General features: G+C 60.1%; 54 protein-coding genes, 1 tRNA gene, 1 pseudogene and 2 riboswitches. Of the genes and pseudogenes, 26 read left to right on the top strand and 30 right to left on the bottom strand.

The annotated features are described in order from the left end of the window. Positions 1-311 precede the first annotated feature (311 nt). Complete coding sequence (locus tag GOX01_RS04420; protein WP_011252630.1) at positions 312-758, top strand: methylated-DNA--[protein]-cysteine S-methyltransferase; 447 nt, start codon at positions 312-314, stop codon at positions 756-758. An 85-nt stretch (positions 759-843) separates the two neighbouring features. On the opposite strand, the gene rho is transcribed toward GOX01_RS04420, so the two are convergent. The 3 genes from rho to GOX01_RS04405 form a co-directional block, all read right to left on the bottom strand. Next, entirely contained in the window at positions 844-2145 is a 1302-nt protein-coding gene (gene rho / locus GOX01_RS04415) for a transcription termination factor Rho (protein ID WP_011252631.1), read from the bottom strand. A 276-nt stretch (positions 2146-2421) separates the two neighbouring features. Next, positions 2422-3951, bottom strand: coding sequence for a GMC family oxidoreductase (locus GOX01_RS04410; protein ID WP_062269148.1), 1530 nt, complete (start codon positions 3949-3951; stop codon positions 2422-2424). A gap of 14 nt (positions 3952-3965) precedes the next feature. Further along, the gene (locus GOX01_RS04405; RefSeq protein WP_011252633.1) at positions 3966-4613 is read right to left on the bottom strand and encodes a gluconate 2-dehydrogenase subunit 3 family protein; all 648 of its coding nucleotides are present in this window, start codon (positions 4611-4613) and stop codon (positions 3966-3968) included. Positions 4614-4816: 203 nt separating this feature from the next. Between GOX01_RS04405 and sucB the strand changes: the two genes are divergently transcribed. The 5 genes and pseudogenes from sucB to GOX01_RS04385 all read left to right on the top strand — a co-directional run bounded on the left by sucB (position 4817) and on the right by GOX01_RS04385 (position 10633). Further along, positions 4817-5926 carry a dihydrolipoyllysine-residue succinyltransferase gene (sucB, locus tag GOX01_RS04400; RefSeq protein WP_011252634.1) on the top strand — a complete coding sequence of 370 codons (1110 nt, stop codon included), beginning with the start codon at positions 4817-4819 and terminating at the stop codon, positions 5924-5926. 116 nt (positions 5927-6042) lie between these two features. Next, positions 6043-7053 carry a L,D-transpeptidase gene (locus GOX01_RS04395; RefSeq protein WP_011252635.1) on the top strand — a complete coding sequence of 337 codons (1011 nt, stop codon included), beginning with the start codon at positions 6043-6045 and terminating at the stop codon, positions 7051-7053. A 296-nt stretch (positions 7054-7349) separates the two neighbouring features. Beyond that, positions 7350-8672, top strand: coding sequence for a TonB-dependent receptor plug domain-containing protein (locus GOX01_RS13120; protein ID WP_228119169.1), 1323 nt, complete (start codon positions 7350-7352; stop codon positions 8670-8672). Positions 8673-8687: 15 nt separating this feature from the next. Then, a pseudogene (locus GOX01_RS13115) lies at positions 8688-9461 on the top strand (TonB-dependent receptor domain-containing protein); the annotation flags it as partial. Further along, positions 9458-10633 (top strand): histidine-type phosphatase, encoded by a 1176-nt coding sequence (locus GOX01_RS04385; protein ID WP_011252637.1) that lies wholly within the window; start codon positions 9458-9460, stop codon positions 10631-10633. The pseudogene GOX01_RS13115 and the gene GOX01_RS04385, both read left to right, overlap by 4 nt. A 76-nt stretch (positions 10634-10709) precedes the next feature. Here GOX01_RS04385 and GOX01_RS04380 read toward each other — a convergent pair whose 3' ends face one another. The 3 genes from GOX01_RS04380 to GOX01_RS04370 all read right to left on the bottom strand — a co-directional run bounded on the left by GOX01_RS04380 (position 10710) and on the right by GOX01_RS04370 (position 12945). Then, the gene (locus tag GOX01_RS04380) at positions 10710-11102 is read right to left on the bottom strand and encodes a DUF3597 domain-containing protein (protein ID WP_011252638.1); all 393 of its coding nucleotides are present in this window, start codon (positions 11100-11102) and stop codon (positions 10710-10712) included. A 75-nt stretch (positions 11103-11177) separates the two neighbouring features. Beyond that, complete coding sequence (gene ahcY, locus GOX01_RS04375) at positions 11178-12473, bottom strand: adenosylhomocysteinase (RefSeq protein ID WP_024716747.1); 1296 nt, start codon at positions 12471-12473, stop codon at positions 11178-11180. Between the two features lie 94 nt (positions 12474-12567). Further along, the gene (locus GOX01_RS04370) at positions 12568-12945 is read right to left on the bottom strand and encodes a hypothetical protein (RefSeq protein ID WP_131973791.1); all 378 of its coding nucleotides are present in this window, start codon (positions 12943-12945) and stop codon (positions 12568-12570) included. A gap of 253 nt (positions 12946-13198) precedes the next feature. Between GOX01_RS04370 and GOX01_RS04365 the strand changes: the two genes are divergently transcribed. Next, positions 13199-14263, top strand: a complete 1065-nt coding sequence (locus GOX01_RS04365) for a transporter (protein WP_041111545.1) — start codon at positions 13199-13201, stop codon at positions 14261-14263. Positions 14264-14365: 102 nt separating this feature from the next. Here GOX01_RS04365 and GOX01_RS04360 read toward each other — a convergent pair whose 3' ends face one another. The 3 genes from GOX01_RS04360 to mutY form a co-directional block, all read right to left on the bottom strand. Continuing rightward, entirely contained in the window at positions 14366-16057 is a 1692-nt protein-coding gene (locus GOX01_RS04360; RefSeq protein ID WP_062269141.1) for an alpha-keto acid decarboxylase family protein, read from the bottom strand. A 661-nt stretch (positions 16058-16718) separates the two neighbouring features. Beyond that, positions 16719-17363, bottom strand: a complete 645-nt coding sequence (locus GOX01_RS04355; protein WP_011252644.1) for a hypothetical protein — start codon at positions 17361-17363, stop codon at positions 16719-16721. Next, positions 17360-18421 (bottom strand): A/G-specific adenine glycosylase, encoded by a 1062-nt coding sequence (gene mutY / locus GOX01_RS04350; RefSeq protein ID WP_024716745.1) that lies wholly within the window; start codon positions 18419-18421, stop codon positions 17360-17362. Before mutY ends, GOX01_RS04355 begins: the two co-directional genes overlap by 4 nt. A gap of 10 nt (positions 18422-18431) precedes the next feature. On the opposite strand from mutY, the gene GOX01_RS04345 reads away from it, so the two are divergent. Continuing rightward, positions 18432-18974: a DUF721 domain-containing protein gene (locus GOX01_RS04345; RefSeq protein WP_024716744.1), complete on the top strand. Its 543-nt coding sequence runs from the start codon at positions 18432-18434 to the stop codon at positions 18972-18974. 112 nt (positions 18975-19086) lie between these two features. Beyond that, entirely contained in the window at positions 19087-19668 is a 582-nt protein-coding gene (locus GOX01_RS12965; protein WP_049750730.1) for a hypothetical protein, read from the top strand. 66 nt (positions 19669-19734) lie between these two features. Here the strand turns inward: GOX01_RS12965 and serB are convergent, their stop codons facing one another. Further along, positions 19735-20628 carry a phosphoserine phosphatase SerB gene (serB, locus tag GOX01_RS04335; RefSeq protein WP_011252646.1) on the bottom strand — a complete coding sequence of 298 codons (894 nt, stop codon included), beginning with the start codon at positions 20626-20628 and terminating at the stop codon, positions 19735-19737. 41 nt (positions 20629-20669) lie between these two features. Between serB and miaA the strand changes: the two genes are divergently transcribed. The 6 genes from miaA to speE all read left to right on the top strand — a co-directional run bounded on the left by miaA (position 20670) and on the right by speE (position 26797). Beyond that, the gene (miaA, locus tag GOX01_RS04330) at positions 20670-21668 is read left to right on the top strand and encodes a tRNA (adenosine(37)-N6)-dimethylallyltransferase MiaA (protein ID WP_011252647.1); all 999 of its coding nucleotides are present in this window, start codon (positions 20670-20672) and stop codon (positions 21666-21668) included. A 30-nt stretch (positions 21669-21698) separates the two neighbouring features. Then, complete coding sequence (gene ilvB, locus GOX01_RS04325) at positions 21699-23492, top strand: biosynthetic-type acetolactate synthase large subunit (protein ID WP_011252648.1); 1794 nt, start codon at positions 21699-21701, stop codon at positions 23490-23492. Further along, on the top strand, positions 23492-24019 hold the full coding sequence (gene ilvN, locus GOX01_RS04320; RefSeq protein WP_011252649.1) for an acetolactate synthase small subunit: 528 nt from the start codon (positions 23492-23494) through the stop codon (positions 24017-24019). The genes ilvB and ilvN overlap by 1 nt, the downstream gene beginning before the upstream one ends. Further along, positions 24019-25038, top strand: a complete 1020-nt coding sequence (ilvC, locus tag GOX01_RS04315) for a ketol-acid reductoisomerase (protein ID WP_011252650.1) — start codon at positions 24019-24021, stop codon at positions 25036-25038. Before ilvN ends, ilvC begins: the two co-directional genes overlap by 1 nt. A gap of 340 nt (positions 25039-25378) precedes the next feature. Beyond that, a complete protein-coding gene (gene speD / locus GOX01_RS04310) occupies positions 25379-25858 on the top strand; it encodes an adenosylmethionine decarboxylase (protein ID WP_011252651.1) in 480 nt (159 codons plus the stop codon). 66 nt (positions 25859-25924) lie between these two features. Beyond that, complete coding sequence (speE, locus tag GOX01_RS04305; RefSeq protein ID WP_011252652.1) at positions 25925-26797, top strand: polyamine aminopropyltransferase; 873 nt, start codon at positions 25925-25927, stop codon at positions 26795-26797. A 36-nt stretch (positions 26798-26833) separates the two neighbouring features. On the opposite strand, the gene GOX01_RS04300 is transcribed toward speE, so the two are convergent. The 3 genes from GOX01_RS04300 to GOX01_RS04290 all read right to left on the bottom strand — a co-directional run bounded on the left by GOX01_RS04300 (position 26834) and on the right by GOX01_RS04290 (position 27948). Next, positions 26834-27262: a MarR family winged helix-turn-helix transcriptional regulator gene (locus GOX01_RS04300; protein WP_049750732.1), complete on the bottom strand. Its 429-nt coding sequence runs from the start codon at positions 27260-27262 to the stop codon at positions 26834-26836. A gap of 98 nt (positions 27263-27360) precedes the next feature. Beyond that, positions 27361-27627 (bottom strand): putative hemolysin, encoded by a 267-nt coding sequence (locus GOX01_RS04295; protein ID WP_024717164.1) that lies wholly within the window; start codon positions 27625-27627, stop codon positions 27361-27363. Positions 27628-27645: 18 nt separating this feature from the next. Further along, positions 27646-27948 carry a putative quinol monooxygenase gene (locus GOX01_RS04290; protein ID WP_011252655.1) on the bottom strand — a complete coding sequence of 101 codons (303 nt, stop codon included), beginning with the start codon at positions 27946-27948 and terminating at the stop codon, positions 27646-27648. 91 nt (positions 27949-28039) lie between these two features. Next, positions 28040-28129, top strand: a riboswitch (glycine riboswitch). After that, a riboswitch (glycine riboswitch) is annotated at positions 28130-28206 on the top strand. Positions 28207-28285: 79 nt separating this feature from the next. Here GOX01_RS04290 and gcvT point away from each other — a divergent pair. From gcvT to GOX01_RS04265, 5 genes are all read left to right on the top strand, one after another. After that, a complete protein-coding gene (gcvT, locus tag GOX01_RS04285; protein ID WP_024717166.1) occupies positions 28286-29419 on the top strand; it encodes a glycine cleavage system aminomethyltransferase GcvT in 1134 nt (377 codons plus the stop codon). Between the two features lie 36 nt (positions 29420-29455). Then, entirely contained in the window at positions 29456-29815 is a 360-nt protein-coding gene (gene gcvH / locus GOX01_RS04280) for a glycine cleavage system protein GcvH (RefSeq protein WP_011252657.1), read from the top strand. A gap of 63 nt (positions 29816-29878) precedes the next feature. Continuing rightward, a complete protein-coding gene (gene gcvP, locus GOX01_RS04275) occupies positions 29879-32734 on the top strand; it encodes an aminomethyl-transferring glycine dehydrogenase (protein WP_011252658.1) in 2856 nt (951 codons plus the stop codon). A gap of 195 nt (positions 32735-32929) precedes the next feature. Continuing rightward, positions 32930-33241 (top strand): putative quinol monooxygenase, encoded by a 312-nt coding sequence (locus GOX01_RS04270; RefSeq protein WP_011252659.1) that lies wholly within the window; start codon positions 32930-32932, stop codon positions 33239-33241. 88 nt (positions 33242-33329) lie between these two features. After that, the gene (locus GOX01_RS04265; protein ID WP_011252660.1) at positions 33330-33542 is read left to right on the top strand and encodes a heavy-metal-associated domain-containing protein; all 213 of its coding nucleotides are present in this window, start codon (positions 33330-33332) and stop codon (positions 33540-33542) included. Positions 33543-33565: 23 nt separating this feature from the next. On the opposite strand, the gene GOX01_RS04260 is transcribed toward GOX01_RS04265, so the two are convergent. Together GOX01_RS04260 and glnA are read right to left on the bottom strand one after the other, a co-directional pair. After that, a complete protein-coding gene (locus GOX01_RS04260) occupies positions 33566-34195 on the bottom strand; it encodes a trimeric intracellular cation channel family protein (protein WP_011252661.1) in 630 nt (209 codons plus the stop codon). 85 nt (positions 34196-34280) lie between these two features. Then, complete coding sequence (glnA, locus tag GOX01_RS04255) at positions 34281-35663, bottom strand: type I glutamate--ammonia ligase (RefSeq protein ID WP_011252662.1); 1383 nt, start codon at positions 35661-35663, stop codon at positions 34281-34283. A gap of 343 nt (positions 35664-36006) precedes the next feature. Here glnA and GOX01_RS12850 point away from each other — a divergent pair, with 343 nt between their 5' ends. From GOX01_RS12850 to GOX01_RS04235, 4 genes are all read left to right on the top strand, one after another. Then, complete coding sequence (locus GOX01_RS12850) at positions 36007-36633, top strand: HAAS signaling domain-containing protein (RefSeq protein ID WP_011252663.1); 627 nt, start codon at positions 36007-36009, stop codon at positions 36631-36633. A 119-nt stretch (positions 36634-36752) separates the two neighbouring features. Next, positions 36753-37916 (top strand): aminotransferase, encoded by a 1164-nt coding sequence (locus GOX01_RS04245; RefSeq protein WP_011252664.1) that lies wholly within the window; start codon positions 36753-36755, stop codon positions 37914-37916. 76 nt (positions 37917-37992) lie between these two features. After that, complete coding sequence (tldD, locus tag GOX01_RS04240; RefSeq protein WP_011252665.1) at positions 37993-39456, top strand: metalloprotease TldD; 1464 nt, start codon at positions 37993-37995, stop codon at positions 39454-39456. 42 nt (positions 39457-39498) lie between these two features. Continuing rightward, complete coding sequence (locus GOX01_RS04235) at positions 39499-39708, top strand: hypothetical protein (protein ID WP_024717169.1); 210 nt, start codon at positions 39499-39501, stop codon at positions 39706-39708. A 7-nt stretch (positions 39709-39715) separates the two neighbouring features. Here GOX01_RS04235 and GOX01_RS04230 read toward each other — a convergent pair whose 3' ends face one another. Then, positions 39716-40021, bottom strand: coding sequence for a YggT family protein (locus tag GOX01_RS04230; protein WP_011252666.1), 306 nt, complete (start codon positions 40019-40021; stop codon positions 39716-39718). Between the two features lie 142 nt (positions 40022-40163). Between GOX01_RS04230 and GOX01_RS04225 the strand changes: the two genes are divergently transcribed. Beyond that, positions 40164-40239 (top strand) — tRNA-Ala (locus GOX01_RS04225). Positions 40240-40420: 181 nt separating this feature from the next. Here GOX01_RS04225 and GOX01_RS04220 read toward each other — a convergent pair. The 7 genes from GOX01_RS04220 to GOX01_RS04190 all read right to left on the bottom strand — a co-directional run bounded on the left by GOX01_RS04220 (position 40421) and on the right by GOX01_RS04190 (position 45245). Beyond that, the gene (locus GOX01_RS04220; RefSeq protein WP_062269483.1) at positions 40421-41011 is read right to left on the bottom strand and encodes an HK97-gp10 family putative phage morphogenesis protein; all 591 of its coding nucleotides are present in this window, start codon (positions 41009-41011) and stop codon (positions 40421-40423) included. A 4-nt stretch (positions 41012-41015) separates the two neighbouring features. Further along, entirely contained in the window at positions 41016-41381 is a 366-nt protein-coding gene (locus GOX01_RS04215) for a hypothetical protein (RefSeq protein ID WP_131973793.1), read from the bottom strand. 326 nt (positions 41382-41707) lie between these two features. Beyond that, positions 41708-42418 (bottom strand): hypothetical protein, encoded by a 711-nt coding sequence (locus tag GOX01_RS04210; protein WP_062269487.1) that lies wholly within the window; start codon positions 42416-42418, stop codon positions 41708-41710. Positions 42419-42428: 10 nt separating this feature from the next. Beyond that, the gene (locus GOX01_RS04205) at positions 42429-42749 is read right to left on the bottom strand and encodes a hypothetical protein (protein WP_062269490.1); all 321 of its coding nucleotides are present in this window, start codon (positions 42747-42749) and stop codon (positions 42429-42431) included. Then, positions 42746-44176 carry a hypothetical protein gene (locus GOX01_RS04200; RefSeq protein ID WP_062269493.1) on the bottom strand — a complete coding sequence of 477 codons (1431 nt, stop codon included), beginning with the start codon at positions 44174-44176 and terminating at the stop codon, positions 42746-42748. The genes GOX01_RS04205 and GOX01_RS04200 overlap by 4 nt, the downstream gene beginning before the upstream one ends. Then, complete coding sequence (locus GOX01_RS13110; protein ID WP_228119171.1) at positions 44173-44358, bottom strand: hypothetical protein; 186 nt, start codon at positions 44356-44358, stop codon at positions 44173-44175. The genes GOX01_RS04200 and GOX01_RS13110 overlap by 4 nt, the downstream gene beginning before the upstream one ends. Before the next feature lie 320 nt (positions 44359-44678). Then, entirely contained in the window at positions 44679-45245 is a 567-nt protein-coding gene (locus GOX01_RS04190; protein ID WP_062269497.1) for a recombinase family protein, read from the bottom strand. 229 nt (positions 45246-45474) lie between these two features. Between GOX01_RS04190 and GOX01_RS04185 the strand changes: the two genes are divergently transcribed. After that, entirely contained in the window at positions 45475-45705 is a 231-nt protein-coding gene (locus GOX01_RS04185; protein WP_131973794.1) for a hypothetical protein, read from the top strand. 576 nt (positions 45706-46281) lie between these two features. On the opposite strand, the gene GOX01_RS04180 is transcribed toward GOX01_RS04185, so the two are convergent. The 7 genes from GOX01_RS04180 to GOX01_RS04150 form a co-directional block, all read right to left on the bottom strand. Then, positions 46282-47523 (bottom strand): AAA family ATPase, encoded by a 1242-nt coding sequence (locus GOX01_RS04180; RefSeq protein ID WP_062269499.1) that lies wholly within the window; start codon positions 47521-47523, stop codon positions 46282-46284. Beyond that, positions 47520-48326, bottom strand: coding sequence for a bifunctional DNA primase/polymerase (locus GOX01_RS04175; RefSeq protein WP_062269502.1), 807 nt, complete (start codon positions 48324-48326; stop codon positions 47520-47522). Before GOX01_RS04175 ends, GOX01_RS04180 begins: the two co-directional genes overlap by 4 nt. Further along, positions 48323-48553 (bottom strand): hypothetical protein, encoded by a 231-nt coding sequence (locus tag GOX01_RS04170; RefSeq protein WP_062269504.1) that lies wholly within the window; start codon positions 48551-48553, stop codon positions 48323-48325. The genes GOX01_RS04175 and GOX01_RS04170 overlap by 4 nt, the downstream gene beginning before the upstream one ends. Next, positions 48553-48981: a hypothetical protein gene (locus GOX01_RS04165; RefSeq protein WP_062269506.1), complete on the bottom strand. Its 429-nt coding sequence runs from the start codon at positions 48979-48981 to the stop codon at positions 48553-48555. The genes GOX01_RS04170 and GOX01_RS04165 overlap by 1 nt, the downstream gene beginning before the upstream one ends. Then, a complete protein-coding gene (locus GOX01_RS04160; RefSeq protein WP_062269508.1) occupies positions 48978-49211 on the bottom strand; it encodes a hypothetical protein in 234 nt (77 codons plus the stop codon). The genes GOX01_RS04165 and GOX01_RS04160 overlap by 4 nt, the downstream gene beginning before the upstream one ends. Positions 49212-49333: 122 nt before the next feature. Continuing rightward, positions 49334-49543, bottom strand: a complete 210-nt coding sequence (locus GOX01_RS04155) for a helix-turn-helix domain-containing protein (protein WP_062269510.1) — start codon at positions 49541-49543, stop codon at positions 49334-49336. A gap of 83 nt (positions 49544-49626) precedes the next feature. After that, positions 49627-50196 carry a hypothetical protein gene (locus tag GOX01_RS04150; protein ID WP_131973795.1) on the bottom strand — a complete coding sequence of 190 codons (570 nt, stop codon included), beginning with the start codon at positions 50194-50196 and terminating at the stop codon, positions 49627-49629. Between the last annotated feature and the right edge of the window lie 11 nt (positions 50197-50207).

The raw sequence follows: 50207 nt of genomic DNA, 5'->3' as shown, positions 1-50207 counted from the left end.
CTAAGACAAACACGGCTTCTGACGTTTCCGTGAGGGACGGGGCGGGATCGCTCCGAAACCGGGCGGGATGCGGTTCACCGAATAATTACACTGCCGTTCCGGAAATCCTCCGGTTGCTTTTCGAATACAAAAAATGGCAGTTTTCCAACACATTACAGAATATTGCTATAAAGCCTACATGAGCGGTCCAGTATGTGTTTTGTGCATGTTGCTATACCGCGATATGCGCTTGGAGCATGGCTAAAAAGTCTCGTCCCGATGGTGATATCGCCGGATTGACGGTTTTGAGCGGCTCGGGCACCGTGTCGTTCATGCCACAGCTATCCTGCCACTCACCTTTCGGGGCCCTTACCATCAGTGAAGATGAGGGCCAGATCGTCGCTCTGGACTGGGGTTGGGGGCGCGATCAGGAAGAGACTCCGCTCCTTCTGAAAGCCCGCGACCTTCTGGAGCGCTATTTTGACGGGGAATCGGTTGATTTCGAGACCCTGCCCTACCGTCCTTATGGGACTCCGTACCGCCAGAAGGTCTGGGACGCGCTGCGCCGGATTCCCTATGGGCAGACGCGGACCTATGCCGACATCGCGGCCGAGGTTGGCGGTTCGGCGCGCTCGGTGGGCGGAGCGGTCGGGGCGAATCCGATCCCCATCCTGATCCCCTGCCATCGTGTTGTCGGGCGTTCGGGGCTGGGGGGCTATTCGGGACTTGGGGGTGTGGCCGACAAGCACGCGCTCCTGCATCTGGAAGGCGCGCGCTAGGACCCCGTCTTTCACTCCACGTCGCTGAAATACAAAAAGGGGAGCCGAAGCTCCCCTTTTTCATGTCGGCTGTGCTGATCGTGGATCAGTTGTTCATGGCCTCGAAGAAGTCGTGGTTGGACTTGCTGTATTTGAGCTTGTCCAGCAGGAAGTCCATGGCGTCCATCGTGCCCATCGGGGCGAGGATGCGGCGCAGGACCCACATCTTGGACAGCTCGGCGCGATCGACCAGCAGCTCTTCCTTACGCGTGCCCGACTTGGTGATGTCGATGGCGGGGAAGGTACGCTTGTCGGCCAGCTTGCGGTCCAGGATGAGCTCGGCGTTGCCGGTGCCCTTGAACTCTTCGAAGATGACTTCGTCCATGCGCGAGCCCGTGTCGATCAGGGCCGTTGCGATGATCGTCAGCGAGCCGCCTTCCTCGATGTTACGCGCAGCACCGAAGAAGCGCTTGGGGCGCTGCAGGGCGTTGGCGTCCACACCGCCGGTCAGCACCTTGCCCGAGGAAGGGACGACGGTGTTGTAGGCGCGGGCGAGACGGGTGATGGAATCCAGCAGGATGACCACATCGCGCTTGTGCTCGACGAGGCGCTTGGCCTTTTCCAGCACCATTTCCGTCACCTGGACGTGGCGGGTTGCCGGTTCGTCGAAGGTGGAGGAGACGACTTCGCCGCGGACCGAGCGGGCCATGTCCGTCACTTCTTCCGGGCGTTCGTCGATCAGCAGGACGATCAGGAACACTTCGGGATGATTGGCGGAGATGGAGGCTGCGATGCTCTGGAGCATCACGGTCTTGCCGGTGCGGGGCGGGGCGACGATCAGGGCGCGCTGGCCCATGCCGATCGGCGTCACGAGATCGATCACGCGCGGGGTGTAGTCGCGCTGGTCTTTCTTGCCCTTGCCGCGCGGAGAGGATTCCGTGACGGCGGCTTCGGACTGTTCGACTTCCATCTTCAGGCGACGCTCGGGGTAGAGCGGCGTGAGGTTGTCGAAGTTGATGCGGGTCCGGACGGTTTCCGGAGCCTCGAAGTTGATGGTGTTGACCTTCAGCAGCGCGAAATAGCGCTCGCCGTCGCGCGGGGCGCGGATCTGGCCTTCAACCGTGTCACCCGGACGGAGGCCGAAGCGGCGGACCTGGGCGGGGGAAATGTAGATGTCGTCAGGGCCGGGAAGGTAGTTGGCTTCCGGGCTGCGCAGGAAACCGAAGCCGTCCGGCAGGATTTCCAGCGTTCCTTCGCCGTAGATCGCCTGATCGCGCTCGGCAAGGGTCTTGAGGATGGCGAACATGATGTCCTGCTTGCGCATGGACGAGACGTTCTCGATCTCCAGTTCCTCTGCATAAGCCAGCAGATCGGCCGGAGATTTCTTCTTGAGTTCGGCGAGATGCATGAAAGACGCGCCTTGATGTGCCGTAGGGGGCAGACCTGATAGGGGAGGATGCGCGACCACACAGAAGACAGGGCGACTGGGCGGGGGCTTCGGGTGTCAGGCGGGGATCCGTAAAGATTTCGCAGGACAGTGAAGCAGGCGTCATCCGGATGGAAAGGGAGACCGGGTGACAGGACGTCACCGGAAAGTCGTCCTTCGATTACCGGAGCGCGCGAACCGGTGTCAAGGCTGGTGCGCGTGCTCCGGAACACTTTGATCCATGTCAGTTTTTCGGGATCACGCTTTCAGCATGGCGTCTGCCGTGCGCAGGGACAGGGCCATGATGGCCAGAGCCGGGTTGGCGGCGGCGGCGCTGGGGAAGATCGAGTGATCGGAGATCCACAGATTGTCGATATCGAAACTGCGGCCTTTCGGATTGACGACATTGCTGCCCGCATCAGTGCCCATGCGGCAGGTGCCGATCATGTGAGCGGCGCGGTCGATGACACGGATGTCTTTTGCGCCGATGGCCTCCCACATCCGGCTTAACAGGTTGGCGGCATGATTGTGCATGGCCCATTCGTTGGGGCCGTAGGAATGTTCGATCAGGGGTTTGGGGATGCCGAATGCGTCCTTCTCGTTCGAGAGGGTGACGCGGTTTTCGGGGCGGGGGAGACATTCACCGTTGATGCCCATGCCGGCGGAGCGGTTGTATCCGGCAAGCGCACGGGCGAAGGCCGGGCCGCGTGTCGTGGTGCTGCGGGCGAGGTTCTGGCCCCAGGTCGCGGGCATCATGCCCAGTGACTGGATCAGGTAGCCGCCGACAAAATCCGCGTCTTTCGGGCGCATCATGTCTTCGGTGATGGTCAGGGACGGGTAACCGCGATTGGGGCGGATGTCCTCGTCGAACTCACCCCAGACCTGTGTGGAGACATGCGTCATGTAGTTCTGGCCGACCTGACCGGAACTGTTGGCGAGGCCGTTGGTCAGGAGCAGGCGCGGGGTTTCGACGGCACCGGCGGCGAGGACGAGGGTCGCGCATTTCTGGCGGTGTTCGACGCCGTTCTGGCGATAGACCACGCCGGTCACGCGGCCGGAAGTGTCGCGTTCGATCGTATGGGCGAAGCAGCCGGGGCGGAGTTCGGCACCATGGGCGACGGCCATGGGAAGCCAGGTGTTGTCCGCACCGGATTTGGCGCTGTTGCGGCATCCCTGATGACAGGCGCCGCAATTCGCGCAGCCATGACGGGTGCCGAAATGGGGCTGTTCGATCTTGCGGGTAATGAGGGCGGCCGGGCCATCGGCATGGCGCAAGCCGAGCGCGTCACAGGCTTCGCGCATCTTGAGGGCGGCGGAATTGGCGGGCGGGGGCGGGTAGGCGTAGCGGCGGGTTGGGTCCCACGGGTAGGAGGCCGGGCCTGAGACGCCGATGAAGGATTCCACACGCTCGATATAGGGGAGCAGTTCGTCCAGACCGAACGGCCAGTCCACGCCCTTGCCGGTTTCGGTGTGCAGATGGAAGTCCCGTGCGTCCATGCGAGGCATGAAGGCGCCGTAATGCAGCAGGGAGCCGCCGAGGCCGGTGCCGCTGTTATTGCCGCCGAAAGCCTGCGGGTTCGTGCCGGCGGAGAGGCGTTCATGCAGCCAGTACAGTTCGCGGGCGGCGATTTCGTCAGGTGTGTGGCCCATGGCGGTGAAGGCGGGGCCAGCTTCTAGCACGACGACGGTTTTGCCGTTGCGGGCGAGTTCTGCAGCCAGTGGTGCGCCACCGGCACCGCTGCCGATGATGACGGCATCGACGATGTCTGTTTCTCCGAATGTCTTCATGACGGTCGTGCTGTTCATTCCCTGGAGTCTGCCATCTGGGCGAGGGGGGCGGTGGCTTTGGGCTCGAAATCTTCGCGGCTGTTGGGACCGACTTCGGTGAAGCCCTGAAAGACAGTATCGCCGCCGGTGAGGCTGGAAGAAATGCCGAGTGCCTGCTGCACGCGCGGATCGCTCATGACGCAGTCCGCGACTTCGCCGCGCAGATCGCCGGCCCAGCGGGCCATCTGGGGAATGGAGAGGCGGCCGTCGCGGTCGAGGCCGAGCTGACCGGTCATCATGGCGTCGAGCAGGGTGCCGCGCAGTTCCGGAGCCAGATGGATGAAGCGGATGCCGTGCTGTTCGGCGGCGACATCGTCGAGCGTCAGGAGGGCCGCTTCCCAGGCTTCGGCGTCGGGCGGAAGGTTCGCAAAGCGCCAGCCGTCGCGGGGGCCGGAAAGGGCGGCGTCGATCCGGGCTGTCATGTTGATGTAGGTGCCGGGAGGCAGGATTTCGTCGAGGGGGAGCAGGACGGGAAGGAGCGCATCGAGAACGGCATAGGCCTGAAGCGACAGGGTCCGGGGCTGTGTTTCGGGGGCTGAAAGCCGGGATGTCAGGATCGCGCGGGTGCGGGCGGAGAGATGGTCGGAGTCCAGAATTTCAGGACGGTCGGGCGGGGGGGACATTGCGGCCTCCTGTGTTTTGGTTTCAAAGTCCGGCGACGGTGATGGTTCCGCCTCCCGCTGGCGGCAAAGATGCAGTATCCTGCATGACCGAACCTTTTCCGGTATGGTGCCGGGCGTGATTCTGGGGGCCAGTTTTTGGAACGGGCCGCAGGACAGACAGACATTTCCCCGCTTCGGGGCGGGACGCAAGACAGGGAAACAGCATGACGGTCGAGATCAGGGTTCCGGCGCTTGGAGAAAGCCTGACGACTGCGACTGTCGCGCGGTGGCTTAAAAAATCCGGCGACTATGTGCAGCATGACGAAACCATCGTGGAGCTGGAGACGGACAAGGTCAGCGTCGAGGTGACGGCGCCGTCCGCCGGGCGTCTGGAAGACTGCGTGGCTGTTGGGACGGAAGTCGAGATCGGTGGGCTGCTGGGCGCTGTGGACGAGACGGCAGAGGCACCGGCTGCGCCTGAGCCTGCTCCGGTGGCTGAAGCGCCTGCCGAACCGGCTGCTCCACCGCCAGCACCCGAACCTGTTGCACAGCCTGCGCGCGTGGCCCCGCCCGCACCGGAAGCGCCAAAGCCCGCTGCTGTTGCTCCGGCCCCCAAGCTGTCATCGCATGAAGCGCGGGAACGTCGCGTACCGATGAGCCGTCTGCGTCAGACGATCGCCCGTAATCTGAAGGCTGCGCAGAACACGGCGGCCATTCTCACGACGTTCAACGAGATCGACATGTCCGCCGCCAAGGCGCTGCGGGCACAGTACAAGGAAGAGTTCGAGAAGAAGCATGACGGGGCCCGGCTGGGCTTCATGTCCTTCTTCGCGCGCGCAGTGGTCGGGGCGCTGAAGGATTATCCGGCGATCAATGCGCAGATCGAAGGCGATGAGATCGTCTACCGTGATTTCGTCAATCTCGGCATTGCGGTCGGGACGGAGCGCGGGCTGGTTGTGCCGGTGCTGCATGATGCCGATCAGATGAGCTTTGCCGAGCTGGAGCGTCGTATTGCCGATTATGGCAAGCGGGCGCGGACGGGCGGGCTGAAGCTGGAGGAACTGTCTCATGGGACGTTCTCCATCACGAATGGCGGGATTTTCGGATCGCTGCTGTCCACGCCGATCCTGAACACGCCGCAGTCGGGAATCCTGGGGATGCATGCCATTCAGGATCGACCGGTCGTGCGGGACGGGCAGATTGTGATCCGGCCGATGATGTATGTTGCGCTGTCTTATGATCACCGGATCGTGGACGGGCGGGAGGCGGTGAGCTTCCTGGTCCGGATCAAGCAGCTTGTGGAAGATCCGCGGCGTCTGCTTCTGGATCTGTGATGCCTTTTGCGTGGCTGGGGCGTTTAAAGACGAACCAGTCATGCTGAACGCCCGGACAGGAAACTGTTCCCTCGCGTTCTGTCTGTTGTTCTGAACTCGGGGATGGTTTTCTGAAGATGCGTGATGTTTCCAGACTGACGCGGTTTGTGGCCCTGTTATCTGCGTCCACGGCGATGGTTGTGGGGTTTGCGCCGCTGGTGGCCTGTGCGCGGCCGGACAGTGCGGGGCCGGAACTGTCGACGCAGCAGCCCGATACGACGCCATCGCTGGGCGCTTCAGTACCCCCGCCTGCCAGCAATCCGCCGACGGATACGCCCCCACAGCCTGATCTGGCGCCGCCGCCGATCGATATTCCGGATCTGCCGGTCGTTTCGGATGAAGTGGCGCGGGAAGAGGCGTCCCGGCTGGCTGTGCTGATGAAGCACAATGTCAAAGGATTCAGCACGTACACACCGGAGCGTCGCAAGGCGTTTCTGACGCTTGCGAAGGATGCGGTCACGCAGGCGGACATGCCGGTTTCACGGCCGCAGCTTGTCATGGTCGTGGATCGTAACGAGAAGATCCAGCATCTGGATTATGTGCTGGCGCTGCCGGATGCTCCATGGGAGTCCCTTGGAGGGACGCCGGTTTCGACCGGGACGACGGGGCGAAAATATTACTACATCACACCGACCGGGGTTTTTCAGAACACGGCGGACCGTCTGGGCTATCGGGCGGAAGGTACGAAGAACAAGTACGGAATCCGCGGGATCGGCGCCAAGGGATCGCGCGTGTGGGACATGGGGTGGCAAACGGCGATGAAGGGCTGGCTGCCACGTCATGAAACCGGGCAGATCCGGCTGGAAATCCATGCGACGGACCCGCAGTTCCTGGAATGGCGTCTGGGGCATCCGGCGTCGGAAGGGTGCATCCGGATTCCGGCGACCATGAATAAATTCATGGATCATTACGGGCTGATCGATGCGCTGTATGAGCAGGCTGCGAGTTATGACCCGCGCTTTCAGGCGCTGCTGCCGAAGGACCGGCAGCCGACGCAGATTGCGGGTGATCTGGTGGTTGTGATCGATTCAGGACCACTGACGGAGCCGAAGATCGACCCTATTGCGGATAAAAGACCGTTACCTTAAGTATAGAATTGGAAATATTTCAAAATAAGTATGAAGGTTTGGAGTAAAACGTGTGAATGTTTTATTTCAGGAACGGTAAAGCAGTTTTCCTGAGCTGAAGCCTTCCGTATGGAATGCGCGCCATTCACTGGAGCCCATTCCCCATGACGTTCAAGATGCGTAACCATATCCTGCTTTCCGGGTGCTTCGCCGGTGCCTTGTTGCTGGGAGGAAGCGCCCACGCAGATGTTTCTGATTCAAAACAGAAGAAGCATGAGGAGCATAAACCCAAAAAGGAAAAAGCGGCGACGCCTGGCGTGGAAAATCTGACCGTTCTTGGTCATGCCGCGCGGATTGCACCTGCGACGGTGCCGCTGGATATTACGGAACCGACATCAAAAACTCAGTCTGGCTTTCTGAGCAACAATATCATTCCGCTCGCCAGCATCGACGATATTATCCGGTTCCAGCCGAGCGTTTATTCGCAAAATCCTAACGGCCCCGGAATGGGTAAAGCCGAGGCGATGAGTCTTCGCGGCTTTCAGGACGGGCAGTACAACATGACGTTCGATGGCATTCCGTTCGGCGATGCCAGCGATTTGCACCACACGACATCGTCCCTGTTCATTTCGCACTTCCTGGGGGAAGCGCAGATTGATCGCGGTCCCGGAACGGGCTCCACGATCGGAAATGCGACGTTCGGTGGAACGATGGGGTTCATGTCCAAGACGCCTTCGGCCAAAAGGGGCGTATCACTGTACGGGACTTATGGCAGCTTTAATACGCGCGCCGGTGGCATCAAATTCGACAGCGGCAAGACACGCTTTGGGCGTGCGTTTCTCGACATGCAGCATGAAGAGACGAACGGCTATCTGACCAATTCGGCCGAGCGCCGGAGCAATCTGATGTTCAAGGATGTGATTGATCTTGCGCCCGAAACGACGCTGACATTCGAGACAACATACAACAAGGAATGGCAGTACACGACGCAGGGTGCGACGCTCGCCGAGTATGCGAAATACGGCAAGAATTACGGGCTGTGCAACGACCCGTCCAAGCAGTGTTATTACGGATATAATCCCAGCACCTACACGTCCGATTTTGATTATGTGAGTCTCAAAAGCCGCCTTGCGTCATGGCTGACGATGGAAAACCAGCTTTATACGAGCGGGTTCGAGCATGATTATACGGAAAGCACGGATGCCAGCCAGACGAGCACGGCTGCGAATGGTGTGACGTTCGATAATTCGGCCGGGAAAAAGGTGGCAACCTATGCCAATGATATTCCCGGAAAACATGCGGACGCTAAATTCCGTTCCTATGGCGATACGTTACGGTTCAAGGCGCATACATCCTATTCGGATATTCTGTTCGGTGTGTGGGCGGATGTGCAGAAGGATCGTCGCTACACCTATGCGCTGGATCTGAGCAAAAATGCGATCCCGGTTCCGTCCAAAACAGGTTCGGCTTACAGCTATGATATTTCCGATCTGAACACGACGGTGCAGCCCTATCTCGAGTTCGATATTCATCCCTGGAAAGGGGCGGTTATCAAGCCGGGTGTGAAATATTCCATGTTCACAAGGGACTATGATGCAACGATAAACAAGTCGACAAAGGTGCCGATGAAGGACACCTAGCATTATGGATCCTGGCAGCCATCTATTGCGATTAGTCAACGGATTATGAAAAACTGGAGTGCATATGCGCAGATTGCACGCGGCTTTCTGGCACCTCCGATGTCGGTTTTTCAGGTTCAGTCCGTTGGAAATGTGAAGCCGGAAACGACCCTGAATTATCAGGTTGGATCGGTTTACCACGGCAAGAACTGGATGCTGTCACTGGATGGGTATTACATCGATTTTTCCAATTATATCGCTTCCGCACAGATCAATGTCGAGAATATCGGCACGACCTCGACGTATGTGAACAGCGGTGGCGCGATTTATCGCGGGATCGAACTCGAAGGGCAGTATGTCATCGGATACGGCTTTTCGCTTTACGGCAATTACAGTGTGAATGACGCGCGCTACAAACACAGCAGCGTGCGCGTGGCGACGACGCCGGATTCACTGGCATCATTCGGGCTGCTTTATGAAAATGCGAAGGGTCCATATTTCTCGTTGATGGGGAAATATGTCGGGCATCACTGGGGTTTGGACAGCACCACCAATTCGGCTGGTCATACGGTGTTTGAAAACCAGTACAGGATCCACGGCAATGTGACGGCGGATCTGGCCCTGGGCTGGCGCATTCATAATATCGGTGGCATCATGCGCGATGTGACGCCGAGCCTCAAGATTTCCAACCTCTTCAATAACCGCTCCATCAGCGATTTTGCGGGCAACCAGTCTTATGGTGATGCGCCGCTTTACTGGCGGCTGGCCGGACGGAGTGTGTTCTTCAACATGACGGCGACCTTCCCGTGAAAAAGACCGGCTGTGTCCTTCTGTTTGCGCTGTCTCTGACGGGATGTTCGGGCGGACCCTCTGCGCCGCCCGAGCCTGTTCTGGAAAAAGTTGTGCTCCTCTCCCGGCATGGAATCCGGAGTCCGACGGCGTCTCCGGCTGTCCTGCGGGAAAAGACCGGGTTCGACTGGCCTGAGTGGTCCGTGGCGCCCGGCGAGATGACGCCGCATGGTGGGGTGGCGCTGGGGGCCATGGTTCAGGCTGTCCGGTCGCATTATCTGCGTCTGGCTTTTGGACCGTTGCAGAACTGTTCCGATAAGATCCGGGTCTGGGCGGACGGGGCGGATCACAGGACGCAGCAGACCGGGCAGGTCTGGGCGCGGGATGTGGCGCCGGACTGTCACGTTAAAGCGCAGTGGAAGGCGCGTGGTGCGGATCCTGTCTATAACGCCATTGCGGCGGGTCGCGCCGTGCCGCCGCGGGAGGAGACCGAGCAGGCGTTTGCGTCTGCATTGCCTGTGTCCCGTACTCCGGAGGTGCAGCGCGGATTACAGGCGTTGCAGACGCTGATGGCGCCGGGAGCCTGTGAGGGGACAACGCACACATCGCGCTGTCTGCGCGATGCTGCGGTTCTGGACTGGAAGAAAGCCGCGCCGCATCTTTCAGGCGGTGTTGCGACGGGGGGGATGGCGGCGGAAAGTCTGCTGCTGCTGTATTCCGAAGGCTTTCCGGTGGATGTTTTCGGTTCTGCGAAAGCGGATGTTCCGGGACTGCTGAAGGCCGTCATGCCGGTTCATGAGGCTGAAAGCCTGCTGCTGCGGCGTCTGCCGGTTGTGGCGCAGGCGCGGAATGGCGTTATGGCGCAAAGCATCCGGGCGTTTCTGGCGGATCGTCCGGTTGCGGATATTCCCGGTGTCACACCCTCTACGCGGCTTCTGGTGCTGGCGGGGCATGATACGAACCAGGATGCCATGGCAGCGATTTTCGGGCTGTCATGGGCGTTTGCCGATCAGCCGGACAGTACGGCGCCGGATACGGTTTTGGCGTTCGAGCGGTGGCGTTATCCGGACCGGCATATGGAGGTCAGGGTGCGGATTTTCCATCAGTCTCTGGAGGAGCTGCGGGCAGGACAGGCGTTCAGTGTCGAGCGGTCGATGCAGACGCTTGAGCCGCGTAATCCGATCCTTCCCTGACACAGGAATTTCATAAAAAAAGCCCGGCTGTTTCCAGCCGGGCTTTTTCATGCTGTCCGTGCGGACGGGGCGCGGATCAGTGCGTCCAGTCAGCCGGGACCTTGCCGCCATTCTTGGCCAGCTCGGCGTAGACCTGCTTGATGAGCCAGACGTTCATCGTCGCGGTGTCGTCCGTGCTGCCCGAATAATGCAGTTCGCCGGCCAGTTCCTTGCGGGACTGGAGCGAGCTGTCGAGACCGAGCAGCTTCAGGAGATCCACGATGGAGGTCTTGTAGTTCAGCGGCTGGCCGGCCTTGGATGCCAGATCGGACAGGACGGCATCCACGTCCACCGGAGCTGCGGCGGGCGCTGCTGCGGGAGCAGCCGGAGCGGCGGCAGGTGCAGTGGCGGCCGGGGCTGCACTGGTGGACGGCGTTGCGGCTTCTGCATGGCCAAAGATCTTGGACATGATGGTGCTGAAAAGACCCATGAGTGTAACTCCTGTTGATTAAGGAAGTCCGGAAGGGGCGTAACCGGGGTTTCGCCCTTCCTGATCCGCCTTGTCTTAGTAGCGGTATTCTTCGTGCTTGAACGGACCATTGACTGGAACGTCGATGTAGTCGGCCTGTTTCTGTGACATTTTGGAAAGTTCCGCGCCGACCTTTGCGAGGTGCAGGGCAGCGACTTTCTCGTCCAGAGCCTTCGGCAGGGTGTAGACCTTGACTTCGTACTGGCCCGGCTTTGCCGTCCACAGTTCGATCTGAGCCAGGGTCTGGTTGGTGAAGGACGCGGACATCACGAAGGACGGGTGGCCCGTTGCGTTGCCCAGGTTCACCAGACGGCCTTCGGACAGAAGGATGATGCGGCGGTTCGGAGCCAGCTCGATCTCGTCAACCTGCGGCTTGATGTTGTTCCAGCGGTAGTTGCGCAGGGCTTCGACCTGGATTTCGCTGTCGAAGTGACCGATGTTGCAGACGATCGCACGGTCCTTCATCTCACGCATGTGGTCGATCGTGATGATGTCCACGTTGCCCGTGCAGGTGACGAAAATGTCGCCGCGCGGTGCTGCGTTTTCCATCGTGACGACTTCATAGCCTTCCATGGCGGCCTGAAGAGCGCAGATCGGATCGACTTCGGTCACGAGCACGCGGCAGCCTGCGTTGCGCAGGGAGGCAGCGGAGCCCTTGCCGACGTCACCGTAACCGGCGACCACGGCGACCTTGCCGGCCATCATGACGTCCGTGCCGCGACGGATCGCGTCCACGAGGCTCTCACGGCAGCCATACAGGTTGTCGAACTTGGACTTGGTGACGCTGTCGTTCACGTTGATGGCGGGAACCTTCAGCGTGCCCTTCTTGGACATTTCCCACAGGCGATGCACGCCCGTCGTCGTCTCTTCGGAGATGCCGCGCACGTCCTTGAGCATTTCGGGGTACTTGTCGTGCATCATGATGGTGAGGTCGCCACCATCATCGAGGATCATGTTCGGCGTCCAGCCATCGGGACCATGGATGGTCTGCTCGATGCACCAGTTGAACTCGTCTTCCGTCAGGCCCTTCCAGGCGAAGACGGGGATGCCGGCGGCCGCGATGGCTGCTGCGGCGTGATCCTGCGTGGAGAAGATGTTGCACGAGGACCAGCGGACCGTGGCGCCGAGAGCGATCAGCGTCTCGATCAGCACTGCGGTCTGGATGGTCATGTGCAGACAGCCGGCGATGCGTGCGCCCTTGAGCGGCTGTGAGTCCTTGTACTCTTCGCGAAGAGCCATCAGGCCCGGCATTTCGCCTTCGGCGATGGAGATTTCCTTGCGGCCCCAGTCTGCCAGAGTAATGTCGCGAACCTTGTAATCCTGCGTCGTCATGAAATGGCCCTTGCTGCCCATCTTTGGATGGCTGCCTGTATAAAGGCTTGGCGGACCCGCGGAAAGGGCGGGCCCGGCAATAGGCCTGTCGCCCTTATTCCGGCGACGTGGCCTGCGGCGACGTTTCGGTCGGCGTGGTCGTCTTGTGATGCGAGCGGTGATGCTTGCGGGAGAGCTTGTGCACGTCCTTCTGGTTGGAAGGGACGGGACCGGTTTCAGTCGTGGTGCGGCTCATGGCGCCGGGAGCTGCCGGGGGCGGCTGGTCCGGCTGTTCCGTAACCGTGCGCGGATTGGTCGGCAGGCTGTTGTTCGGCTGGCTGACCGTGGAGTTCTGGGCCTTCTGTATGGCCGAAGTCGAGGTCTGCGTCTGGTCGTTGCTGGGAGCGCTCACGGCCTGGGCCATGACGGACGGAGCAGCGACAGCAGTGCCGATCAGGAGGCTTGCGGCGAAGAAGGATGTGCGGATGGACATGGACATTCCTTTCCGGAGGGGAGTTCCCCTGCGTCAGGGGCTGACTCATCAGGGAGTGTTGGAATAACCGCTGCGCCCGGCCGGAGTTGCATCGCGGGACGCCTCTGTTTACGGAAAGGGGGGGTATATTGCGTCGGTCTGCAGACCATGCGAGAAGCCGACAGGGTTTGTCCCCCGTCTTTTTCCAGTCGTTTCTGTTGAACCTGCATGCCGGTTCTGCCGGTCCTGAACCCCCTGAGAACAGGAGGATGTCGTGTCAGACAGCACTGCCTACAACTTCCCCTTCACGGTTCTGGATCCGGAACATCAGGAAACCGGCGCGCCCGCTTTTGCAAACGGTCTCGTCTGGGCGGTTCATGCCGTGCCGGGGCAGGAGCTGCGGACGCTGGCATCGGCGGAAGTCGAGGCGCTTCTGGCGCCGGAGCGTCCTGTCGAGAGTGATGGCTGGTACTGGCTGCATTTCGATACGGTGCACAGCTCCGCACGCGGCTATGTCGCGCATCTGCCGGATCTGCCCGAAGACGTGTGCGCCATGCTGGCCGAGACGGAATATGGCATTGCGCTTGAGGCGTTCGGGGATCTGATCTGGGGCGCGCTGCCGGCGTTTGACGATGCGCTGTCGGAAGAGGACCGGGAAATCTGTGCCTGGCGCTTTGCGATGCGGCCGGATCTGCTGATCACGACGCGGCGCAATCCCATTCCGGTTCTGGGTGCTGCGTATCGTTCGCTCAAGCCGGACCAGATTCCGAAGACGCCTGCGGGAATCATCGACCGCGCCTTGCGGGAATTCACGGGGACGGTGCGGCGGCAGCTCGGGCATCTGGATGATGAGCTGGACCGGGCGGAAGACGTGCTTCTGCTGATCGAGCATCGCTCTGACTTAGGACATCTGGGCAGCATTGTCGGTAAGGTGCGCCGTCGTGCGACCGAGCTGCGTCGGGTCGTGACGCCGATCGACCGGGTTCTGAAGGACGAGGATCTGGATCTTCCGGACTGGGCGGAAGACGAATTGCGGGATCGGGCCGAGCGGCAGGTTCATGCGGCGCTGGACGATCTGATCGCGCTTCAGGACCGCGCGCGCTCGTTGCAGGACGAGCTTGGGTCCAATCAGGCGGAAGAGACCAACCGGCGTCTGTATATCGTCTCGGTCGGGACCACGTTGATGCTGCCGGCGACATTCGTGACCGGATTCTTCGGCATGAATACTGGTGGGATGTTTCTGGCGCAGGGGCAGATGGGGACCGTGGAAGCGGGCATTGTCTGTTTCGTCTTCATGACCGTGACGTTCCTGTTCATGAAGATTGCGCGTCTGCTCTGATTTTTTGGGTTGAGAGCTGGTCCAAAAGAAAAACCCCCCGTGCCTGGCACGGGGGGTTTTCTGTGTCGCAGGGACTGATCCGGGAAGGATCAGACGCTTTGTTCAGACGTTCTGCGGCTTGCGGGAGTTTGCGGCGGCAACAGCCTTGCCCCACTCCACGAGGGTCTTGGTGCAGTCCGTGCGATCGAGCTTGCACTCGATGAGCGTCGGGCCACGGGTGTTCTTCTTGGCCTTGGCGATGGCTTCGGCCAGTTCCGCACCGGTCGTGGCATGCAGGCCGAGACCGTACTTGCCGCTTTCCTCGCCCGGGACGCCCTGGTTGAAGCACTGCATCAGAGCCGCGTAGTCCCAGTTCTGGATGTAGTTGTACGGGCCGTCATGGATGGCCATTTCGATGACGTAGCCGTGGTTGTTCACCAGGAAGATGATGACCGGCAGTTCGTAGCGGACCATCTGGGCCACTTCCTGCGCCGTCAGCTGGAAGGAACCGTCACCGACCATGAGGACGTGCTTGCGCTCCGGCGAAGCGGTGGCGTTGCCGAACATGGACGGAACGGACCAGCCGATGTGACCCCACTGCATTTCCGTCTCGACCTTCGCACCTTCGGGAAGGTGCATACGCACGGCGTTGAACCATGAGTCGCCGGTCTCGGCGAAAAGGGTGGTGTTGCCGTCGACCAGTTCATTGATCTGGCGGGTCATTTCGTCGTTGGACAGCGGCTTGGACGGGTCGGCCTTCGGCAGCATGACGGGCTTGTATTCGCCGGTCAGGGCTGCGGACTTCTTCGGAGCCTTCTCGGTCAGGGCCTTGACGAATTCCTTCAGGCGGAAGCCTTCGAAGGTCTTGCCGTTGACGGTGACGCGGTTGGGATCGACCTCGAGGACCTTTTCGCCACGGACAACGCTCTTCCAGCCGCCCGAGGAGTAGTCGTTCCAGACCGGTGCCAGGCAGATGACGGCATCGGCGCCTTCGATGATTTCCTGGGCGCCCGGGCTGCTGACGTCGCCCCAGTACACGCCACGGAAGCCGGGGTGCGTCTCGGGGAAGTAGCTCTTTGCAGCCGCCATGACCGTGACGGGGCAGCCAAGCTTGTCAGCCAGTTCGACCGTTTCCTTGAGGGCTTCGGCTGCGCGCAGCTTGGTGCCGACCAGGATGGCGACCTTGTTGGTCTTGTTGAGGAAGCTCAGGCTTTCGTCCAGAGCGGCCTTCAGGCTGGCTTCATCCGGACGCGGATGGGCGTGCAGGGACGAGACCGGGCCCGGACGGACGCAGGGTGCGGCCGAGATGTTGCAGGCGATTTCGAGAAAGGCCGGCTTCTTCTCGCGCAGCATCGTGCGGATGACGTGGTCGATCTTGGCCGGCGCGGTTTCCGCAGAGGTGATGCTTTCGGCGGCACAGGTGACGTGCTTCGCCATTTCCATCTGGTAGCTGTAGTCCGTCGTGCCGATCGTGTGGTGCAGGACGTGGCCCGAACCGTGATCGTTGGAGTTCGGAGCGCCCGAAATCACGAGGATCGGCAGGTTCTCGGCATAGGCGCCGCCGAGGCCGTTCATGGCGGAGATGGCGCCGACGCTGAAGGTGATGACGGCAGCGGCCGCACCGTTGGCGCGGGCATAACCTTCGGCGGCGAAGCTGCAGTTCAGCTCGTTGCAGTCATAGATCTGCTTCGTGCCGCCCTGTTCGATCAGCTGGTCGAGCAGAACGAGGTTATAGTCACCGGCAACGGCGAAATGATGCTTCAGGCCGATCTGTGTCAGTCGTTCGGCAAGATAATGTCCGACAGTATAAGTCATGATTTCAGTACCTCAGGAGCCATAGGGACGGTCAGATGACTGGATGATCTGCCTTGCTGACAGGACCATGCAGTCATCTGACCGAAAAAGGCAGGTGACAGGTCACGGGTATCCGGAAGGACCGCGTAGCCATTGGGACAACAGTGGTGTCGGGAAGGAACCTGGACCTGTCCGGGAAAAGCGTATGAGGCCATCCGGAGTTCGGGGGCAGGTGTCTGGAGCAGGACGCTGAAAGGTGACGTGCCGTCAGGGGCGTTGGAAAAACCGGGAACTATAGGTGTGCGATTTTCTGTCGTTAAATAATGGGTAGTATAACAGAAGAGACGGCCCGTTCCGTCATGACGGACCCCAGAAACGGCAAGAAAAGAACCTCTAGATGACATATCTTCCCATGACAGCCGGAAAACGGACCGGCTTCGTATGAAATACCTGTCTGCTCCAGACACAGGAATGTTTAGAACAAAAATCCCGCATGTGAAGGACATCAATCAAACATTACAATTAATTGAAAAAACCCTTTCTCATGAGGGGGAATTGAATACAGCCGGAAGGCTTCCGTGAAACGGATGAGGACCACAAAGGTCTGGTTCCGGTATTTCGGGCTGTAAATAGCGTCGGGACGTCCCGGATGACTCTTCCGGGACTGGCTGTGTCTCTGGTTTTACAGTGTTTCCGGTGCCGGTGTCGGGGCCGTCTGATGGTGAACGATGACAGGGGAGGGGGCGGCGTCGATCTGCCATGTCAGCTCGATTGAAGCGCTTGTGCCGGGCATGATCTGGCCGATCCGGGTCAGGGCATCGGTGTTCAGGAACAGGGGAAGGTTTCTTTCGCCGAACCGGAGGGTCATCTGCTCGTGCAGAGCCGGAGTCGGCAGCTCTTCGCCGGTGTCGTCTTCCAGCTTCAGGGCAGCGGGCGTTACGAGCAGGGAAAGTCCGCGCAGCATTTCCAGAGTCAGGGGAAGAAAGGTTTCCCACTCTTTTTGCGACGGGGAATAGTAATCCACGAGTCCGGAACCAAAAGGAACGCTGATCAGGTAGGTCTCATGCCTGGGCAGGAAGAATGCGACCCGGTTATGGGGCAGTTCCTGCATTTCCATTTCCGGGAAAGCCCGGGGCATGGACACGCGTTTTTCCATGAACGGGCGGCAGGGGAACTGGAAGGCTGCCGGGACAAGGGCGCAAAGTCCCGGAAGGCGGCCTGGCTGGAAAGGGGTGCGGGTCGGAGCATCTTTCAGTGGATCGTGGTCGAGCATCCAGCCATGCCAGTCCATGAACCACAGGCGCAGTGTCGGGGATGTTTCAGTCATCGTGTCTCCGGAGTCTGCTTGGTGAGGGCCAGGCATTTCTTCATGACGCCGGGCAGGGCGGCGCGCTTTGCTGAGCGGAACGTGCCGAAAGAGGAATCGATCCCTGCATTATGGCTCTGCGGAAGGCAAGCCTCGTAGACCGTGAGGTACAGGGTGAAATGGGTAAAGACATGGCGGATCTCGCCTCGGCGGACCCAGTGGGTCAGGCAGGGGGCGTGGGTGAGGGCTTCTTCGTCCGTCCAGGGCGTGCTGCGCCAGTCGGTTCCGGGGAGCTCGTCCATGCTGCCGAGCAGGCCGGTGGGGGGGCGTGTGCGCAGGAGGATCTGGCCGTCATTGTCATGCATGAGGAAATGCGCACCGTACCGGGTGGGGCGAGCCTGTTTGGGCTGTTTGGCCGGGAGCTGTGCTGCGATACCGCGGGCATGGGCGATGCAGGATGTCTGCCAGGGGCAGGTCAGGCAGGCGGGACTGCGCGGAGTGCAGATCGTGGCGCCGAGATCGAACAGGGCCTGCGCGAAATCGGACGGCCGGCTTTGGGCCACAGGATCGTCGTTCAGGAGCGCGGCCTGTCGGGCGAGCAGCGGGCGTGAGGCCGGGAGGGGATCTTCGATGGCGTTCAGGCGGGCTGTGACGCGCTCGACATTGCCATCAACCGGGACGACGGGACGTCCGAAGGCGATGGCGGCGATGGCGCGGGCCGTATAGGCGCCAATTCCGGGGAGTGTCAGCAGCTCTTCGACCGTATCGGGGAAACCGCCGCGTTCGGAGACGCGTTTTGCACAGGCATGGAGATTGCGGGCGCGGGCATAATAGCCAAGGCCGGCCCAGAGGTGCAGGACGTCTTCGAGCGGGGCCGCCGCGAGGTCCTGAACTGTCGGGTAATGCGTGAGAAAGCGCTCGTAATAGGCTATGACGGCCTTGACGGTTGTCTGCTGGAGCATGATTTCGCTCAGCCAGACGGCGTACGGGTCCGGGCGATGGCCGGGGAGGCTGCGCCATGGCAGGACGCGGCGGTGGTGGTCGTACCAGCGTAGCAGGGCGGATGCATCAGGAGTCACGGGAACGGATATGACGAAGGATTGCGGTTCGGACAAGCGCCCCACACGAAACACCTCCCGAAAGAAGGCCGCTCCGGAGCCTGATGGCTGGGTGCCGTCAGACCGGAACTGGAAGCCGCGTCGCTCGGGGGCGAAGCAGATCGGGTCTTTCGTACAGGCGCTGACGCAGCCGGTCTTCAAGAAGAAGCCGCCTGTTCTGGCGCGGCTGATGATGGACTGGATAGATTTTGTCGGGCCGCGTCTGGCAAAGCAGACCGAGCCGCGACGTCTTTCTGCGGGGACGCTGACGCTGGCGTGTTCGGGACCGATCGCCATGGAGCTTCAGCATCTGGCGCCCCAGATCATCGAACGCATCAATGTCGCCTGCGGGTTGCGGGGGGAATACGGAATCGAGCGTCTGAAGATCGTTCAGGATCTGGTCGCGTTCGAGCGACCGACGCCGAAGCGTCCGAAACCGCTGCAGATCGAGGTGCCGGATATCGAGGATGAGGAGCTTCGACTGGCGCTGGAGAGCCTTGGTGGACATCTGGGTGCGCGGCGCCGGCGAAGGTGACGGAAATGTTTCACGTGAAACAAGTTGTTTCGTCATGGGAAAGCCACCTTCCCACGCGATCTGATAATGCCGATATGGGAAAATGATCAGGCTTTCCCACAGGAAACTTGCTATGACCTTTGCACACAGACCCGCTGCCGCACTGATGCTGGCCCTGCTGGCGTCCTCGATTTCTCTCCCTGCCTTTGCCCAGCATGGTGGCGGCGGAGGTGGCGGGCATGGCGGTGGTGGAGGCGGTGGCTTCCATGGCGGCGGTGGCATGGGTGGTGGCGGTTTCCATGGAGGGGGCCCCGGCGGCATGGGCGGCGGCGGATTCCGTGGTGATCCCGGTGGTGGCTGGGGAGGCGGTTATGGCGGCGGACGTCCTGGCTGGGGTTTCCGTGGCGGCGGCTGGGGCGGTGGCTGGGGTGGCCCGCGCTTTGGTGGCTGGGGTTATCCGGGCTGGGGTGGCTGGAACGGTTGGGGCGGTCCCGGCTGGTTCGGTTATGGCTGGGGCATGCCGGGCTGGGGCGGTGGCTGGGGCTGGGGCGGATGGGGCCTTGGTGTCGGTCTTGGCATGGCGGCCGGAATGGCTGTGGCCTCGCCTTATGGCTATGGCGGCTACAGCGGTTATGGATATGCGCCGGGCTATGCTCCCGGTTATTACGCCGCACCGTCCTATTCTGGGGTGCCGCCCTACATCTGGGGATACTGATCGAAAAAAGCCGCCGGAGTCCGGGACTTCGGCGGCTTTTTCATATCCGGAGCTTTGACGTTCCGGTCAGTCCGTCACGAAATCCTTCGCGTGATAACCCTGCGCAAAGAGATGCGCGCGCAGGCTGGCGAAGTTGATCTGCGTGGAAATGATGCGGCGGACATTGGGTTTGGCATGGAAGGCCAGACCAAGCCCGGCGCTGGCGAGCATCGGAATGTCGTTGGCGCCATCGCCGGTCGTCAGGGCAGCACGAAGCTGCACGCCGCGCTCTGCGGTCAGGCGTTCGAGGTGGTCACGCTTGGCGTCGGGGCCGAGGATCGGGCCGGCGAGGCGGCCGGTGATTTTGCCGTCCTCGATTTCCAGCGCATTGCCGTAATTTTCATCGAAGCCGCAGAGTTCGGCCACGCGCTGGGTGAACCATGTGAACCCGCCCGATACGAGGGCCGTGCGGCCGTTGTGTTTGCGCATGGTCTGCACGAGTTCGCGTGCGCCTTCCGTCAGGGTGACGGAGGCCCAGACGTCTTCAAGGACGGATGCCGGTTTTCCGGCCAGAAGGGCCACGCGCTCCTCAAGTGCGGTTTCGAAATCCAGCTCACCGTTCATCGAGGCGCGGGTGATGGCGGCGACGTCTTCGCCACAGCCCAGCAAGTCCGCCAGTTCGTCGAGCGTTTCGCCCGTGACGATGGTGCTGTCCATGTCGGCGACGAGGACGGCCCGGCGTCGGCCGCGCGTTTTCAGAAGCAGGGCATCGACGCGATAGGGCGCGAGGGTTGCGCGGATGGTGGCGGCGCTGGCCGAGCCGGGACGCGGCGGCGGGCAGGGAATATCCACCGCTTCGCCCGGGGACAGGACGATGGGCGCATTGCCTTTGACGAGCGTCCGGGCCACGTCGATGGCCTCGGGTTTGAGGGGGCCGGATTTCCGGTCAGCGATAAGGGTCAGGACGGCAGGAAGGGACATGGGATCTCGTAACGGTCCGGCACGTGTGGCAGGAGGGGGGAATGAACGCCCCGAAGACTGTGACTGTTAAGACTGCGCTCATTGTGGCTGGCCCGACGTGCTCCGGCAAGTCGGCACTGGCGCTCGACCTTGCCCGATGCTTTGAGGGCACGGTCATCAATGCGGATTCCATGCAGGTCTATCGTGATCTGCACATTCTGACGGCCCGGCCCCACGCGGCTGACGAAGCTGCTGTGCCGCATAGGCTTTACGGCGTTCTGGACGCGGCCGTGCCGGGGAGTGTGGCCTGGTGGCGGTCCGAGGCGCTGCGGGAAATGGATGTGGCCTGGGCCGAGGAGCGCATGCCGATCCTGTGTGGCGGGACGGGCATGTATCTGCGGGCGCTGACGGATGGTCTGGTGGAAGTGCCGGACCCGGGAGATGCGGCGCGGTCTGAAGCGCGGGGTTTGGCGGAGGAAATCGGGCCGGAGGCGCTGCATGCGCGGCTGATGCAGGTTGATCCGGAAACGGCATCGGGCCTGCGTCCGAACGATACGCAGCGGATTTCGCGGGCCTGGGAGGTCTGGACGGGGACGGGGCATGGGCTGGCCTGGTGGCGGTCTCAGCCGGGTCTGCCGCCTGCTTCGTGCCGGTTTGTGTCCGTGCAGCTTGATCCCGAGCGGGAGGGGCTGCGCCGGGCGATCGATTCCAGATTCGGGCAGATGCTGGAGGCCGGGGCTCTTGAAGAAGTGTCCGCTCTGCTGGAGCGGGGGCTCGATCCGGTTCTGCCTGCCATGCGTGCGCATGGGGTACCCGAGCTGGCGGCCGTTCTGCGGGGGGAGGTCCCGCTTGAGGAAGCGCGGAAATCCGCCGTCCTTGCCATCGGGCGCTATACGCGGCGGCAGGCGACCTGGTTCCGGCATCATGCGCTGGGAAAGGGTGATGACGGGATGATTTCGTTGCGCAGATACACCCATTCTGCGCAAGAATCGGAAAGTCAGTATGAAAAAATAGAGAACTTTATATCTGAACGAGTTGACGCCGCTGCGCGGGCGTCCTAAATCCCGCCGCTCATACCTTGGGAGGAAACGGTGACGGCTGCTGAAAGAGACGCAGGAACAGGCAATGAGGCGCTGAATGGCGCGGAGGTGCTTCTGCGCGTTCTCGATGAAGAGGGTGTGGAGGTCATATTCGGATATCCGGGTGGTGCTGTCCTTCCGATTTACGATGCTCTCTTCAAGCAGGACCGTATCCGCCACGTTCTTGTCCGCCATGAGCAGGCTGCCGTTCACGCTGCCGAGGCCTATGCGCGTTCGACGGGCAAGGTCGGTGTGGTGCTGGTGACGTCGGGTCCGGGTGCGACCAATGCCGTGACCGGGCTGGTGGATGCGCTGATGGATTCCATCCCGCTTGTCTGCCTGTCGGGTCAGGTGCCGACCAAGCTGATCGGCAATGATGCGTTCCAGGAAGCTGATACGACGGGCATCACGCGCCCTGCGACCAAGCACAATTATCTCGTGCGGGAGCCGGGAACGCTGGCACAGACCGTGCGTGAGGCGTTCGAGGTTGCGCGTTCGGGCCGTCCGGGGCCGGTTCTGGTGGATCTGCCCAAGGATATTACGGTTGGCAAGGCACCGCTGACGAAGCCTGCGCTGTCGCGGCTGCAGCGTCTGAGCCATCAGGGCGGTCCGGATGCGGAGGCGATCGCGCGGACCGTCGAGGCGATGAAGACGGCCAAGCGCCCGCTTTTCTATACGGGCGGTGGCATCATCAATTCCGGGCCGGAAGCGTCAGAGCTGCTGCGTCGTCTGGCGCGCAAGACCGGTTTCCCGGTGACGTCCACACTGATGGGGCTGGGCGCGTTTCCGTCTCCCGATCCGCAGTTCCTCGGCATGCTGGGCATGCATGGTTCGGTGGAGGCCAACATGGCTACGCATGGCTGTGATCTGCTGATCGCGCTGGGCTCGCGCTTCGATGACCGCGTGACGGGGCGGGTGGATGCGTTCTCGCCCAATTCGTTCAAGGTGCATGCTGACATCGATCCGAGCCAGATCGACAAGATCGTGCCGGTGGATGTGCGGATTGAAGGCGATGTGCGCGATACGCTCGAAGCACTGCTGGAAGCCTGGGGTGATACGCCGGCGCCGGATCTGTCCACCTGGTGGAACCAGATCGCCTCCTGGCGCAGTGTGGATGGCTTCGGCTTTACGCAGGACATGGACCCGTCGGCCATCATCCGTCCGCAGCATGCTATCCGCCGTCTGTACGTACTAGCCAAGGAGACGGGGCGTGACACGTTCGTGTCCACCGAGGTCGGGCAGCATCAGATGTGGGCGGCGCAGCACTTCCAGTTCGACAAGCCGAACCGCTGGCTGACGTCGGGTGGTCTGGGGACGATGGGTTATGGTCTGCCGGCAGCGGTGGGTGCGCAGGTGGCGCATCCGGATGCACTGGTGATCGATATCGCCGGTGAGGCGTCCACGCTCATGAACATCCAGGAACTGGGGACGATTGCGCAGTATCGCCTGCCGGTGAAGATCTTCATCCTGAACAACCACTATATGGGCATGGTCCGTCAGTGGCAGGAACTGCTTCACGGGTCGCGCTATTCGCAGTCCTACAGCGAGGCGCTGCCGGATTTCGTAAAGCTGGCCGAAGCGTTCCATGCGACCGGAATGCGGGCGACGCATGTGGGTGAGCTGGATGACGTGATCCGCCGGATGCTGGCGCATGATGGGCCGGTTGTGGCCGATATCTGTGTGGCGGAAGGCGAGAACTGCTATCCGATGATCCCGTCGGGGGCGGCGCACAACCAGATGCTGCTGGGTCCGGATCAGGATTCCGAAGCGGCGGGACTGACCGAAGAAGGAAAGATGCTGGTCTGATGACGGAGACTATCCAACATTCGGTCATCTCGGTTCTGATCGAGGACGAGAGTGGCGCGCTGGCCCGCGTGGTGGGCCTGTTTTCCGGCCGTGGCTACAACATCGAGAGCCTGACGGTGGCGCTGGTGGATGCGGAGCAGAAGCTCTCGCGCATCACGGTCCTGACGTCGGGCACGCCGATGGTGATCCGGCAGATCAAGGCGCAGCTCAAGCGCTTGATCCCGGTGCATGATGTCTGCGACCTGACGGAAGAAGGCCCTTATGTGGGGCGTGAGCTTGCGCTGGTGAAGGTCGTCTCGTCCGGTGACCGTCGGACGGAGGCTCTGCGCATTGCGGATTCGTTCCGTGCGCGGCCCGTGGATACGACGGCCATGAGTTTCGTGTTCGAGCTGACGGGGTCTCCCGAGAAGATCGACGCGTTCATCGAGTTGATGCGCCCCCTTGGCCTGGCCGAGGTTTCGCGCACCGGGATTGCCGCCATCGGGCGCGGTCCTTCAGTGTTTCATCTTAAAAAGGAGCCTGTCTGATGCGGGTGTATTACGATCGCGATGCCGATCTGAATCTGATCAAGAGCAAGAAAGTCGCGATCATTGGCTATGGCAGCCAGGGTCACGCACACGCCAACAACCTCAAGGACAGCGGCGTTTCCGACATCGTCATCGGCCTGCGTCCGACCTCCTCCGCCGTGAAGAAGGCTGAGGAAGCCGGTTTCAAGGTGATGGAGCCGGGTGAGGCTGCTGCCTGGGCCGACGTTGTCATGGTCCTGACGCCGGATGAAGGCCAGGGCGCGCTGTACAAGGAAAGCCTTGAGAAGAACCTGAAGCCGGGCGCTGCCCTGGCTTTCGCTCATGGTCTGTCCATCCACTTCCGCATCATCGAAGCCCGTCCGGATCTGGACGTGTTCCTGATCGCGCCGAAGGGCCCGGGCCACACGGTCCGTTCCGAATACCTGCGTGGTGGTGGCGTGCCGTCCCTCGTGGCCGTGGCACAGAACGCTTCGGGCAATGCGCTCGAGATCGCCCTGTCCTACGCTTCCGCAAACGGTGGTGGCCGTGCAGGCATCATCGAGACGACGTTCAAGGAAGAAGTCGAAACCGATCTGTTCGGTGAGCAGGCTGTCCTGTGCGGTGGTCTCGTCGACCTGATCCGCGCCGGCTTCGAGACGCTGGTCGAAGGCGGTTATGCGCCGGAGATGGCCTATTTCGAGTGCCTGCACGAAATGAAGCTGATCGTGGACCTGATCTACGAAGGCGGCATTGCGAACATGAACTACTCCATCTCCAACACCGCCGAATACGGCGAGTATGTCACGGGTCCGCGCATCATCACGCCGGAAACGAAGGCCGAGATGAAGCGCGTTCTGACGGACATCCAGGATGGCACGTTCGTTCGCAACTTCATCCTTGAGAACCAGTCCGGTGGCGTTGGCTTCAAGGCCATCCGCGCCCGCAACGACGCTCACCCGATCGAGAAGACCGGTGAGAAGCTGCGTGCGATGATGCCGTGGATTGCCAAGGGCAAGCTGGTCGACAAGGCCAAGAACTGATCAGACGGATTCGGGGGGTCGGATTCGGCCCTTCGGAACGGGGAAGCCTCGGCTTCTTTCGGGCGTCGGGATTTCCGGGATTCGTTTCCCGGCGATCCGGCGCCCGAACTGTATTTGCCGTGGGATATTCAGGAAAGTTCCGTGTCTCAGCTCTGTGTTCAGGAAAGGGAAAACCCGTTTCTCATGCAGTGGGAACATGGGCCGGCAGAGATATGTGACATATTGGGGAATTACCCCATAAAGTGCTTGCATCGGGGGGAAGGGGCCGCTAACTAGCGCGCTTCCTGGCCCAAGGGGGCAATTTTGCCCAACAGGCTGTCTACTGGTTTGGGGGTACGTGATGAACGCACTTGCTCAACTGGGGATGGTATCGGAACTCCCGAGAGATATCCAGAACGGCGCAGCTCACCTCGTTGAGGAGGAGCGCAAGGATTACTTCATTGAGCGTGATGGCGAGCGTTATGCTGGCAATCACCTGCTGATCGATTTCTGGGACGCCCGGAATCTCGATGATCCCATGCGGATCGATGAAACGCTGTGCGAAGCTGCGGTGGCGGCTGGCGCAACGATCCTGCACAGCCATTTTCACCACTTCACGCCCAATGGTGGCGTGTCCGGCGTGATCGTGCTGGCGGAAAGCCACATCTCGATCCATACGTGGCCGGAACGGAATTATGCGGCTGTGGACGTGTTCATGTGCGGTGCATGTGATCCGAACCTGTCGATCCCGGTGATGCAGCGCCTGTTCCAGGCCGGCCGGATCGAGGTCGATGCCGTGCGGCGTGGCCGCGTGCAGGACAAGGCCGCGAAAGCAGCCTGATCTGATGAAAGGACCGGGCAAAAACCGGTCCTTTTCCAATACAATCCGACAAGGAAACGATGATCCATGGCTGAAACATGGCTCAACGAGACCCTGTACCCGGACTGGGGACAGCGCTTTCTCGTTACGCGTGAGCTCGCACGGGTAAAATCCGACTTCCAGGATGTGGTGGTGTTTGAAAGCTCCAGCCACGGCCGCGTGCTGGTTCTGGACGGTGTCATCCAGATCACCGAGCGTGACGAGTTCGTCTATCAGGAAATGCTGACGCATGTGCCGCTGCTGGCGCATCCCTGTGCGAAGCGCGTGCTGATTATCGGTGCGGGTGACGGTGGCGTCCTGCGTCGCGTCCTGCAGCATGACACGGTCGAGAAGGCTGTCATGGTCGAGATCGACGGTGCGGTGATCGAGCTGTCCAAGCAGTATCTGCCGGACATTGCCGGTGACGCGTGGAACGACCCGCGGGCCGAGGTCATTGTCGGTGACGGCATCGACTATGTTGCCAAGGCGGCTGATGGCTCCTTCGACGTGATCATCGTCGACAGCACTGATCCGATCGGTGTGGGTGAAGTGCTGTTCACGGACGAATTCTACAGCAACTGCGCACGCATCCTTTCGGCTGAAGGGCTGATCGTGAACCAGTGCGGCGTGCCGTTCATGCAGGCTGATGAGCTGTATGAGACGAGCCTGCGTCGCGCGAAGTTCTTCCCGCATGTGGGTGCGTATGTGGCCGCCGTTCCGACCTATGTCGGCGGGTTCATGACGCTGGGTGTGGCCTCCAAGGGGCAGGCGCCGAACACGCAGACGGTCGAGCAGATCCGTACCCGTGCGGAAGCCGCGAAGATCCTGGGGACGACGCGTTACTGGACGCCGGAGATCCATGTCGGATCGTTCAATCTGCCGCCCTATATTGCCGAGCATCTTCCGAAAACCGGAAAATGATCTCGTGCCTGCCCCTTCATTATAAGGGGCAGGCCGCTACAGCTGGCTTTTCAGGCTGCTGTTTATCCGTTCCAGAAGTGTTACGAGAATATCGCGTTCGAGGGGTGTAAACCCCTTGAGTGCTGTGTCGGTCAAGTGTTCCATTATCGGAACGATATTCCGGCTTTTCCGCTGACCGTCCAGTGTTAGCGTGACCAGTGTGCTGCGGCGGTCTGCCGGGTCTGGTTCGCGCTGGATCAGGCCGTCGCGTTCCATCCGGGCGAGAAGCGTCGTCATGCCCGGCTGTTCGATATCCGCAAAATCCGCGAGAGCTTTCTGATTGAGGGTCTTTCCGTCCTGCAAAGCCTGCAGCACGGGGACCTGACCGCTTCGGAGGCCTGTCTTTTTGAGTTCGCGTTCCAGCAGGAGCGTGAAGAGCCTGTTGTTGCGTGTGGTCAGGGCGCTCAGATGCGAAGGGGCGGTCATTCGGATTCCGGGGATCATGTGGATGAAATACATAACATGTTATGTATTTAGAAAATGAAAAACCCGGCTGGCCTTTTCAGGCTGGCCGGGCTGGAAAATCAGGGCGTCATCTTGGCCAGGGGCGCGATGCAGCGGTGCTCGCGATAGAGCGTCCATTCATCGCAGACCTGATTGGGCGGGAAGGTGCAGATGCCGGTTTCGCCGCCGGCAGTCCGAACGTCACCATGGCGACCGCCCTGCTGCGTGCAGTAGACGCTGGCGGGGTTGGGAATGCCGATCAGGCGCTGGCGCGGATTGTGCTGCGGGTGGGAGGCGCAGGCTGAAACCGTGCCGCACAGAAGAGTGATGGTCAGAAGGCGTTTCATGTTTGACAGATGCATTGTTCAGGGGGCTCTCTTCTTCAGGAAGCGGACACTGCGTTCCTTGATCTCCAGATCTTTTACAGCTTTTGCAAACACCCCGAAATGCGGGGTCTTGAGGTGCTCTTCGAAGGCCGCGCGGTCGGTATAGACCTCCACGAGAATGACCGTGTCGGCTTCCGTCTCGGGAGAGAGGACCGTGAAGCTGTGGCAGCCGGATTCGTCGGCTACGGAGCGCTCGCTGTCATAGGCGCAGGCTTCGAGGAACTTCTCATAGGTCGCGGGAGTGGTCTCGAATTCGGCAATGACCGTCAGTTCGCCAGCCATGATGTTCTCCTTTGCGTGTTGCAGGGCAAAAGACACAACGCATGAGCGATCGTAACGATTGCGGAGTTTTTCGGAAACTGGCAGGATCGAACTGACCGACACGGGAGAGACCAGCCGTCAGGCTGGCGCCGAAGGAGCAACCGCCCCGGAAACTCTCAGGCCAAAGGACCGAGGCGGTCAGGACATTCTGGAGAGAGGTGCGCTGGACGCATCCGCCGACGGGATAGCGATCTCAGGCGAAAGGACAGAAGGGGCGACGTTCTTCCGGCTGCGTCAGCATGGAGCCGGGGGCGTCTGCATCTTCACGTCTTGAGATAGAATGGACCGGGCTTTCCCCATGAGCGATTCCCTCCAGCGTACTCCCCTTTATGATCTGAATCTGGAACTTGGCGCGAAGATGGTGCCGTTCGCAGGCTTCGAGATGCCGATCCAGTTCCCGGCCGGGTTGATGACCGAGCATCTGCATACGCGCGAAAAAGCCGGTCTGTTTGACGTGTCTCACATGGGGCAGATCCGCATTGCTGCGAAGAGCGGGGATGTGAAGGACGCGGCTGCGGCTCTGGAGACGCTGGTTCCGGCTGATTTCGTCGGGCTTGCCGCCGGGCGTCAGCGTTACGGGCTGCTGACCAATGAGAAGGGCGGGATCCTGGATGACCTGATGGTCGCCAATATGGGCAAGGACCTGCTGGTCGTCGTCAATGCGGGCTGCAAGGTTCAGGACGCGGACCGGATCGAGAAGGCGCTGTCTGATCGCTGTGTCGTGACGCGCCAGTTCGACCGTGCGCTTATGGCGCTTCAGGGCCCGGCGGCGGAAGCGGCTCTGGCGCCGCTCTGCCCGGCCGTGAAGGACATGCGCTTCATGGATGTGATCGAGACCGAGCTTGCCGGTGTGCCCGTGACGGTCTCGCGCTCTGGCTATACGGGCGAGGACGGATTTGAGATCGGCTGTGCCGGTGCGGATGCCGAAAAGGTCGCACGCGCGATCCTGGCGCAGCCGGATGTGCTGCCGATCGGTCTGGGCGCGCGGGATTCGCTGCGTCTGGAAGCGGGGCTGTGCCTGTATGGCAATGACATTGATGTCACGACCACGCCGGTTGAGGCGTCGCTGGGCTGGGCGATCCAGAAGGCGCGCCGTGAAGGCGGTGTGCGTGAAGGTGGCTATCCGGGTGCGGATGTCGTGCTGAAGCAGACGCGCGATGGCGTGGCGCGCAAGCGCGTCGGGCTGGTTGCAGATGGTCGGGCTCCGGTGCGGGCGGGGGCGAAGCTCTTTGCCGATGCCGAGGGGCAGAAGGAAATCGGGGTGGTCACGTCCGGGGCATTTGGCCCGAGCGTGAAGGCTCCTGTTGCGATGGGATATGTCACGCCGGAGTACGCGGCGGTGGATACGCCCGTCTTTGCGGAACTGCGGGGCAAGTATGTGCCGCTGCATGTGCGGGCGATGCCGTTCGTGGCACCCGGCTTCAAGCGCTGAACTTACAGTCGAACTTCAGATCAGGAAAAAGCAGTAATGACGACCTATTACACGAAGTCCCATGAATGGATCCGCGTTGATGGCGACCAGGCCACTGTCGGCATCACGGCACATGCGTCCGAAGAGTTGGGCGAGCTGGTGTTCGTCGAAGCCAAGGACGAGGGCACGGAAGTTGCCGCCGGTGATGCGGCGGCTGTTGTCGAGTCCGTGAAGGCGGCGTCCGACATCTATGCACCGGTTGCGGGTACGCTGGCCGGCTTCAATGACGCGCTGTCCGATGATCCGACGCTGGTGGGCAAGGATCCGGAAGGTGAGGGCTGGATCTTCCGCATGACGGTTGCCAACCCGGACGACCTCAATGGCCTGCTGACGGCCGAACAGTACAAGAGCCTCTGAGGGGATGCGGGGTCTGCACTGGCAGGCCCCGTTTTTTCTTCAGCCTGCCACTGCTTTCATGAAATGCCAGAGAACCTGCCTGTGACGACCTTGTGGCCTGCCCAGACCGAAGATTTCAGCTCCCGCCATATCGGCCCGCGCCCTTCCGAAATCGGAGAGATGCTGCGTGTCGTAGGGGCTTCCAGCCTTGATGACCTGATCGACAAGACCATTCCGGCCGCCATTCTCGATCGCGGGGATCACGGGATTGGTGCTGCCCTGACCGAACAGGATGCACTGGCGCGTTTGCGGCAGATCGCCTCGCGCAATCAGGTTCTGACGTCCATGATCGGGCAGGGCTATTACGATACGGTCCTGCCGCCGGTCATCCAGCGGAATATCCTGGAAAATCCGGCCTGGTACACGGCTTACACGCCGTATCAGCCCGAGATCAGCCAGGGACGTCTTGAGGCGCTGCTGAACTTCCAGACGCTGGTGGCGGATCTGACGGGGCTCGACATCGCCAATGCGTCTCTGCTGGACGAGGGCACGGCCTGTGCGGAAGCCATGGCGCTGGCGCAGCGCGTGGGCAAGTCGAAGGCGACGGCGTTCTTTGTGGATGCCGATACGCACCCGCAGACGATCGCCGTGATCCGCACGCGGGCCGAGCCGCTGGGCTGGGATGTTGTCGTGGGTGATCCGGAAACGGATCTGGATGCATCCTCTGTGTTCGGGGCGCTGCTGTCCTATCCGGGATCTTCGGGGCAGGTACGGGATCCGCGCAAGGTGATTGCGGCGCTGCATGAAAAGGGTGCGATTGCGGCTCTGGCCTGTGATCCGCTGGCTCTGGTCCTGCTGGAAAGCCCGGGCGCGCTGGGCGCGGATATCGCGATCGGTTCGATGCAGCGTTATGGCGTGCCGATGGGGGCCGGTGGCCCGCATGCGGCATTCATGGCGACGCGCGATGCGTTCAAGCGGCACATGCCGGGGCGTCTGGTCGGCGTGTCGCGCGACAGTGCGGGCAAGCCGGCCTATCGGCTGGCGCTTCAGACGCGCGAGCAGCATATCCGCCGCGAAAAGGCGACGTCCAACATCTGCACGGCGCAGGCCTTGCTGGCGATTATCGCATCCATGTATGCGGTTTATCACGGTCCGGAAGGGCTGAAGGCGATTGCCGCACGCACGCATCGGATGGCGGCAATCCTGTCCGCCGGGCTGAAGACGCTGGGTGCGACGGTCGAGACGGATGTATTCTTCGACACCATCACCGTTCAGGCTGGCGCGTCTGCGCCGCAGGTTCTGGCGCGTGCCGTGGCGTCTGGCATCAATCTGCGTGATGCAGGGGATGGTCGGATCGGCATGTCCTGTGACGAGACCACGACGCCGGAGACGATCCGTGCAGTCTGGGCCGCGTTCGCGGGCGAGGGTGCGGATCTGTCGGCCATCGAGCAGGCGCTGGATGTGGCTGATGCGCTGCCGGAAGGCCTGTCGCGGACGGCACCGCTGCTGACGCATCCGGTGTTCCATGCGCACCGCTCCGAGACGGATCTGCTGCGCTATATGCGCGCGCTGGCCGACAAGGATCTGGCGCTGGATCGGACGATGATCCCGCTGGGCTCCTGCACGATGAAGCTCAATGCGACGGCGGAGATGATCCCCATCACCTGGCCGGAATTCGCGCGGATTCATCCCTTCGCGCCTGCGGATCAGGTTCAAGGTTATACCGAGCTGTTCGCCTATCTGGAGCGTACGCTCTGCGCCATTTCGGGCTATGACGCCGTCTCGCTTCAGCCGAATTCCGGCGCGCAGGGCGAATATGCCGGGCTTCTGGCCATTCGTGGCTATCACCGCGCGCGTGGGGACGAGAACCGGGATGTGTGCCTGATTCCGGCCTCCGCACACGGGACCAATCCGGCGTCGGCCCAGATGGCCGGAATGCGGGTTGTCGTCGTGGCCTGCGACGAGAACGGCAATGTCGATGTCGAGGATCTGAAGGCCAAGATCGCGCAGCATGACGGGCGTGTGGCGGCCATCATGATTACGTATCCGTCCACGCATGGCGTGTTCGAGGAACGGATCGTCGAGATCTGCGAATTGGTTCATGCCGCGGGCGGGCAGGTCTATCTGGATGGCGCGAACCTCAATGCGCAGGTCGGACTGGCGCGGCCGGGTCTGTATGGCGCGGATGTCTCGCATTTCAACCTGCACAAGACGTTCTGCATTCCGCATGGCGGCGGCGGGCCGGGCATGGGACCGATCGGTGTGGGCAAGCACCTCGCGCCGTATCTGCCGGGACGGCATGGCATTGCGGTGTCTGCGGCGCCTTTTGGATCGGCGTCCATTCTGCCGATTTCTGCCGCTTACATCATGATGATGGGCGATGAAGGGCTGCGTCAGGCGACGACGATGGCGATCCTGAATGCGAACTACATCGCCTCGCGTCTGGAAGGGCATTATCCGGTTCTGTATCGCGGCACGAACGGCTTTACGGCGCATGAATGCATCGTGGATCTGCGGTCGCTGAAGGATGCAGTCGGTGTGACAGTGGACGATATTGCCAAGCGTTTGATCGATCACGGGTTCCATGCGCCAACGGTCAGCTTCCCGGTGGCGGGGACGTTCATGATCGAGCCGACGGAATCCGAAGGCAAGGGTGAGCTGGACCGCTTCTGCGATGCGATGATCGCCATCCGTGCGGAAATTGCCGAGGTCGAAGCCGGGCGCGTCGGGATGGAAGACAGCCCGCTGCGCTTTGCGCCGCATACGACGGCGGATCTGGCGGGGGACTGGGAGCGTTCCTACAGCCGTGAGGCCGGGTGCTTCCCCGGTGGTGTGGATACGGCGAAATACTGGTCGCCGGTCGGGCGTCTGGACAATGCCTGGGGGGACCGGAATCTTGTCTGTTCCTGCCCGGATATTTCGACCTACGTCGAAGGCTGAACGGGTTTTCCAGTCCGGTGTTTTGGCAAGGGCGTCTTCCTTCGGGGAGGCGCCTTTCTGCTGTCCGGTCCTTTCGGGTCGGATACCCGGCATGGGTTCTTTATCACAAAGGGGTGTGGTATGGTTTCACGTGAAACGCTGCCCTCCGCCTGAAGAGGCTTTAGGGCAGCTTCATTGTTGATGAGGAGTTCCATCATGAGCCAGACGGTTCACATCACGGCCGTTGTCACGGTTCCCGCTGAACATGCGGCAGCGGCAGAGGCGGCTTTTGCGGCCTGTGTCGTGGCATCTCGTAAGGAAGAGGCCTGCCGCCACTATGTGATCAGCAAGGATATCGAGAAGGCCGGGCGGTTCGTGGCCAACGAGGTCTGGGCTTCGGAAGCCGGTTTTGAGGCCCATCTGGCCGCCCCGCATTTCAAGGTTCTGGGGGATGCCCTTGCCAAGTGTGGCGCTCAGGCCGAGATCATGAAGGTTCAGCCGCTGGACGAAGCTGCCGACGCAGCCTGAAAAAGCGGTTTGCTTTTTTGCTGGAATATGTCCCACTCGGAGATCGACTGCTTTGCGGAGCAGCCTCTGGAAGACAGGAGAATTTCAGATGGTTTCGATGGTGACGTTCAAGGTTGACGGGATGTCGTGCAACGGATGCTCGGGCAAGCTGCAGTCCGCGCTGTCCAGTGTTCCGGGCGTATCGTCCGCGCAGGTGACGCTCGATCCGGCCCAGGCTGCCATTCAGTATGATGAGCAGAAGGTGACGCCGGTGGCGCTGCGGCATGTGGTGGAAGACGTCGGGTTCGACGTGATCGCCTGAAGCGTACCTGAAAGGCCTGTCACCTAGCGATGGTAATGGGGCAGGCCGATTCCTTTGATGAGTGCTGCGGCACGCAGGCTGAAGCCGGCCAGGACGGCGATGGCTGCTGCGAGCGTGGTGTTCAGGCCCAGGGCTGTCAGGGAGACATAGGTTCCTGACGCCAGGGCGACAGCCGTGACATAGAGTTCCGGCCGGATGATGATGGATGGCACACCTGCCAGCACATCCCGGAAAATACCGCCCATGCAGGCGCTGACAATTCCCATGAGAGCTGCGGGGATCAGCGGGATGCCGTAAGCCAGCGCCTTGGCTGAGCCGAACACGCCATAGGCTGCGATCCCGAGGCCGTCGAACCATTCCACCGCGCGGGCCGGCCAGAAGCGGGCCGGTGTGAACCAGACGGCAATGGCGGACAGCAGGCAGGCAGCAATCGGGACGGAGGTGTGCATCCAGAAGACGGGCGCGCCGATCAGCAGATCCCGCACGGTGCCGCCGCCGACGCCTGTGATGGCGGCGAAGAACATGAAGGTCACGATGGTCAGGCGTGCGCGTGCGGCTTCGATCGCGCCCGAAATGGCGAAGACGACCGTGCCGGCAATGTCGAGGATCGGCAGGGCGGATGAGGAGAAGGCCTGAAGGGCGGGAGGGATCATCGGGCCGTCTTGAAGTGGTGTGTTGAAAACAGAAAAGCCCGGCACGAAGGCCGGGCTTTCCGTAGAGGTGATGTTCTGCCCCGGATCAGACCGAGTAGTACATCTCGAACTCTGCCGGATGCGGCGTGTGTTCGAACTTGTAGACTTCCGGCCACTTGATGTCGATGTAGCTTTCGATCTGGTCCTTGGTGAAGACGCCGCCTTCGAGCAGGAAGGCATGGTCTTCCTTGAGGGCTTCGAGAGCTTCACGGAGCGAGCCGCAGACCGTCGGGATCTGGGCCAGCTCTTCCTTCGGCAGCTCGTACAGATCCTTGTCCATGGCGTCGCCCGGGTGGATCTTGTTGCGGATGCCATCAAGGCCGGCCATCAGCATGGCGGCGAAGGCGAGGTACGGGTTGGCGGTCGGGTCCGGGAAGCGGACTTCAACGCGCTTGGCCTTCGGGTTGGTCGCATGCGGGATACGGCAGGAGGCCGAACGGTTCGCGGCGGAGTAAGCCAGAAGCACGGGGGCTTCGAAGCCCGGGATCAGGCGCTTGTAGGAGTTGGTGGACGGGTTCGTGAAGGCGTTCAGGGCCTTCGCGTGCTTGATGATGCCACCGATATAGTACAGCGCCTCATCGGACAGGTCGGCATACTTGTCGCCAGCGAAGGTCGGCTTGCCGTCCTTCCAGATGGACTGATGGACATGCATGCCCGAACCGTTGTCGCCCGAAATCGGCTTCGGCATGAACGTGGCCGTCTTGCCGTAGGAATGGGCGACGTTGTGCACGCAGTACTTATAGATCTGCATGAAGTCGGCGGACTTCACGAGCGTGTCGAACTTCGTGCCGAGCTCGTGCTGCGACTGTGCGACTTCGTGGTGATGCTTCTCGATCGGCAGGCCCATTTCGCCCATCGTGGAGAGCATTTCGGCGCGCAGGTCGTTTTCGCTGTCCACGGGCGGGACCGGGAAGTAACCACCCTTGACGACAGGGCGGTGGCCCATGTTGCCTTCCGGATAGGCCTTCAGGGACGCACCCGGGCCTTCGATGCTGTCGAGCTGGTACATGCCGAAGTTCGGGCCTGTACCGAACTGCACGTTGTCGAAGATGAAGAATTCGGCTTCCGGACCGAAGAACGCCGTGTCACCGAAGCCGGCATCCTTGAGGTAGGCTTCTGCGAGCTTGGCGGTCGAGCGCGGGTCGCGGTTGTAGAAGTTGCCCGTCTTCGGATCGATGATGTCGCAGAACAGGATCAGCTGCGGCTTGGCGGAGAACGGGTCCATGACGGCCGTTTCCGGATCCGGAAGCAGGACCATGTCGGACTCGTTGATGGCCTTCCAGCCCTGGATGGACGAGCCGTCGAACATGAAGCCTTCGACGAAGGTATCGTCTTCGATGGTCGAGACCGTCTGGGTCGTGTGGTGCCACTTGCCCTTGGGGTCCGTAAAGCGCAGATCGACGAATTCCGCCGCGTGCTCCTGGATCATCTCGAAGACGCGGGCAACGGCCTGCGGGTTCGGGGCGGGCGGCTTGCCAGCTGCTGCGGGAGCAGCCTTGGGGGCTGCAGCCTTCGAGGTACGGCGCGCGGGAGCGGCCTTCGGTTTCACGGTAGAGGAAGTGGGGGCTTTCTTGGCCATCGATCTGTCGCCTTGCATCGTGTAAACGGCTGCAAAACGATTAAGCGACAAATGCCCGTCTGTCGAGTATGGGAAATTACGCCATTTGGCGGATTTATGATTGAATCTTTCGGAAGCGAACCGGAGTTTTCCACATCTGGTCCGGAACTTGCATGCAAAGAGGGCAGCGAGACTCTTTTTGGGAAATATCCTCATGATGCCTGCTTCCTCATCTCCGGACGGTCTGAAAGACAGCGATCTGCTTTCCCTGCCGCTTGAACGCTACCTGCACGAATTCCGGGGCGGCCTGCTCAGCCTGCCTGAGAGTGAGCGGGATGTGATTGTCGCTGAAGTGCGGGCCCAGGTCGCGGCGCAGGCTCGGTTGGGGGAAGGGGCGGCACTGGCGCTCCTGGAAAGACTGGGAAAGCCGGACAGGCTCGCCGCACGTTTTACGATCCGCCATGAGTTGTCCGTTGGTGTGCAGCAGTCGAATCCCTTTGGTCTGTTCTGGGTTCTTCTGCGGCTGGCGGCGGGGAGTCTGCTGGCGTTTGTGGGCGGATTTGTCGTGATTGCGCTTGGGCTGACGGGGCTTCTTCTGGCAGCGATGCCCGTGCTGCGGCTCTTTGTTCCGCAGGATATTTTCGTGGTGGACGACAACCCGTTCTCGATCACTGTCACGACGGATGGTGTGCCCGGGAATGGCATCCCGCTTTCCTGGGGATATGCGATCCTCTGCTGCGGTATCGGAATCGTCCTCGTCGTGCTGGCGATGCTTCTTTTGCGGGGGCTGGGGCAGCTGCTGTTGCGGGACATGCGCCGCAAAACGCAGGGGCTGGACTGAGGGGCGGGAGACGGGATTTCCGTTATGGAACGGAAGGGGAGTGCGAAAGGCTTTTCAGCGCTCCTTCAGCCTGCGATGGTGCAGGGCTTTCTGTTTTCCGTCAGTTCTGGAATCCGTTGATGAAAACGCCCAATCAGTATCTTGCGAGCCTTCCGACAACCATCTTCACGATTATGTCACAGCTTGCCGTGAAGCATGGGGCGATCAATCTCGGGCAGGGGTTTCCGGATACGGAGGGGCCGCAGGACATCATTCAGGTCGCGGCGGATGCGCTGCGCGACGGACGTAACCAGTATGCGCCGCTGACGGGCCTGCCGGAACTGCGGGAGGCCGTGGCGGCGTCCAACCGGCGTTTTTATGGGCTTGAGGTCGATCCTGCGACGGAAGTTGTCGTGACGTCTGGCGCGACGGAGGCACTGGCGGCGTGTCTGATGGCGGTCGTGGAACCGGGGGATGAGGTGGTGGTGATCGAGCCTCTTTATGACACCTATCTGCCGGCTCTGAAGCTTCTGGGGGCGGTGCCACGTTGTGTGCGGCTTGCGCCGCCGCACTGGTCCGTACCGGAGGCGGAGCTTCGGGCTGCGTTTGGTCCGAAGACCAAGGCGATCATGCTCAATTCGCCGATGAACCCGTCCGGGAAGGTGTTTGTCCGCGAGGAGCTTGAGCTGATTGCGGATCTGGTGCGGGAGCATGATGTCTATGCGATCTGCGATGAGGTTTACGAGCATCTGACGTTTCACGTGAAACACATCCCGCTGATGACGCTGCCGGGGATGCGCGAGCGGTGCATGCGGATCGGAAGTGCGGGCAAGAGCTTTTCCCTGACGGGATGGAAAGTCGGCTATGTGACGGCACCGGCGGCGCTGGCGTCCGTGGTGGCGAAGGCGCATCAGGTTCTGGTTTTCGCGACTGCGCCGAACCTTCAGCGGGCCGTGGCTTACGGGCTGAACAAGGATGACGGCTATTACGAAGGGCTGTCGGCGCAGATGGAAACACAGCGGGATCTGCTGCGGGATGGTCTGCACCGGCTGGGGTTTGAGACGCTGCCAGCGGATGGCAGTTACTTCATCGTGGCGGATATTTCGCGTCATGCAGCCGGGCGGGGCGATGTTGAATTTGCGCGCTGGCTGGTGGAACATGCGGGTGTGGCCACAATCCCGGTTTCGGCTTTCTATGACCCGCAGGGGGATGCCCCACCGCAGAATCTGATCCGGTTTGCGTTCTGCAAAAAGCCGGAGATCCTGCGGGAGGCCTTGAAACGGCTGGAAAAGGCCCTTTCTTAAAAGCCCTGTGTTGTGATCCGCTCTGTGTTCAATCTGTCTGCCGGAAAAGCCGGTCTGTTCTGTCTGGAGATTTCTCATGTCTGTTGCTGCTGATGCTCTGGGCGCTCTTGCGACGACCGATGCCCTGTTTTTCGGGCGGCCTGATTCAAAGCTGACCCGTGACGATGCCCGGGCGCTCGTCAATCAGGGGCTTGATGGCGTGGATGACGGCGAACTGTTCCTGGAATACCGGGAGAACGAAAGCATCAGCCTGGATGACGGGACGATCCGTTCGGCGAGCTTCAATACGTCTTCGGGGTTCGGGCTGCGGGCTGTTCTGGGGACGGAGACGGCTTTTGCGCATGCGGACGATATCAGCCGGGATGCTCTGGAGCGGGCTGTCAGTACGGTGGGTGCCGTGCGGCAGGGACGCAGCGGCATCATGGCGCCGGGACCGCAGGCGACGAACCGGCGGCTTTATGGCGACTCCCGCCCGCTTGAAGGAACGGATTTTGCAGCACGTGCGGCGGTTCTGAGCGAGATCGATGCCTATGCGCGGGGTCTGGATTCCCGGGTGGTGCAGGTCAGTGCCGTACTGAGTTCCGAATGGCAGGCCGTGCAGATCATGCGGCGCGCGGACTCCGGCGGCGATGTGGCGGACCTGCGGCCGCTGGTGCGCATGAACGTGTCTGTCGTCGTGGAAAAGGACGGTCAGCGTGAGAGCGGAAGCTGTGGTCTGGGAGGGCGCTATGAACTGGACCGGCTGCTGGCGCCGGAAACGTGGCGCGATGCCGTCGACAAGGCCCTGAAACAGGCTCTGATCACGCTGGAAGCCGCACCGGCGCCCGCAGGGGAAATGGATGTGGTGCTTGGTCCGGGATGGCCGGGCATTTTGCTGCATGAGGCTGTCGGGCACGGGCTGGAAGGCGATTTCAACCGCAAGGGGACCTCGTCCTTCTCGGGGATGATCGGCAAGCGTGTGGCGTCTCCAGGCGTGACTGTGGTCGATGATGGAACGCTTCCGGAGCGTCGTGGCTCGCTGAGTGTTGATGATGAAGGAACGCCGACGTCCCGGACCGTTCTGATCGAGGACGGAATTCTGACCGGATACCTTCAGGACCGGCTGAATGCCCGTCTGATGGGCACGAAATCCACCGGGAACGGACGCCGGGAATCCTATGCACATGCTCCGATGCCGCGCATGACCAATACGCTCATGCTGGAAGGAAGCGCGACCACCGATGAGATGATCCGCTCGATGAAGCGCGGGCTTTATGCCGTGAACTTCGGCGGCGGCCAGGTGGATATCACGTCGGGCAAGTTCGTGTTTGCGGCTTCGGAAGCCTATCTGGTCGAGGACGGGAAAATCATCCGTCCGGTCAAGGGGGCTACGCTGATCGGCAATGGGGCGGACGCGATGAACCAGATTTCCATGATCGGATCCGATGTGGCGCTGGATCCTGGCATCGGAACCTGCGGCAAGGCCGGTCAGGGCGTGCCGGTAGGCGTCGGGCAGCCGACCCTGAAGATTTCGGGTCTGACGGTGGGTGGTACGGCCTGATCCGGGAACGCCGGGCCGTTCGAGAGACGAAAGCTATTCGTGATGGGTCATAATTACGCCAAACCCCTGACGGCTGAAGCCCGAATGGAGCGGGTTTTCTCCCGTCTACCTTCGGATTGGGCTGTGAAAATGGAGCGTCAGCCGGGAACGGGATGGTCGGTCTGGATGCAGCGCCCGGATGGGACGCTGCATCAGGAGACGCGGGATACGCTGCTCGAAGCGCTGGAAGATGTGTGGCGCGCCCTGAGATAGGCCGTTTTCAAAAGCTGTTATGCGTCGCGAGCATGAAGAAGATCCTGTTGACGGCCGGGTAGACCAGAAACTGGATCAGCAGCAGGACGACCATTGGCGCAAAATCCATGCCGCCCGTATTGGGAAGGATGTTGCGGATCGGAGCCATGACAGGTTCGACGATCCGGGCCAGCGTGTTGAAAATGGAATAGAAAAACCGGTTGCGGATATCCAGGATCCCGAAACCCAGCAGCATCGACAGGATGCAGTACGCCAGCAGAATCCACACAAAAGCCTGGATCAGCATCAGGATAATGGCATGCAGGGCAACCATATAAAACCTCGTCGAATGTCGGGAAGGGCAGCCGAAAGGCTGGTTGAGGAACGCTTGTAGCCATAGCGATAGCACAGAACAACGTCTTGCGTGCAGGGCTGCTTGACAGCCTGCGAGAAGAAGAGAACTATTGCTCTGCCGTGGGGCTGTAGCTCAGATGGAAGAGCGCCTCGTTCGCAATGAGGAGGTCAGGGGTTCGATTCCCCTCAGCTCCACCATGGTGGCCTTATTTTCCTTGATAATAGCCATTTCTTGAAAAAATACCTCTTCTGACCCACGTTAAAACCCATGTTTAATGCTGGGTTTTCGGGGGACGCCCGGGGATGTCGGGGGACGGAGTTTTCAGAAGCATTCTAATCCCCAGAGACTGACTAGAAGCCCTGCCGAACACAGCCTCAATTAGTCCTTCCTCCCTGTTGTGACTTCGTAACCCACTGAATTCAGCAAGTGTCCTGTATCGATCAGGGGCTTGGATGCTGTCGTCATGTTCACCGTAGAGAGTTTTCCGCTCTTTTTTGTGGATCTAAGGCGATTTTCCATTGTGGATTCGGCAAGGGGCGGAGACTGAAGCGTTCTGATCTGTTCCTGAAGCTGGGCTACAATTTGCTCTGCAGCCATCGCCAGAGCCTTTTCTGGATCACCACGGGTCTGCTTGAGGCATGCGGCAACAAGTGCACCCCATGCGGCCTGATTTTTCGCGATGGTCTGACGCATGAAGGGCCGGGGAGGAATACGATCCGTTCCGAATTCATTGAAGGCGGCTACCGCAGCAACTGGTGTACCGTCCGGGTAAGGATTTCCAGCAGAGCTACCATTGCTGTGGGGATATGTGGCGCCTTCAAAAAAACCAACGTTCAGGTGAGGAAGCTCTTTGGTTTTGGCCAAGACACGGTTCAGTAACTGCTCCATGAGACCTGCGGATGCGGCTTTTGCTGCGCCTTCCAGTTTTTTCTGAAGGCGATCCAGGCCCCGGATGAATGATTTCGCCATGAGCTTAGCTCCTGCGCCGTGGAGTTGCCCCGTGAAGGGGAGAGTCTTCCTCAACAGGCTGGAGCGAGGCGGGAGCCCGATCCATGCCAAGGGACTGAGCGTTTTTCTGTTGGCAGACATTGCGGAACATTGCTCTGGCAGCATCAAAGGGCGCTTCATCCACAGCGACCCCCATTATTCTCAGGCCAGCGCAATAAAGCCCGGCCGGCGTGCCGTAGTTCAGAACGTCACGCCCAAGGAGCGGTCGTAGCTCTTCGACAGCACGCCGGTAATCGCGCATTCCAAGGCAGGCACGGATTGCTGCATCCTGGGCAATGGCTTGATCGCCCAGAACGATCTCTTTAGCCCGCTCATATTCGTCGGGGGTCAAATCATCTTCCAGAAGCCCCAGGAGCGCGGTCGTACGGAGAGCCAGTTCAGGGGAATCTTTCCCTTCGGATCCTCTCATAGATACACAGGTTTCAATGGCATCCCGGATCTCTGACGCATGTTCTGTGGACATCCGTGGATGCAGAAATTTCTCAAGCGTATCGCGTGTTGCCTGTTTCATTGATCGTCTCTTTATTTATTTGCGGGGAGAGAGGTGCGGCGGAAGATGAAGGGTCTTCCACCGTCTTGCCATCGCGGGGCTGAGCATGAAGGCCCCCATGGCTCGTTGGTGTTTATGACCGCCACTTACCAACTTGGCGGATCGTTTTACTTGGCAGAGAACAGGCTACGCTTTGGCTTCGTGACCTTGGTTTCTATGGGCATGGGCTTTGAGGCATCAGCGCCTGGAAGCAACGTCTGAGCATCACTGGAAAGACCGGAAAAAGCCTTTGTCCAAGATGTAAGAATTTCTTGGTCGGCCGACTGTCTCATGCGAAGCGCCGCCTTGCGATCGCCATCATTTGCAGGATCGAATTTGCGATCAGTATGGTGATAAAAACCAGCATCTGACAGCGTGCCTATAACGGCATAATAGGTAGTCAATTCCTGTTCGTGCTGACGCATTTTTTCGACCAGAGAAGCCCATTCAGGGCTGTCCTGAATGACACGTGCTGCAGCCTGTATGGTTGCGGTTTTGGCAAACCCTAGTGTCGCCTCAGCATCAGGCACACGAGAGCTCAACTCAGTCATTGTCCGCTCTGCTGCTTCCAGTTCATCCCGTGCTGCCGCCAGTGCATAGCGCTGCTCACTGGCCTTGGAGAGCACGGGAGGACGACCTTCCCGGGCTGCGGCAATCAATTCGTCAGGGTCAGTCTCGCGGGCTTTTGCAAGGGCCTCTTCAGCCGCGGTAATAGCGTCCCTGCATTCCCGGCAACGTGTTCGCGCCGTATCCCTAGCAGCCCGGGTGGCTCTCTGCTCCTCACGGGCGGCATGTTCTGCGGCTATGCTGTCAGCAAGGTACTGGCGTGCGTTTTCCATTATCTTTCCCTCAAGCTTTACGATTGGGAGAGGCACCAAACAGCGGACTGTCAGATGCGGCGTCATGGGCCAGGGAGGAGCGTGGGCTCAGACGGCTGGTCTGATGAACCTTTCCTGCCATATCCATCATGGCTTCCAGACCACTTGGCGAGACGCCACGGGCATCAAAGCCGAGCGTCTGCAAGGCGTCGCGGTAAAGTTGGGCTGCACTTGTCGCCTGAAGTGCTGCATCCATCCCAAGAATGGGGGCTACACGCTGACGTGCGGTTTCAATGCGTTGACTGCGGTCTCGCTCTGCACGGATGGCCGCATTTATCTGCCTGTCGATCACAGGGCATAACTCCGATTTCTGTAGGGGGATTGGGATTTGTATCCCGCGAAGCTGGGCATCCGGCGTGCGGAGGCCTGCACGAGCACACCAGCAATCGAGTTCACAAGATCGTCGTGACTGCCTGGAGCATGATCGACAGAGTCTTTGCCGCTACGAGCAGTACGACGCTCAAGGCCACAAAATTGACGTTCGATCTGCTTGAGATCGAGCAGTTCAACTTTGCCTGCGTTCAGCTTAGGCAGCGCTTCGAGATAAAGCCCTGAACGGTCCTTATCGCTGAGGGTATAGTTGATGCCGTGTGCCCGGAACCGTTCGCGAGGGTACTCGCCACCATAGCGGTCCCCCGTGACCGTCTTCAGGCCATAGGACCTGATGGTGTCAGCCAGTTCCTTGGTTGCAGCATCGGGGCTGAAGGGTGGCTTGATTTCACGGACGCAATCAAGGACCGTGATGCCTCCTTCATCATGAGCGATGGCAAGCGTGAAGCTATCGCCTGATCCGCCTGAAGGGTCGCAAAATGCCCGGTAGAGATTGCCTGAAATGAACGGCAGTTCGTACCGGTCGGGCACTGTGCAGGCCTGAATGACTTCAGGGGTAATGAAGGAAGCAATGTCGTTACGGAATTCGCCACCGTATTCGGCAGCAGCACCAGCAGGATCGTCGTCATACGCTTCCTGAACGATCGCAGGATCCAGAGCAGGGTTCATTTCCATGCTTGAGCCACGCCATACTAGGACGCGGGCATCGTTCTGTGCCCAATGCTTCCGGAAAGTCTTGTAGAGGACGCCACGCTTGGCATAAGGCGACGAGGCAAGCAGAAGCATTGCACTCGGGATGGTGCTCAGGCCCGGCCGAATGGCTTTGATGATTTCCTCATCAGGATTGGCGCTTGCTTCGTCTGAACGCCAGAACGCTGTCTCATCTGCAAGAACTGCTGCAAATGTATAGCCGCGGGTGACGCGGAAACTGGCTGTTGCAATTTCAATGATGACCCGGTTCGAGAGCGTGATTGTCTCGTTGGTCTCGTCCTGCACCATATTGGCCAGCATTGGCACGGAGGCCAGTGTACCCGAAATGTAGCGGAAGATGGTGCGGGCCTGCTTGCGGTCAGAGGCGATGACAGCAACGGTCGCCATTTCACCAGGGGCGAGATAGGGCGCGTAATCTCGGAACGTCGCCAGATAGGTCGCAATCAGGCCAAGAATACGACTTTTGCCAGCACGGCGTCCGCATATCAGTGTTGCTTCTTTGAATGGGTCTGTAGGCGCTTCCGTCCGGCCCGTGTGCTGCTGATAAAAGGGAAGATCCTGCTCATCCATGGGAAGTGCAAAGAGTGCCTTGAGGAAAGCTTTCCACGCGGCCCATGTGTCACCCTGGAAATGAGAACCGAACAGATTGTCATCCGTCATCGCGTCGATGATGTTCATGCCACCCGTCCGTTCAGATAGGCATCCAGAGAGGGTGCGCTTGCTGCGGTGCCTTCAATTCCCAATTGGCGCATGGTGCGCGTAAGGGTGTTGGCCCATGCCAGATACTGGCGGGCATCTCGTTCAGCCGGAGCGCCTCCTTCCATCATTTTGCGGTCCATCATGGTGACATGGAGCGTCATCCAAGCCGCGCGTTCGATGAGGGCTTTCTGGGTTGCGGAAGGCTTTCCACCGACGTGTTCAATGAGATCAGAGCGTACTCTTTTGAGCAGGCGAGCTTCCTTGCTCCTTCCGTCGAGTTTCTGGAGGCTACTTGGCCTTGAGTGGGGGGATATACGTTTCATACCCCGTTGATAACGGGGTTATACTTTATCTTTCAATAAATATTTTTAGTATGTGAAGTACATCAAAAGTAAATATGAAACAACTGGGGATTGTGGGGGACCTGTGGGGACGCCGGGGGACGAGTGATTATTTTTTATTACTTTCGACGTTCGTATGCTTATCTGACCTCTTCATTAAGCGCCCGATAGACACCAGAGCGTGCAATTCCGAGCTCCTTGGCAATGGCGGCCGCGGAAAGTCCATCTGCCTTCATCTTGCGGATGGTCTCAGCCTGGGACATGACCGTTCGAGGGCGGCCCTTGTATTTGCCTTCCTGACGCGCCTTGGCGATGCCTTCCCGTTGACGTTCCAACATGAGGTCACGCTCAAATTCTGCTACCGCTGCAAGCATGGTCAGCATTAGCTTTGACGTGGGGCTCGTCGTATCGAGCGTTGTCCCATTCATTGACAGGACAATCAGGCCGCACCCCTTGGTCTTCAGTGCTTCAACGTAGGCCAGCAGGTCAGCCGTTGAGCGCGCCATGCGGTCGGGCTTCGTCACCACCAGCACATCACCGGCGCGGATAAATTCAAGCGCAGCCAGCAGTTCAGGGCGTTTTGCATCCTTGCCACTGATCTTCTCACCAAAGACTTTCTCGCATCCGGCTGCCTTCAAGTCCCGGATCTGGGCTTCCAGTCCTGCATCCTGATCGACTGTCGAAACGCGGGCATATCCAATCTTCATAGCGGGTCTCATGTCCTAAAAATCCCTTAGACCCTAGATTGGTGTTGTCTCAAAAGTCAAATGCAATTTCATAGGACAAGGACTTTCCGTCATTTTGTCCCATCGTTCTCATGTCCCACATGGGCTTGCCTTTTAGGACATTCGAGTTCCCCGAAACGAGGGAGCTCAGTAATTGACGGGTTGCCCCAACTGCATGATCCTCACCACGCTACGTGACAAGGAATGAACGATGAATGGTGATCAAATGGTAATTCAGGCTGTCGTAAGCGCCATTGGTGAGACACTGGAAAAAATACATCCAGGAGCCGCTAAGAGCCTGCATGAAAATCTGGCTAAGGCTGCTCGCCATTTAGAAAATCAGAGTGCCGTGGAAAGTCTGGAAGCTGCAGGAGAGATGAAGGCTCTATGCCGTGCGTTTCATGCGACGGTGATGAAAAAAGAACCTGCAATCTTTGACTGACACTCGATAAAAATCTCTAGAACAGCGCGGCCTGTTGGCACCCAATTTGTCGGAAGTATCCGGGCCAGCAGGTCATCGATTTTCGCAAGGGCATTTCAGACCCCGAAACCGGACCTTTTCTTCTTCGCCTTGAAGATCAATCCAAGCCTTCAAACAAGGCGCCCTGCAGAATTCTCTCTCTTGCATAGCCGTCTCTGTTTCAAGGTGCTTTCCGGGCAACGGCTGGTCCCCCCGTTACTCCCCTTTTCGGTAAAACAAAAAGTCTACCTGGGTAAAACATTATGGGATGTCGCTAATCCGTAACGGGTAAAACATTAAGTGGGCCGTGTAAGACATTTTGGAAATGTCCGGATGAGCCTGTGTAGGACATTACGGCCGATCTGTATGACATTGTGGGAAATCCCGAATGGGTATTTCAGTGCCGTGAGAGGGCGGTGTCTCCCCTTAAGATTCAACTGCCACCGCATGGATCTTGCACGGAACCCGCAAGGGTGAGTGACCCGCATGCATGGGTCATCTCCCCTATAGGGTTCCGACATCCATGCATGCATGGATCTTGCATGGAAGATGCATGGATCATGTGTCTGCGCCTGAGAGCCAATATACGTTACCGGGCGAGCCGTCAGGAGCACGTAGGCCTTGTGCTTTGACCCGGTTATCTCCCCGTTTGAATGTTGCTGCTACGAACCCGGCACACATCAGTTCGTCCAGAACCTTCCGTTGCCCTTCAGCAGTGCTGACACCGCTCTCACTTAGAAGGCGTTTCACAGACCGGGCATCCTTTGAAAGCTTCGGGCTCCACGGACCGGTCGGGCTGCCTTTCGCTATGCCAGCCTTGATAGCGTCCATCTGCTCCATGGAGATCATGTCATGCGGCGGGGACCAGGGCACCATGACCGGCACCATGTCACCGTTGTCCAATTCGCGTGACTCCCGCTCGAACCATTCAGCAGTCCCGATCGGAGCGGCATTGATCTTGGCGCCATCAACGCGGGAGAAGAACCGCCGATGGTCAGCCTTGGTCCCAAAGTTACTGGCTTCCTCTTCGGTCATAACGGTGACTGTCAGCACGATACGGGCAGCACCGATGACGGACGATGCGCCGCGTGCCACGTCAGGGTCGCCAGCCGTTGCTGAAGAGCCTTTACGAGTGTGATGGAGCAGGACAACCGCCATTTCATAGCGAATTGCCAGACTGCGAAAATAGGCCATGACAGAGCGGACGGCCGTATTGTCGTTTTCCTCGGCCTCATGAAGCTCAACTAGCGGATCCAGAATGAGGACGTCCGGGCGCATGCTGGCAAGCTGCTGAAGCATCTGGTGCATGGCTTCGGTGGGAACGAGGGTGTGTGTATTGGGATCGATGGTTAGCAGGGTTCCGATACCATCCGTGCCGATCCGGATGACGTTCTGGCGGAGGTCTGCAGATGTACGGCCCATGTACCGCAGGACACCTGAAAAACGACGGCGCTGCTCGTCGCGGTCATCCTCGACATTGTAGGTCATGACCTTGCGGGGCGGTGTCTGCATACGCCCATAGCGCAGGCCCAGTCCGAGAGCTGCTGCCCATCCAACCATCAGGCTCGATTTACCTGCTGCAGGCGCCCCGACTATTACGGTAACAGCGCCGCGCAGAAGATAGCCAGGAGCAACCCACGGACGTTTGGGGATGCAGCTTTCCTGCCAATCGTCAGTATCGAATGTCAGGAGCGCCTTGCTCCCTGCCGGACCAAGTGCCTCACGCTCCTTTGCCTGATGCTGTGCAGTGACGGCTTTGTCTGTCGCGTCGGAAACAATCTGGTCCAGGGCGGTGCTCACATGACACCTCTCGATTTAAGCGCCGACGCAATGGTCTTCTGGATTTCCTGAGGCGTGAGACCCGCTTCCAGTCCGGCGGCTGCCATGGCTTCCGCAATCTGGCTGACAGTCAGGTATCCCTCGGGCACAAAACGGGCGAGGGAAAAGGTCTCTGCGTTCAGGCGGTCATTTCGGCCACCTTGTCCGGTTGCTGCAACAGCCCGGACGGCAGCACGCAGGGCACCAACCGCATATCGGTCCGCGTCCTTCAGGCCGTTCTCGATCTTTGATAGATCGGCTTTCGGGGGTGGTGCCGGTGTCAGAGCCTCGATCAGCCAGGCAGGCCATAGCTGGGGGCGGACCCGTTCAATGATTTCCAAGCCTGTTGCGGGCCACCAGATGATGTATCCACCATCTGCCCGGACATCGACGCCGCGTGCGAGTTTGCTGGCACTGTTCCGCAGACCTTCGCGATGCTGGAAAAGGAGATGCACGCCACCCGAGCGCGTGCGCTGCATCCGGTGGCCGGAAAGCTGGGTGCAGTGCTCGCCATACCATTCGTCGGCCGTCGCGTGCTGCAGGTCGAGATCCAGCACGTCAAAGCCGGAAATGATACCGGTCGGAACGCCGATGAGCGGTCCTGGGCACTGACGCCACAGGGCAAGAGCGTCCTCCTCGCCTCGTACAGCGTCTTTGAACCCGTTGCGGCATGCGGGTGCCTTGTCTTCGCGACATGGGAAGACTGGAAGGCTTCGAACAAGTGCAGCCGCTTTGCGGGCTGTCTCCTCATGAAGAGGGGGTTCCACTTTGAGGGACGCGCTCATGCCTTGCTTCCTTCCGATGCGAGGCGGCGGAGAAACGCTGCGATCTCGCGGGCGGCATGAGACTTGGCAGTATGGATCACGGAATGATCCATCTTTTCCATCGTCATTTCTTCCCCTGCACGACAAATCCGAAGAATTTCATCATGGGAAATCATCGCGTTTTCACTGCAGAACTGGTCGCAGATCTCAGCAGCGTGGAGCAGGCCGGGAATGAAAGAGGCGTCCATTATAGGTCATCCTCCCGATCCAGGTGCTGACGTCCCATCATGATGATGTTCTTCAGCTTCTCTTCTGGGCTCAGGCCTTGCTGCATTTTGCAGGCTGCTTCGGCAGCGGTGATGCACCAGTCGTCCTCAAAGCCCTCGTCAACGAGGCCATATTGCTGAAAAGCACCCATGGCCCCCTGAGCGACAAAATGCGGGGCAATCAATACGTCACCGGCATCAGTCGCGACTGTTCGAACGCTGTCCTGCCATTGACCGGATTTGGTCATGTTCAAAAAGACCGTTCGCAGGTCGTCCGGCAACGCGGCTGCTGCTGTCAGATCCGCACAGGCATGCCAAGGCAGGGCAACTACGCCATTCGGGGCACGGAAAAAGCGCACTGCGCATCCGCGGACCTGGCCGATGTAGAAGGGATTATGACGGTCTCTCATCGGATGCCTCCCTGCGGAAGAGCAGAGAGCAGTTCCCAGTTTCCCCACTCCTCCTGAGAGATTTCACGCCGGAAAAGCTGGCCATCATCGGAAAGGGCAAACACTACTTCCGTGGGGCGTCCCAGTGCGTCTTTTCCAGGCATTGCGTTGATTTGTGCAATAATGCGCGGACAAGACTTTCCCGTTGCCATCCGCGGGCTTTCGCCGCGGGGCTCAATCTTCGTATTCATCAGGTTTTCAGCCTTTCTTGGCTTGCCTGACGATCAGAACTCCGGTTATGGTCCCTGCTTATCGCTCCCCAGCGTTTCACAGGTTTCCAAAACCGCTCTGACCTCAGGGCGGTTTTGTGAGTTTAAGCGGATTGCTTTCCGAGGCGTGGTACCTTTGCGAGGTAGCGCTCTACGGAAGCCGTTACGATCAAGGTTGTCCGTCCGATTTTCAGAGCTTCAATCTCGCCAAGCTCAAGCATCCGGTATTGCGTCGAACGGCTTAACCCGAACCATGCGGCCACGTCTTTAACGGGGGCGTATGGTGGGAAAATTCTTGTATCTGTTTGGCTCATATCGTCTCCTGAAGTACCGGGGTGTCCCCTGGTGTTTCACCAATAGGGAAGCTCTATTCTCCTCGCCATGACGTTGATTCGAGCTAATTGCCGTCATCCTCTGGGGAGGAGATGGAGCGTTTCTTTCGAGATCTTCTGGTTGGAGGAACAGGTTTGCCAGCTAAAGCGAGACGACCGTACTGAAGCCGACGTTTTCGTTGCCTTTCGCTAACGGGCTTGCCAACTTTCATTTGCTCTAAAAGCCATAAGTCCTGGGGTACGGTCAGCCCTAAAGCGCGGTTTCTATCCGATATATTGGCCTCCCAAGCTTCCTCTCTAATTGTTTGTAGTCTTGTAAAAGCGGTTTCGCCTTGTCCTTTCCCGAGTTCAAGTGCTGACAGTAAGTTGTTGGCGGCAAAGTCAGGTGGCATGTTCGTCAGAGCATCGATTTCCGATGAAACACGTAAAAGATAGGCTGCTATTTCAGGGGGAATGGAAATGGATTTCGAGATCGTTAAAGGATGAATTCCATTAGTGTTTTCTTCCGCATTTTCTCGAAGAAGAAATGCTAGGGCAGCCCACAGAAAAAGCGGATTTTTGCTCTCTTCAAACATACGTATCCCGTTCAGGACCGTGGCGATTAGGGCCTTTTTTCCTAGTTTCTGCACCGCCATCGACCTTTTCT

This window comes from Gluconobacter oxydans (assembly GCF_006539685.1).
In the GTDB taxonomy this organism is placed as follows: Bacteria; Pseudomonadota; Alphaproteobacteria; order Acetobacterales; family Acetobacteraceae; genus Gluconobacter; species Gluconobacter oxydans.
The sequence above is the reverse complement of the archived record's forward strand: the minus strand, read 5'-3'. Positions and strand labels throughout refer to the sequence as shown.

Bases quoted from the DNA above. Each gene is read 5' to 3' on its own strand.
- GOX01_RS04420 (WP_011252630.1), top strand. From the start codon at position 312: ATGCCACAGCTATCCTGCCACTCACCTTTCGGGGCCCTTACCATCAGT.
- rho (WP_011252631.1), bottom strand. From the start codon at position 2,145: ATGCATCTCGCCGAACTCAAGAAGAAATCTCCGGCCGATCTGCTGGCT.
- GOX01_RS04410 (WP_062269148.1), bottom strand. From the start codon at position 3,951: ATGAAGACATTCGGAGAAACAGACATCGTCGATGCCGTCATCATCGGC.
- GOX01_RS04405 (WP_011252633.1), bottom strand. From the start codon at position 4,613: ATGTCCCCCCCGCCCGACCGTCCTGAAATTCTGGACTCCGACCATCTC.
- sucB (WP_011252634.1), top strand. From the start codon at position 4,817: ATGACGGTCGAGATCAGGGTTCCGGCGCTTGGAGAAAGCCTGACGACT.
- GOX01_RS04395 (WP_011252635.1), top strand. From the start codon at position 6,043: ATGCGTGATGTTTCCAGACTGACGCGGTTTGTGGCCCTGTTATCTGCG.
- GOX01_RS04380 (WP_011252638.1), bottom strand. From the start codon at position 11,102: ATGGGTCTTTTCAGCACCATCATGTCCAAGATCTTTGGCCATGCAGAA.
- ahcY (WP_024716747.1), bottom strand. From the start codon at position 12,473: ATGACGACGCAGGATTACAAGGTTCGCGACATTACTCTGGCAGACTGG.
- GOX01_RS04370 (WP_131973791.1), bottom strand. From the start codon at position 12,945: ATGTCCATCCGCACATCCTTCTTCGCCGCAAGCCTCCTGATCGGCACT.
- GOX01_RS04360 (WP_062269141.1), bottom strand. From the start codon at position 16,057: ATGACTTATACTGTCGGACATTATCTTGCCGAACGACTGACACAGATC.
- GOX01_RS04355 (WP_011252644.1), bottom strand. From the start codon at position 17,363: ATGACTGAAACATCCCCGACACTGCGCCTGTGGTTCATGGACTGGCAT.
- GOX01_RS04345 (WP_024716744.1), top strand. From the start codon at position 18,432: ATGACGAAGGATTGCGGTTCGGACAAGCGCCCCACACGAAACACCTCC.
- GOX01_RS12965 (WP_049750730.1), top strand. From the start codon at position 19,087: ATGACCTTTGCACACAGACCCGCTGCCGCACTGATGCTGGCCCTGCTG.
- serB (WP_011252646.1), bottom strand. From the start codon at position 20,628: ATGTCCCTTCCTGCCGTCCTGACCCTTATCGCTGACCGGAAATCCGGC.
- miaA (WP_011252647.1), top strand. From the start codon at position 20,670: ATGAACGCCCCGAAGACTGTGACTGTTAAGACTGCGCTCATTGTGGCT.
- ilvN (WP_011252649.1), top strand. From the start codon at position 23,492: ATGACGGAGACTATCCAACATTCGGTCATCTCGGTTCTGATCGAGGAC.
- ilvC (WP_011252650.1), top strand. From the start codon at position 24,019: ATGCGGGTGTATTACGATCGCGATGCCGATCTGAATCTGATCAAGAGC.
- speD (WP_011252651.1), top strand. From the start codon at position 25,379: ATGAACGCACTTGCTCAACTGGGGATGGTATCGGAACTCCCGAGAGAT.
- speE (WP_011252652.1), top strand. From the start codon at position 25,925: ATGGCTGAAACATGGCTCAACGAGACCCTGTACCCGGACTGGGGACAG.
- GOX01_RS04300 (WP_049750732.1), bottom strand. From the start codon at position 27,262: ATGACCGCCCCTTCGCATCTGAGCGCCCTGACCACACGCAACAACAGG.
- GOX01_RS04295 (WP_024717164.1), bottom strand. From the start codon at position 27,627: ATGAAACGCCTTCTGACCATCACTCTTCTGTGCGGCACGGTTTCAGCC.
- GOX01_RS04290 (WP_011252655.1), bottom strand. From the start codon at position 27,948: ATGGCTGGCGAACTGACGGTCATTGCCGAATTCGAGACCACTCCCGCG.
- gcvT (WP_024717166.1), top strand. From the start codon at position 28,286: ATGAGCGATTCCCTCCAGCGTACTCCCCTTTATGATCTGAATCTGGAA.
- gcvH (WP_011252657.1), top strand. From the start codon at position 29,456: ATGACGACCTATTACACGAAGTCCCATGAATGGATCCGCGTTGATGGC.
- gcvP (WP_011252658.1), top strand. From the start codon at position 29,879: ATGCCAGAGAACCTGCCTGTGACGACCTTGTGGCCTGCCCAGACCGAA.
- GOX01_RS04270 (WP_011252659.1), top strand. From the start codon at position 32,930: ATGAGCCAGACGGTTCACATCACGGCCGTTGTCACGGTTCCCGCTGAA.
- GOX01_RS04265 (WP_011252660.1), top strand. From the start codon at position 33,330: ATGGTTTCGATGGTGACGTTCAAGGTTGACGGGATGTCGTGCAACGGA.
- GOX01_RS04260 (WP_011252661.1), bottom strand. From the start codon at position 34,195: ATGATCCCTCCCGCCCTTCAGGCCTTCTCCTCATCCGCCCTGCCGATC.
- glnA (WP_011252662.1), bottom strand. From the start codon at position 35,663: ATGATCCAGGAGCACGCGGCGGAATTCGTCGATCTGCGCTTTACGGAC.
- GOX01_RS12850 (WP_011252663.1), top strand. From the start codon at position 36,007: ATGATGCCTGCTTCCTCATCTCCGGACGGTCTGAAAGACAGCGATCTG.
- GOX01_RS04245 (WP_011252664.1), top strand. From the start codon at position 36,753: ATGAAAACGCCCAATCAGTATCTTGCGAGCCTTCCGACAACCATCTTC.
- tldD (WP_011252665.1), top strand. From the start codon at position 37,993: ATGTCTGTTGCTGCTGATGCTCTGGGCGCTCTTGCGACGACCGATGCC.
- GOX01_RS04235 (WP_024717169.1), top strand. From the start codon at position 39,499: ATGGGTCATAATTACGCCAAACCCCTGACGGCTGAAGCCCGAATGGAG.
- GOX01_RS04230 (WP_011252666.1), bottom strand. From the start codon at position 40,021: ATGGTTGCCCTGCATGCCATTATCCTGATGCTGATCCAGGCTTTTGTG.
- GOX01_RS04220 (WP_062269483.1), bottom strand. From the start codon at position 41,011: ATGGCGAAATCATTCATCCGGGGCCTGGATCGCCTTCAGAAAAAACTG.
- GOX01_RS04210 (WP_062269487.1), bottom strand. From the start codon at position 42,418: ATGGAAAACGCACGCCAGTACCTTGCTGACAGCATAGCCGCAGAACAT.
- GOX01_RS04200 (WP_062269493.1), bottom strand. From the start codon at position 44,176: ATGAACATCATCGACGCGATGACGGATGACAATCTGTTCGGTTCTCAT.
- GOX01_RS13110 (WP_228119171.1), bottom strand. From the start codon at position 44,358: ATGACGCTCCATGTCACCATGATGGACCGCAAAATGATGGAAGGAGGC.
- GOX01_RS04190 (WP_062269497.1), bottom strand. From the start codon at position 45,245: ATGAAGATTGGATATGCCCGCGTTTCGACAGTCGATCAGGATGCAGGA.
- GOX01_RS04185 (WP_131973794.1), top strand. From the start codon at position 45,475: ATGAATGGTGATCAAATGGTAATTCAGGCTGTCGTAAGCGCCATTGGT.
- GOX01_RS04175 (WP_062269502.1), bottom strand. From the start codon at position 48,326: ATGAGCGCGTCCCTCAAAGTGGAACCCCCTCTTCATGAGGAGACAGCC.
- GOX01_RS04170 (WP_062269504.1), bottom strand. From the start codon at position 48,553: ATGGACGCCTCTTTCATTCCCGGCCTGCTCCACGCTGCTGAGATCTGC.
- GOX01_RS04165 (WP_062269506.1), bottom strand. From the start codon at position 48,981: ATGAGAGACCGTCATAATCCCTTCTACATCGGCCAGGTCCGCGGATGC.
- GOX01_RS04160 (WP_062269508.1), bottom strand. From the start codon at position 49,211: ATGAATACGAAGATTGAGCCCCGCGGCGAAAGCCCGCGGATGGCAACG.
- GOX01_RS04155 (WP_062269510.1), bottom strand. From the start codon at position 49,543: ATGAGCCAAACAGATACAAGAATTTTCCCACCATACGCCCCCGTTAAA.
- GOX01_RS04150 (WP_131973795.1), bottom strand. From the start codon at position 50,196: ATGGCGGTGCAGAAACTAGGAAAAAAGGCCCTAATCGCCACGGTCCTG.